This is a genomic window from Chryseobacterium aahli (assembly GCF_022699665.1).
Classification (GTDB): Bacteria; Bacteroidota; Bacteroidia; order Flavobacteriales; family Weeksellaceae; genus Chryseobacterium; species Chryseobacterium aahli.
On sequence record NZ_JALDNB010000009.1, the window covers coordinates 172,692 to 213,626 of the forward strand.

Consider the following 40,935-nt stretch of genomic DNA (forward strand, 5'->3'; position numbering starts at 1 on the left):
ACCTGTATAACCAACTATTCCGCACATAACTTAATCAAGTGTTTTTGTTTTTTTATTTTGTACCGTAAGTAACTCTTAACTGAATTTTATTAGGATTTAAAGGATCAGCAGATCCTATAAATACTGCCCTATCTATAGAGAAAGGTCGAGATGTAAATTGATACCCTGCTAAAGTATTTCCTGTAGAAGACTGCAAGAAATTCCCCATATCGATTTTGAAATATTTATCCTCATACTTTATTCCTTTCTCAACAATTTCTTTCAATGATTGAGTTACTGTAAAATCATAATATGCAGGATTTTTTTCTAAATCATAAGCTTTCAAATATGCAAAATTGGGAGTTGCTGACAATAATAACAAATCTTGTGTAAAATTTGTAGTCGCTTTTCCATCTACAATATCTTTCTGTACAATAGTCAATAAGGTTGGTTTCTTATACTTATTATTCCAATCAACCTTATCTGTGTACATTCTGATTTTTGCAGAGATAATCCCTGCTTTATTATCATTATAGAGTTTTCTCAACTTTTCTATTTCCGTAGGAGAAAATTTAATTCCTATAGAATTACCTCCCATTCCCTGAGCGAAAAGTTTAGCGTCACCTGTTGTAGTATTTGGAGGCAGTGCTGTTCCTGCTGCAGATCCTGCTCTATTATACTGATAATTTCCAATATGAGCATTTCCGTTTCCTATAGAGAAAGCATATTTTGTCTGAGGTCTGGTAGTAGTACCATTTTCTACTTTGTCAGATTTGTAATACATAATCAATTCAACCCCAGAAGGTGAAAATTGTACTAAGTAACCATCATTTTCCTCAACTGAAATTTTCAAACCTCTGAAATATCTGATGAAACTTGCTACATCTTTCAATTCAGGCTGACCTTTTTTATTAATGATTTTTGTTTGAAAGAACTCTGGTTTCAACGGTATTCTAAAACCAGCTTCTGAAGAAAATAATGAACTATTATCTGAATCTTTTGTTATAGCAATAGAATTTACAGAACCATTAAAGGTTTTAGAACCTAATTGCTCACTTGCATTTAAATTTACTGCGTAATCTTTATTAGAATAGGCAATATCACTATAGCCATTTAAAAAATCAGTAACCTCTTGTACTTTAACCGTTAGATTTCCACCATTAGCCTTGGTTCTTCCATATTTGGTTGCACGATAAGTGTTAACTACTTTTTTAGCAGCTACTGCTCCATCAGGATAAACATAACTTTCATCAGTCGTTGTCGTCAAAGAATCTGATGCATAAGTCGGTTTTATTACCAATACTACAGAGTCTACCACTGCATTTGTTCCGAAATCAGGATCGTATGCTGCCAATCTCAACTGTGTGTAATAAGATGCTTTCTGCATCCCAAACTGATTTTCATTAAAAGCTCCTAAAGTAGCAAGCCCCAATTTTGCAGCATCACTTCTTATACTGTCATTATTATTAATATTATAAGCGATAACGTCATAAGCAACTTCATTACCTGCTGCAGCGCCATCTAAAAATAATTGTTCACCCAGAGAATCCGGATCAGGTTCGCAATTGTAAACCAACATCCCTCCAAAAATCACCATTGAAAGTATAGTGAAGGCTTTTTTCATATTATAAATCATCAAAATGTTCTTTTAATATAGTTTATTGATAGAATCTATGTCTAAATATTCTGATTTTGCAGTAGACGTTTCGTTAAAAGCTTTATCTAAATCCCCTTCTAAGAATTCATCACCTTTTACAACCTCATCTACATACTTCATACTTTCAATCACAAAACTTTGAAAGCTTGGTGTATTTAACGCTTCTAATCCTGAAATATTATCAAACTGTAATTTTTCCACGATACTTTTATCTAAAGGAGCATCCTTTTCATTATATAATGAAAGAACAATTTTCGCATCTTTGAAATAAGTGTCAGACTGATAGAATGTTTTTAAATAAACAGGAATGAAAGAAGCCATCCAACCATTAAGGTGAATAACATCCGGTACCCAGTTTAATTTTTTGATTGTTTCGATAACGCCTCTTGCAAAGAAAATTGCACGCTCGTCATTATCTGGGAAACCTACGCCCTCGTCATCAAAATAATATTGTTTTCTTTTGAAGTATTCTTCATTATCGATAAAATAAACCTGAAGTCTTTCTCCCGGAAGAGAAGCTACTTTTATAATAAGAGGCTGATCAAGATCGTTGATGATAATATTCATCCCAGAAAGACGGATTACCTCATGAAGCTGAAATTTTCTTTCACTTATTTGTCCAAATCGTGGCATAAAAACTCTTACATCATTGCCTTCTTGGTGCATTTTAAGTGCCATTTTGTTTACCACTGTTCCTAAGTTTGTATCTTCCTGATAAGGGTACATCTCTGTGGTAATGTACAGTATTTTCTGATTGGGCATATAATTTTTATATAATTTTAAATAATGCTATAAGTTGCAAAATTACAAAAAAACATCCAACATTATTGTAATTAACATTTTTTTACGATAATCACTACGGTTGAACTACTAATTCCTGAAAATTAATACAAGATATTTTAGTATTTTTGAATTACTATTAAAATAAATTATGGAAGTTCTAAAAAACAAAAAAACACTTCAGGATTTTATTGAAAGACAGAGAGAAATGGGCAAAAAAATAGGTTTCGCTCCCACAATGGGTGCGCTACATAATGGTCACCTCTCTTTATATGAAGCTGCCAGAGCAGAAAATGACTTGGTTATTTCTTCGATATTTGTAAATCCTACACAGTTTAACAACGCTGAAGACTTAAAAAAATATCCTAGAGATACTAACAGAGACATCAAGATTCTTGAAACATCCGGCTTGGTTGACGCTGTTTACATTCCGGAGGTACAGGATATTTATCCTGAAAAAGCAGAAAGCCAGCATTATGATTTTGAAGGCCTGGAAAATGAGATGGAAGGAAAATCACGCCCAGGGCATTTCGATGGCGTGGGAACTGTGGTTGAAGAACTTTTCAGACAGGTAAAACCAGACAATGCTTATTTCGGCGAAAAAGATTTTCAGCAATTGGCGATTATTAAAAAAATGATCGAAAAGAAACAACTTCACATCAACATTCATGGAGTTGATATTTACAGAGCCGAAAACGGATTAGCATTGAGCTCAAGAAATCAAAGACTCACTGAAAACAGAAGAGAAGATTCTAAAGTGATTTATGAAACGCTTGTAAAAGTGAATGATTGGTTCAGAACGGTGTCGATTCCTGAGATTAAAGATAGAGTTAAAGATATTTTTGATGATCAAGTAGGAATGCAGATGGAATATTTTATGATTGCAGATGAAAACACTCTGAAAGAAACCGATTTTTTTTATAAAGATAAATCTTACAGAGCTTTTATCGTAGTAATGGTAGATGGCGTGAGATTGATTGACAACATACATTTAGATTGATCAACTTCCCTAAAAAATCAAAGGCTTCCGGAAGGAAGCCTTTGAACACCAAATCACAAAATATTAATATGAAAAAAATTTACTTTTCAGTAAACTTGTGACCCGGCTGGGATTCGAACCCAGGACCCATACATTAAAAGTGTATTGCTCTACCAGCTGAGCTACCGAGTCGGTCTTGTTTTTAGATTTGATAAATTTAAAATAAATTTTAGAATTACCAAACTTTTTTTTGCAGTGCCTGCGACTGGACTCGAACCAGCACATCCTTAGGAAACCACCCCCTCAAGATGGCGTGTCTACCAATTTCACCACGCAGGCAAAAAAATTATAAAAAAATATAACATTTTCGCTAGTGACCCGGCTGGGATTCGAACCCAGGACCCATACATTAAAAGTGTATTGCTCTACCAGCTGAGCTACCGAGTCGGTCACTTTATTACCAAGTTTCAGTGTTAAGTAATGTCCCTTGTTTTTAGTGGTGCAAAGATAGGACTTTTTTCATTATCTCAAAACTTTTTCGCAAATTTGTTTAAAATAAATTCATGATAATTTCACTAGTCGGATACATGGGAAGTGGCAAATCTCACATTTCCAAAATTTTAAGCGAAAAAATAGATTTCAAATTAATTGATCTCGATAGAGAAATTTCTAAGCGAAATAAATTAACGATCCCCGAAATCTTCGAAAAAAAGGGAGAAATCTACTTTCGTAAGCAGGAAAGAGAAATTTTAGAAGAGCTTTTAGCTACAGAAGAAAATATTATTCTGAGCTTAGGAGGAGGCACGCCTGTTTATTACAATAATATGGAAATCATCAACCATAATTCTAAAAGTATCTTTCTCCGAACGTCTATCAATACTTTAATAGAAAGAATTTCAAAACAAAAAGAAAAACGACCTTTGATAGCTAATATTTCAGACGAAAACCTCCCCGAGTTTATTGCCAAACATTTATTTGAAAGAAATGAATTTTACAGCAAAGCTCAGTTCATAATTGGCACCGATTCTAAAGAACCAGAGGAAATCATGAACGAGATTATCGAAAAACTGTATTTATGATTCTTTCTCCTCTTCTTTTTCTGAATCGCTCTCTCCAAAAAAGTCATCCCAATCTGTAAAATCTGAATCTACATCATTTTCTGTATAGCCGTCAATCTCTCTTCTATCCTTTTTGGTAGGTCTTCCTTCACCTCGGTCTCGGTAATAGCTCTGAGACATTTTTCTCAGTTTAAGCAGCTCATACTGTTCTTTATCTGTGACATCTTTGATATGAAGCGAAACTAATTTAGCCCCAATTCTACTTTTGGGGATTTGGATGACTTTTATTTTATAGTCAATTTGATTTTTACGGATTTTAATGACATCTCCTTCTTTTACCTCTTTAGACGACTTTACAACCGATGCTCCTATTGCTACTCTGTTCTTTTTGATCTCGTCGGTAGCAATACTTCTGGTCTTGTAAAAACGAATACTCCATAAAAATTTATCTATTCTCATAATTTTTTATACTTTTGCCGTTATATTATTTGTAAAGTAATTAAAGTTTTTGAAATGAAAAAAATATTTTTGTATATCCTTGCTGGATCTTTGTGTTTTTCAGCTTGTAAGAAAGATGATGAAGTAGAAACATTTGTAGAGCCAGAAAACATTGAGGTAAGAAACTCACTTGATGAGCAGGCTATCCAAAAATTTATGGATAACAACTACTTAGACACTCAAGGAAACATCAAAGCATTTACAGCAGATGCTGCAGACGATAATTATAAAAAATTATCTGAGCTTAGTCCTCAAAAGCTTCCATCGGGAGTTATTTACATTAAACGAGACGGTGCACAACCTAATCCGGGAAAAGCAATAGGAGATAACAGCCTTATCAAAACAATGATGAGAGGAAGTTATTACCGCGCTACTGATATCGACGGAAACGTAGCATTAACTTCTGGCGGAACGTTAATCAATACAATTGATTTGGAAGCTTCTCCGGTAACTGATCCAACATTTTACTATGTTAAAAAATCAGTTCTAACCGCAGCAACCACTGACGCGGCAAAACAAAGAAGTTATTATGAAATCGAAGGACTTAAAGAAGCACTAAAATACTTTAACGGATTTGAAAATCTTCCAAACGAAACCTTACCTAATTTACAAGGAGTAATTATCATTCCTTCAAAAGCCGCTTTTGCAAGAGACACTAATTATTATAATCTTCAAAATGCATGTTTCGTTTTTAATTTTCAAATTTATCACACAGAAACAAGACCTACCGGTCAGGAATAAACAGGAATAAAAATAAAAAAATCCGCTTCAAAAATTTTGAAGCGGATTTTTTTTTTCTCTTTTTAAATTGAAGCTATCTCACATTCCCTAAAATATCTGGGAAATATTTATCTGAAAGATGCTCAAACTCATCACCTCTCATAAACATTGATGCATCTACTTCTTCGTAGGAACTTCTTCCTGCCGCGGCAATCAATTCGTTACAAGTATGTAATGTATTTTTGTGAAAATGGTATACTCTTTCCGCTTTATCCGTTACATCAAGACCTTTGATCAGCATTTTATCCTGCGTTGCTATGCCCGTCGGACAATTGTTGTTATTACATCTCAAAGCCTGAATACAGCCTAAAGAAAACATAAATCCTCTTGCATTATTGCACATATCTGCACCCATTGCAACAGCCCGCAAAATATCTAAACTCGTTAGAACTTTTCCGCTGGCAATTACTCTTAGTCTATTTCTGACATTATAATTCTTCAATGTTTTATTCACAAAAATCAAAGCTGGTTCTAGTGGCATCCCTACTCCATCAGAAAATTCAGGTGGGGCTGCTCCTGTTCCTCCTTCTGCTCCATCGACCGTGATAAAATCAGGATAAATTTTTAAGACATTCATCTGAACGCAAATATCTTCAAACTCTTTGGTATCGCCAATGCACAACTTAAAACCAACAGGTTTTCCACCTGAAAGTTCTCTTAAATGCTGTACAAATTTCAATAAACTAGCAGCATCAGAAAATGATGAATGCGAGGGCGGAGAAATAATCGTTATACCAGGTTGTACGTGACGAATTTTTGCAATCTCAGGTGTATTCTTCACTCCTGGTAAAACTCCACCATGACCGGGTTTCGCGCCTTGAGACAATTTAATCTCAATCATTTTCACATTCGGAAGTGTTGAATATTTTGTAAATAATTCTGGGTTGAATTTTCCTTCATCATCTCTGCATCCGAAATATCCTGTCCCAATTTGCCAGCATAGATCTCCTCCTTCCATGTGGTGTGGAGAAATTCCACCTTCACCAGTATTATGATAAAAATTTCCTTTTTTTGCACCACGGTTTAAAGAAATCTGAGCTCTGTCACTCAATGCACCAAAACTCATTGCCGAAATATTAAATAACGATGCATTATAAGGCTGTGTACATTGTTCGCCACCCACTAAAACTCTTGGAAGTTCTTCTTTAGGAGATTTAGCATAAATAGAATGTTTAATTCCTTCATACTTTCTGTGATTGACTTCTAACTGAGTTCCGAAAGGTACAGTATCACTCAGATTTTTTGAGCGTCTATAGACCGCTGAACGCTGATTTCTTGGAAAAGGCTTCCCATCAGTTTCTCTTTCAATAAAATACTGCTGCATTTCGGGAGAAATGTCTTCAAAAAAATACCTGAAATAACCCAAAACAGGAAAATTTCTAAGAATTGCATGTTTCGTTTGATAGGTATTGTAAATTCCCAATGCATAAACTGCCGTTAAAAATATTGGAATCCAGTAATGGGCTCTGATGAGTAATGCCACAATCCATGTGACAATAACCAACACCAATCCCCAAGATAAAAACTTATCTCTCATAAGAATGTAGATTTAAAATCGTTAAAGAATAAATTTAGTTGAAATAAAGCAAACAGGCTAAGCTTTTGCTAAAAAACTTTCGTAAGACGATTGCACAGAAACCGTGCCATCTGACAGGATTTTTTCTAAAGTTAGAAATTCAATTTGATTGACAGACGCCGCATCAAAATCTTTTTGTACTCTCACGTAATTTTCTGTGAAACCGTACATTTTTCCATCCTTATTTTCGTGCTCCCAAAGTACTGGAAGGGTTTGCCCAAGCTGAGTTTGGTAGAATGCCATTTTTTTCTTTTCAGAAAGAATCCTTAGCATTTTATTGCGTCTTTTTCTTTCAGGAATCGGAACTGCGCCATCCATTTCGGCCGCCTCGGTATTTTCTCTTTCAGAATAAGTGAAAACGTGCAGATAACTGATTGGAAGCTCATTCAGGAAATTATAAGTTTCCATAAAAAATTCTTCAGTCTCTCCCGGAAAACCAACGATTACATCAACACCAATCGCTGCATGAGGCATCACCTCACGAATTTTGTTGACTCTGTTGTTATATAATTTCGTCAAATAACGACGTTTCATTTTTTTCAACAATTCATCGCTTCCAGATTGCAAAGGAATATGAAAATGCGGAACAAAACTTTTGCTTTTAGAAACCAATTCGATGCTTTCATCCTTCAAAAGATTCGGCTCAATCGATGAAATACGGATTCTTTCGATACCGTCAACTTGATCCAATTCTTTAATTAGATCTAAAAAAGTATGCTCGTGTTTTTTGTTTCCAAATTCACCTTTTCCGTAATCACCAATATTTACGCCTGTCAAAACAATTTCTTTAATGTCTCTGGATGCAATTTCTTTAGCATTTTTCAAAACATTATCGATGGTGTCTGAACGAGAAATCCCTCTGGCTAAAGGAATTGTACAGTATGTACATTTATAATCGCAGCCATCCTGAACTTTAAGGAAAGCTCTGGTTCTATCTCCGATAGAATAACTTCCGATAAAGAAATCTGTTTCTTCGATTTCACAAGAATGCACAACACCTTCACTTTCAGATTTTTCTAAATCATCAAGATAACTCAAAATGTTGAATTTTTCTTTGGCTCCGAGAACCAAATCTACTCCTGTAATTTGCGAAATTTCTTCAGGTTTTAATTGAGCATAGCAACCAACAATTACCACCAAGCCTTCCGGATTGGCTTTCATTGCACGCTTTACGTGAAGTTTACATTCACGGTCTGCATTTTCTGTCACCGAACAAGTGTTGATTACATAAACATCTGCTTTCTCATCGAAACTTACCTTATCATACCCAGCATCTGTCAATTGACGGGCAATGGTAGATGTTTCCGCAAAATTTAATTTGCAGCCAAGGGTGTGGAATGCGGCAGTTCTGTGAAAGTGAGACATTTATTGTTCCTGAATTTTGTGGGTGCAAAGATAATGATTTAAATATGAATACTAAATTGATTAAATCTATACTTTGTAATCGTCACTTACTTCCGGACTATTCGCAAAGCAAACTGATGAAGAATTCTGAATTTCTACCTCATTTTTCTGAAGATCTTTGATGCATTGCTCTCTTATATTCCAGATTTCATCTAAATTATAGGGAATATTCTTGTCAAGAATCCATTTTTTAAGAAAATCTTTGTGAAATGAAATTTTCTCTTCAATAATTTCATTGAATTCTATTTCTCTTTCAATCAGCAATTTAGATTTAAAGTCAGTATAATTTGAATTGGGTTTTGTAAAATCAAAATATTCATCATCGATTTTCAGATAATTATGAGCTTCTGGAATATAATTTAAATTAAATTTTTCTAGTGTGCTTTTAATTTTCTGAGTGTATGCTACATTCATCTTAAAAATACCGAGAATTAATTTTACATCTTGCTGATCATTTTCAAGAGCCAATTTTCTTAAAATGGCATGTTTTGTACTACAGGTTCCGCCTAAATCATTAAAAACGCATTGAATATTATTTTTATCTGAATTTCGTTTGTATGGCAATTCTGAAACATATTTACTAGCAGAATGAAAATCTGTGATATTTCTGTTTAAAAATTCATTAGAAATAATGCCTTTGTCTTTATGTATGATGAAATTTTTCATAATTTTCTATTTGAAATTATTCTTCATTTCATTATTAAAATCCTCAGATTTATTTCTTGCAATAGATAGTGTTTTCCAATCTTCATTTTTAAGCATTTTCGCAATAAAAACTATTTGACCGATATGATAAGGGTAATGTGCCAATTGTCTAAAAACCGCATCAATCACCGAATGTGGTTGATTTCTGATGTAAATGGTAGCATTTAGATTCTCCTCATTAATTTGATTTAAAGCTTCAAAAAGACATTTCCAACCTTTCTCCCAATAGTCTAAAACTTCAGATTTTGTTTTAAAGCTATTTATAAATTCTTCATCACGCACTCTCCAGGGTTTTTCACCGTCTTCTGTTAGAAAATTCGTCCATCGGGAAATCATATTTCCAGCAACATGCTTGATAATGATAGCGATCGAATTACTTTCTTCATTAAACTGCCAAAAAATCTGTTCGTCTGAAAGTTGCTCAAATGATTTGTCACCAAGCATCTTATAATATTTAAACCTTTTGATGAATAAATCTGTCATGGGTAAAATGTTTACTATTTATTTAAAACCAATTTAGTGTTTTTCACGTATATAAATGTAAATTGCAGCCTATGAATTGTAAGATCAGCCATTTTATGCAGGATTTAAATTCCTTAAATATTGAAAAGCTTGAAAAATGGTTTACTGATGAAACTGTAATCTGGATTCCTCCTTCGAAAGAAATTTCAGGAAAAAGTAGAATCTTAGCTTTATTCAGAGCCATTTTCAGAAGATATGAAAACATTGAATGGAGCGTTTCTGAAATTTTCCATTTAGGAAATAACAAGTATTTTTATCAGACGAATTCTCTTGGTAATATGTCAGGTAAAGGCAGTTACACAAATGAAATCTGTACCATCATTCAGTTTTCAGAATGCGGAAAAATCCTTTATCTATCTGATTATTTTAAAAATACAAAAGTTTTTAATTAACAAAAGCCATCTCTCTCAAGATGGCTTTCATTATTTATTGTGTAATGATTAATTCCTATTTTTAACCAAAATCCATCCGGAATACTTGATAGGAGCATTATTTCTTTTAGGCTCAGTCCATGTAAATGAGAACCAGTAATTCCCCGTAAGTATCTTTTTGTTTCCTGCTGTTCCGTCCCATTTGTAATCTTTGAATTGATCTGCCTGAAACATCTTATTTCCATAGCGGTCATAAACGGTAAATACAAGATTATGTTTATTTGACAAAGCAGAATAATCTACGTAATCATTTGATCCGTCACCATTCGGAGTAATCGCATTCACAATATTGGGAACTGTAATTTCAACATTCACTTCATGACAGTCGTTAGAGTCTTTTATATAAACCATATGCTCACCTCTTTTCACTCCGGTAAAAACATTAGAATCCTGCCAATTTATATTATCCATAGAATATTTATAGGGCGCTTTTCCTCCTTTTACATTAACAACAACTTTTGCAAAAGAAATGTCTATGCTTGAAATAATAGGCTGAGTATAAGGTAAAACTTTTACATTTTGCATTGCAAAACAATTTCCGGTCTGAAGTTTCACCCAATAATTCCCTACCGATAACCCGGAAACCACTTGGGTAGTTGCCCCTGTACTCCACTCGTACGAAGCAAAACCAGGTCCTGCATCAAGAGTGGCGAGACCATCTATACAAATTGTCTGATCCTTTAAAATAGTAGAATATACTTGTGGAAATATCTTCAAAGTAATTTTCACAATCGTGTAGCAACCTGCAATATCGGAAACCTTTACATAAACAATTCCACTTCCTGAAACATAAGCATTAGATGGTGTGATAGGGTTTGTTCCGGCTTGTGCAGCGGCTAATGTTGTGTAGTATGTTTTTATAGCACCTGGCTGAGCAGTGACATTCGCTAAATCAAGATTAAATGTTGCGACATTTGGATTAGTAGGAGTGGCACAAGCTTCTAAATTGCCATCATAAGCAGAAATCGAACCTTGTTTAAATTTAAATCTACCTATTTCCCTGCAATAATTAATTGGATTTGTTGGGTTTGCAGGATCTTGATAATGTACACTGTAATAATAAACTGTAGTTGTATTTACTGTAATTGGAGTGGTAATCGGACTTGCTCCGGAAATCGCTTCATTTTGATTATAATGATAAGAAACTACAAAATTACTGTTCCCATTTAAAATTCCTGCTGTTAGTACACCAAAATTAAAAATTGAAGGATTCGTACAAATTAAAATCTCTTTAGGATCCGAAGGATTGGCAGCCGGAGAACCCGGTGGAATCAGAGGAAACTGAAGTATTGCAGGATCAGTGAAAGGAGATGCCAATGCAGCTGTACCGCCCCAGGTAAGTGTAAACGGCGAAACATTAGTACTTGCTCCACCCTGAAAATTATCTAGGTATAAAAAGTAAGTTTCTCCGGCAAGAACATCCATATATTTACAATAAGGAGTAGTAGATCCTCCCGCTGCACTGGTTATTGTGCTTGTGAGATTCAAACCTGTATCAGGATTTACACCAATCACCGTTGCAGCATTACATCGTATGGGAAAGCCAAGACTTCCGCATGAAGTATTTGGTCCGTAAACAGCCCAATCATAATCTACAGTAGGATCTGCAGGATTGATCACAAAAGTAAGAGTTCCGCTGGTAGCAATCTTAAATTTATACCATATTGAATTATGCTCTCCTGTACTGAGGCAGTCGCCTAAGCTTTCGTTTGTATTTCCTATACCTGTGGGACTGTATGTAATGCTTGAATTTCCGCAGACACCTAATGCCGAGACGCAATCTCCCTGAGAAAAATAATAATTTGAAATGATGATTAAAAAAAATAGTAGAGTTTTTTTCATGGCATTCTGTACTTATTTCATCAAAATTAAACAAATATTTAAATGATCACAACAAACACACGCAAAACTTATACAAAATCAGTTAAATTTTAATAATTATAATAAAACTAAACAATGCTACGATTTAATACTTGTCAAATTTCCGCAAAGGTTTTCAAGATGAAAAATTTTATGAAACGGGCTTTCTACTTCATTCAAATGTTCTTTGTCCTGAATAAAAGTATACCTCGACGCCAAAGAATTCATATCTGAAACGATGACCAGCCAACATTCATCAACCGATCTGTCATAATATGGAAATTTCTCGTTTTTCTTATCTATTATTTCTAAAATTTTCTCAGAACACAGCTCGTCAAAGAGATTCATATTGTATTCGTGGGTAATAAAAACATTTCTTCGGTGAGTAGATTTCCGGATGCTTTTCACACATCCAATGGGTTTATTTTTTTTAATGCTTTTATAGATATTAAGAATGATTTCCTGCTGCTGCTCTATACTTTCAAATTTTAAATGAGCGTGAAAAGACAAAAAATAAACACCACGATATTTCGTAGTGTCTTCCTGTTCTAATAATATTTCTGCCTGACGGAATATTTTATTTAAATTGCTCTCAACCTTCTTCATTTCAAGATGATTGATGACTTCGGTCAATTCTATTCCGATTTTTTTATTGTTAAATTTTGCGATAAAGTCCGGACTTTCGCAGGTAAGATTTTCAAAGGTAACTTCAGGGAAATGATGCATAAAAGAATTGAGCAGCAAAATTTCTGCTTTCTTCTTATATTTTTCCCTGTCATGAAGCGGAGATTCGTCTATGGTGCGATGATATTTTTCCATCGGCTTCTTTTTCAGATGACGATTCAGGTAATATAAGCTCAGATTCTTGATTAAATCTTCATCAGAAAAAACCTTTTTCATATTTGGAAGTTTTTGATTATCAAAAATTTATACTTAAAGGTAACTAAAAAAACTATTCAACAGATATATTTAAAAATATTTATTATATAATTAATGTAAAGTTTATTTTCTTAATCAATATCTTTGATTCTTTAAACACAAAAATTGAATTTTTTATGGATTTTAAAAATTTTAAAATACCTTACAGCATCAACGAAAAGTATTCTAAAAAAGTTGCCTATTTTTCAATGGAATTTGCCCTTGAGCAGGTTTTAAAAATATATTCTGGCGGACTTGGCTTTTTGGCCGGCTCGCACATGAGAAGCACTTACAATCTGAAGCAGGATTTAGTAGGAATCGGGATTCTCTGGAAATTCGGATATTATGATCAGGCAAGAAACCACGATCAAACGTTACAGCCGACCTGGACTAAGAAAATGTACAGCTTTCTTGAAGATACAGGAATAAAATTTCAAATCGAAATTCACAGTGCACCGGTTTGGGTAAAAGTATGGTATCTTGATCCTGAAACTTTTCACACCGCACCTATGTTTTTCCTTTCTACCGATGTTCCGGAAAACGATCATATTTCAAAAACAATCTGTCACAAGCTTTACGACGCCAACGAATCTACAAAGCTGGCTCAATATATTTTGCTTGGAAAAGGCGGCGCAAAATTGCTCGACGAACTTAATCTTGAAAGAGAAGTTTATCATCTGAATGAAGCTCATGGGCTTCCGGCAGCTTTTTATTTATTAAAAAAATACAACGGAAATCTTCAGAAGGTTAAAGAAAAACTAGTTTTTACAACTCACACTCCTGAGGAAGCCGGAAACGAAAAACACAATCTGAAATTATGCTACGATATGTCCTACTTTTCAGGTTTAAGCATGGAAGAAGCCAAACAATTGGAAGGTTCTGACGGTGAATTGTTCAATCATTCTCTTTGTGCCTTGAAAATGGCAAGAATTGCCAATGGAGTATCTCAGCTTCACGGTGAAGTTTCCCGAGCAATGTGGAGCAAGTACCCGGGAATTTGTGAGATTAAATCAATCACCAATGCTCAGGAATTTAAATACTGGGGTGATAAAAATCTTTATATCGCAAAAGATGAAAATAACGATACCATTTTTGATTATCGCAAAAAGCTTTTGAAGAAAAGATTATTCAAAATAGTTGCTGATCAGACCGGAAATTTATTTGATCCGAATGTTTTCACTATTGTTTGGGCAAGAAGATTTGCAGGTTACAAAAGAGCAGATTTGCTTTTGCATGATAAAGACAGATTCAGAAAATTATTAAATAATCCTAAATATCCGGTGCAGATTATTTGGGCAGGAAAACCTTATCCGATGGATTATTCCTCAATTTCAACCTTTAATACTTTGGTTGAAGAAAGTAATAATCATAAAAATATGGCAGTTTTAACGGGTTATGAGCTTTCTTTGAGTAAATCTTTGAAACAGGGTTCTGATGTTTGGTTAAACAATCCGAGAGTTCCGAGAGAAGCTTCGGGAACATCGGGAATGTCTGCTGCAATGAATGGATCGGTCAACCTTTCAACCGATGACGGCTGGATTCCTGAATTTGCTAAACATGGCGAAAACGCTTTCGTGGTTCCAAAATGTGATTACGAAAACATGAGTATTTATGAGCAGGATAATTATGATTTAAATAAATTATACGAAATCCTTGAAAATGAAATTCTCCCTACCTATTATGACGACCAGAAAAAATGGAGAAACATTCAGCAAAATGCCATGAACGACGTTAAAGACAAGTTCAACAGCGACCGAATGGCTGATGAATATTACCAGATTTTATACAATCAAAATAAATAAATTAAAAATCGTGCGTGAAAATATTTTCACGCACGATTTTTTTTGAAAGTAATAATTATATTTTAATCTGAAATTTAAGATTTAGCCGTAGAAACTCCGATCTCATAAACACTGGCGTGTTTAAGGTACTTTGAGCGTTCTCTTGAAGTAACAGATTCTAAATGGTCGTTTTTAATAACAATAATAGGGTCTTCTGTATTTTCAATTTCAAAGCTTGCTAAATATCTTTCTTCGGGACCTGTTTTATCCTGGTTGGCTTTTATTTTTTGTAATTCATCAGCATATTGCTTAAATCCCGGATCGGAAGAATGAATAAATTTATATTCTGCGCCTGCATCTACATAATAATGTAATTTCTTCTCAATCAAACCAGCTTCTGAAGTTATTTGCGGATTATCATTTCCATCTTTAAAAGCAACTTCTATCAAAGTTCCGTTATGTTCTTGTGTGTATCTTTCAGCATCAGTAAAATTTGAAAAGCCAGTATAAACAATTTGATCTTCAAGTTCATATTTGTTTAGTTTCTTATCATGTGCATTCGTTTCCATAATTATTTAATTTAATATTAAAGAATACATTCAATTTTACTGCCAAATTACATTTATAAAAAGCTTTTTACTACAATTTGATAAAATTGTTATCTTTGGATTTCTTTAAATTAAGCAATGAAAAAATTCTTACTAACCCTAACTGTTATCGCAGCATTTCATAATGCAACAGCTCAGGAAATCACTTTAGATAAAATATACTCAGGATATTACCGTGGGAAAGGCATTGCCGGAATCACATCCATGAAAAACGGTGAAAATTATCTTGTCATTGAGCAAGGCGGAATTGCAAGATATTCTTACAAAACTTCTCAGAAAGAAGGAAATTTAGTCGACGGAAATTTCGAAAGCTATGAATTTTCTGATGATGAGTCTAAAATTTTACTTTTAAAAGAAAGTCAGCCTATTTACAGACATTCTTTTTTAGGCAAATATGATATTAAAGATTTAAAAACCGGAAAAACGACAAGTTTAAATGAAGGAAAACCTGTTCAGGAGCCAAGATTTTCTCCTGATGCAACGAAAATTTCTTTCATTGTAGACAATAATTTATTCTATCAGGATTTAGATTCAGGGAAAATTACGCAAATCACGGAGCATGGCGTAAAAAATAAAGTATTGAATGGTTTGGCAGACTGGGTGTATGAAGAAGAGTTTGGTCATGCGAGATTGTATGAATGGACGAAAAATTCTGCCGATATTTTATTCGTAAAATTAGTTGAAACCGACGTTCCTGAAATTTATATTCCAATGTACGGTAAATCGCTTTACCCAAGTGAAATGCGTTACAAATATCCAAAAGCGGGAGAAAAAAACTCTGTTGCAACGGCGCATATTTATCAGTTGGCAGACGGCAAAAAGACAAAAGTCAATTTAGATCAATTCAAAAACTATTATATTCCGAACGTTATTCAAACGTCAAATGCAGATGAAATTGTTTTGATTACTTCACAAAGAACACAGAATGCATCAGATGTTTTGAAAGTCAATACAAAAACCGGAGGTGTAACAAAATTATTCACTGAAACGGATGACAAATGGATTGATACAGACAATGTAACTCTAGAATTTTTAGAAGACAACAGCTTTCTTTGGGGATCTGAAAGAGACGGAAACCGCCATCTGTATTGGTATGACAAAGACGGAAAGCTAAAAAAACAAGTTACCAAAGGAAATTGGGAGGTGACAGATTATTATGGTTACAATCCTAAATCTAAAGAAATTTTCGTTCAGACAACCGAAAAAGGAAGCATCAATAAAGTTGTTTCTAAAATTAATATTGAAAACGGAAAAGCTCAGTTGATTTCTAATGCTGAAGGAAATAACTCAGCAAATTTCAGTAAGAATTACAATTATTTTATTGAAACCTCTTCCACAGCTTCAAAACCTTACACTTTTGTTTTAAAAGATGGCACCGGAAAACAATTGAAAGAACTTCAAAACAATGATGATCAGCTTAAAAAATTACAGGCTGATAATTTTGCAGTGAAAGAATTTATCACCATTCCAAACGAAGCAGGAGATCAAATGAATGCATGGATTATTAAGCCTAAAAACTTTGATCCGAATAAGAAATACCCTTTGTTTATGTTCCAATATTCAGGGCCGGGATCACAGCAGGTCGCTAATTCTTGGGATAACGGAAACGCACTTTGGTTTGAAATGCTGGCTCAAAAAGGTTATATCATTGCGTGTGTTGACGGACGTGGAACAGGTTTTAAAGGAGCTAAATTTAAAAAAGTAACGTATAAGAATTTAGGAAAATACGAGATTGAAGATCAGATTACTGCCGCAAAATGGTTGGGAACTCAAAAATACATCGACAAAACAAGAATAGGAATTTTCGGATGGAGCTTTGGCGGTTACATGGCGAGTTTGGCAATGACTAAAGGCGCTGATGTGTTTAAAACAGGAATTGCTGTTGCACCTGTGACCAACTGGAGATACTATGATTCTGTGTATACCGAAAGATTTTTGTTGACTCCACAGGAAAATCCGGCTGGCTATGATGACAATTCACCGACGACTTATGCTAATTTATTGAAAGGTAAATTTTTGCTAATCCACGGAACAGCTGATGATAACGTACATTTCCAGAATTCTATGGAGTTTTCTGAAGCTTTAATTCAAAACAAAAAACAGTTTGAATTTATGGCGTATCCTGATAAAAACCACGGAATTTATGGTGGACAGACAAGACCTCAATTGTATCAGAAAATGACTGATTTTATTTTGGAGAATCTTTAAACTATAAAAAATCCGAATCTCAACTATGAGATTCGGATTTTTATTTTCTTTCTTTCCAATTTTCGGGATTTCTCGAAGTGTGGAAAACTGAAAATATCTTCACCATATTTTTATTTTCATCAAATTGATAGTGAATTCCAAACGGAAATCTTTTTAGATACGCTATTCTGAAATTCCCATACCTGAATTCGCAAGAAAAAGGATTTTCAGAAATATGTTTTACAGTCATCTTAAAATCTTTTAAAAATAACCAAATAAGTTTTTTATTAATTTCATTATACCAATCTGCTATTTCGCTTAAATCAAAATCAGCATTTTCGGAAATAACTATTTTAGCCTTTCTCATTTAATAATTTCTTCTCGAAATTTTCAATGAAATCGTCAAAATCTAAAAGTGATTCAGGATTATCCTCAGCATACTTTGCTCTTCTCAAAACTTCCTCTTTCTGCCAGTTTGGAATAAATGAATCCTCCTCAATGGTTATTGAGATAGGTTTCTTTTTGTAGGCAGCCCTAATACTTCTTATCAAGTCTTCACTAATTTCGTCTGCTGATGATAAATGAAATACTGTATTCATGTTTGCTTTATTTTACTCAAAGTTAATAAAATTCAATTATTATATTAAATATTTTATATTTGTGAAATTGTAAAAATCTCATACATGAAAACCAAACATCCTAAAGGCCTTCCCTATCTATTTTTCACAGAAATGTGGGAGCGTTTCGGCTATTACCTTATCCTCGGAATTTTTGTACTGTACATGATCGACAGCGAAAAAGGCGGATTAGCATTTGATGATAAAAACGCCGATGATATTTTCGGAACTTTTATCGCCTTAACATATCTAACTCCTTTCTTGGGTGGATTTTTAGCCGACAGAGTTTTAGGTTATATCAAAGCCATTTACATCGGAGGTTTTCTGATGGGATTGGGTTATCTCGGAGTTGGTTTCTTTAAAGAACTTCCTCTTTTTTACGCTTCGTTAGCTTTAATTATCATCGGAAATGGTTTTTTCAAGCCAAGTATTTCTACTCTTTTAGGGAATTTGTATAACGAAGAACCTTACAAAGCCAATAAAGATGCTGGTTACAATATTTTCTACATGGGAATCAACATTGGAGCTTTTGTCTGTAATATTATTGCGGCATTCATGCGTAATAAATACGGATGGGGACCTGCTTTCATGACTGCTGGAGTCGGAATGTTTGTTGGACTTTTGGTTTTCACCATCGGAAGACGACATATTCTTCAGGCAAATATTTTAAAACCTGCACAAGAAGGTGACACAAAAATCTCTGATGTTTTGGTAAAAGTATTTTTACCCGCAATTATTTTCGGACTGATTGGATGGTTTATTCCAAATAATGTTTTCGGAAGCGATAGTACAGATGCCTTTATTTTTGCGTGTGTTCCTGTTATTTATTTCTACGTAATGCTTTATGTAAAAGCCAATGCGGAGGATAAAAAACCAATCGGCGCACTGTTGGCAATTTTCGCAGTGAGCCTAATGTTCTGGGCGGTATTTAAACAAAACGGAACAGCATTAACACGTTGGGCAAATTATTATACCGACAGAACAGTTCCTGCGCCCTTAGAAAAGCCTTTGGAAGCTATTTACTTAGTTGATAAAAAAGATTTTCAGGATAAGGAAGTTTCTGTTTATGACGATCAGTATCAGGTAAAAAAAGATGACGAAGGAAAACCTATAAAAGAACAAGGTAAAGATGTTTACTTCAGAAATATTTCTCAATCTGATCGCACAAAGCTTGAAGCAAATCCTACAGAGAAAGTAAATCTTTATAATACAGAATTATTCCAGTCCATCAATCCAGGTTGGGTAATTTTACTCACACCGGTCGTTGTAGCATTTTTTATGATGCTTCGAAGAAAAGGAAAAGAACCAAGTACACCATCAAAAATCGTTTTAGGGTTATTCATTTCAGCATTATCATGTCTGGTAATGGTTGGAGCGGTTTATGCCGGACAAAACGGTTTGTTAAAAGTATCTGCTTTATGGCTGGTTGCAGCGTATGGAGTCATTACCGTTGGTGAATTATGTTTGTCTCCGATGGGATTATCATTAGTTTCAAAGCTTTCTCCACCAAGATTAACTGCATTAATGATGGGTGGATTTTTCCTATCAACATCAATCGGAAATAAACTTTCAGGAGTTTTAGCAAGCTTCTGGTATGATTACGATAACAAAGCCAATTTCTTTATCGTGAATTTTGGTTTGCTACTTTTAGCAACGCTTTTAGGATTATCTATTTTAAAAAGATTAAATAAAATAATGAAAGAAAAAGGAGTTAATTAATTCTTCTGTCATTCAATATAACCAAAGCTGTAGATTCTTCTGCAGCTTTTTTGTTTAAAATAAAATTAAAACCTTGTCAAAAACCCAAAAAAAACTATATTTGTGGGTCTTAACAAAAAATTAACAATTAATATATGGATACAGCAGTTCAGTCGAAGACTAAACACCCTAAAGGTTTATGGGTTCTATTCGGAACAGAGATGTGGGAGCGTTTCAACTTTTACGGAATGAGAGCATTGCTTACTTTATTTATGGTAAACTCTCTCCTAATTAAAGAAGCAGATGCAGCAATTATTTACGGTGGTTTCTTGGCTTTATGTTATTTAACTCCGCTTTTGGGAGGTTTCATAGCAGATAAGTACATTGGAAACAGAAATGCAATTTTGGTAGGTGGTAGTTTAATGGCTCTTGGGCAGTTGCTACTATTCTTCAGTGCTTCAACGTTTTCGTCTGATCTCGTAAGTGCAAAAACATTGATGTGGTTAGCTTTATTCATTATCATTTTCGGAAATGGTTTCTTTAAACCGAATATTTCTTCAATGGTAGGAAGCCTTTATCCAAAACAGGAAAAATCTAAATTAGATTCTGCTTTTACTATTTTCTACATGGGAATTAATATTGGTGCATTCTTAGGCCAGTTTATTTGTCCATATTTAGGAGATGTTAAAGATTCTGAAGGAGTTAGAGATATTTTCGCATTCAAATGGGGATTCTTAGCGGCTTCAATCGCAATGCTTATAGGTACTGTAACATTCTTTATTCTTAAAAATAAATATGTTGTAACACCTGAAGGAAGACCAATCGGTGGATTACCAAAGAATAATACAACTGATGATTTTGAAGAAGGAGAAACTCAGACAGCAGTATTTTCTGGTAAAAACATGGGAATTGCAGCAGTATTATTCGTTGCGCTTTTCTTTGTATTCAGATATATCTTAGTTGGAGAATTCGGATTCAGCTCTGTAGGAATGGGGCAATTGATTAAAGGTATCATTTATCCATTTATTTACGCAGCGGGAATTTCATTAGCATTTTTAATTATGAGCTCTGCTGAGAACAAAGTAGAAAGACAGAGAATCTGGGTAATTTATATCGTTTCATTCTTTATTATTTTCTTCTGGGCAGCTTTTGAGCAAGCAGGTTCTTCTTTAACATTTATTGCAGATAATCAAACCGACAGAGATATTTTTGGTTGGAATATGCCGCCATCAATGGTTCAGATTTTCAACGGTTTATTTGTTGTAGCTTTAGCTTTACCTTTCAGTTTACTTTGGGATAAATTAAGAGCCAAAGGAAAAGAGCCAGTTTCTCCAATGAAACAAGCAATGGGTCTTGCTTTAATTGCTTTAAGTTATTTTATCATTGCTTACAACGTAAAAGACTTAGGAAATACAGGTTTATTAGCAATCAAATGGCTAATGTTATTATACTTAATCCAAACAATGGGTGAGCTTTGTTTATCTCCTATTGGATTATCGTTAGTTGGTAAATTAGCTCCTAAAAGATTTGCTTCTTTGTTATATGGAGTCTTCTTCATCTCAAATGCAGCTGGTTATGCTTTAGCAGGCTCATTAGGGGCAATTATTCCTGCAACAGGAGATAAATTTGTGAAAGCTGAAAAGTTAGGAGTAAACCTTCAGGACGTTTTAGATAAAAAAGTAACCCTTACTCCAGAGCAGGTTGCATTATTTGAAAAAGAACAATTACCTATTGCAAATACTACATTTGCAGGAGTAGAAATTCATAATTTATTTGAATTCTTTATGGTCTTTGTGGTCTTGTGTGGAATTGCAGCTGTAATTCTTGCCATTTTATCACCAAAATTAAAGAAGATGATGAATGGCGTAAGCTAAAAATCATTTAAAAAAATAATATTCAAACCTCTGATTTTTTCAGAGGTTTTTTTTTACATTAGTAAATTCTAATTTGATAATAATTTCAAAATATTACTTATTAAATTTATTATTACTTCAAACACCATAATTTATCAATGAATCTAACTTTAGACGAAATCCAAAACTTCAAAGGAAAATACCCAAAACAAATCTGGTCACTCTTTTTTTCTGAAATGTGGGAGCGTTTCTGCTTCTACGGGATGCGAGGAATGTTGGTTTTCTTTATGATTTCACAACTCAATTTTCACGAAAAAGAAGCTAATCTTCAATATGGAGCAACTCAGGCTTTCGTTTATGCTTTTACCTTTGTAGGCGGACTTTTTGCCGATAAAATTTTAGGTTTCAGGAAATCGCTTTTTTGGGGTGGGCTTTTAATGATTGTTGGAAGTTTAATCTTAGCCACAGATCCGCATAAATTTTTCTTTCTAGGAATCGCTTTTACAGTTGTAGGAACAGGTTTTTTTAAGCCAAACATTTCTTCCATGGTAGGCCAGCTTTATAAACCCAATGATTCTAGAGCTGACGCAGGATTTTCGCTTTTCTACGCCGGAATTAATCTTGGGGCATTACTTGGGGGTTACTTATGTATTGCTATCGGTAAAGGCGAACTTTTTGGAAGTATCATCTCAGAAAGTATGAGATGGAATGTTGCTTTTGGTTTGGCTGCAATAGTAATGGTGATTAGTTTGATTAATTTTGTATTTACTCAAAGAAGTTTAGGGACTATTGGACTTCAACCCGGACATCCAGAGAATGAAGTTAAATCTGCACCGATGCCGAAGTACAAAGAGTATGGAGTGTACTTTTTATCATTAATTTTCATTCCGATTATCATGAAGATGGTTTCTGTTCCGGAATACACAGACTATTTCATGTGGACTGTTGGTCCATTGACGCTAATTTATTTATTTTATGAAATGTCTAAAGTAACACCGGCCGAGCGTAAAAAACTTTGGGCAGCTTTAGTTTTCATTTTATTTTCAATCCTGTTTTGGGGGATTTATGAGCAAAGTGGCGGTTCACTAAGTATTTTTGCCGCAAAAAATTTAAATAAAGACCTTTTAGGATTAGACCCTAATGGAGTGAACAATTCCGGAGGCGCATTCTTCATTATTTTCTTAGCACCACTTCTTGGATTATTGTGGATTTGGATGAGCAAAAGAAAAATAGAACCCAATACAATCATTAAGTTCGGTTTAGGATTTATTTTTCTCGGATTAGGGTATTATGTACTTTTCGCAACCAGATTGTTCGCAGATTTACAAGGAATTACTTCATTAAATTTCTTCACAATAGCTTTATTGGTGATCACATTGGGTGAACTTTGTCTCTCACCGATTGGGCTATCAATTATGACCAAGCTTTCCACAAAAAACCTACAGGGAATGATGATGGGAATGTGGTTTCTTGCTTCAGCTTACGGCCAATACGTTGCAGGAATTATCGGGGCAGGACTAGCAACAGCCAAAGAGGGCTCCACCAACTACGATGCATTGATTACATACACAGAAGGTTATAAACAATTGGCTTTGTATGCAGTAATTGCCGGAGTGGTACTGATTTTGATATCACCATTAGTCAAAAAGCTCATGCAGGAGGTTAAATAGAATCTCTGTAACTTGTACAAAACATCAAATCATGAAAAAAATATTCACCATACTCCTCCTTTTTTTTATCAGTTTAAATTTTGCACAGGTAAAATGGATGACCATTGAAGAAGCATTAAATGCTCAAAAAACTCAACCTAAAAAAATTCTGATTGACTTCTACGCAGACTGGTGTGGGCCGTGCAAAATCATGGATAAAAAAACGTATGGACATACAGTGATTGCAGAATTTTTAAATCAAAATTATTATCCGGTAAAGTTTAATGCAGAAGATGAAAGAACCATAGAAATATTTGGAAGAAGCTTTTCTAATGAGAATAAAGCACATAAAAAAGGAAGAAATTCCCTTCATGAATTTACACAGTTTATGAATGTAGGAGCCGTTCCGAGTACAGTATTTTTAGATGAAAACGGAGCTCCGATTACCATTTTGCAAGGAGAACTTTCTGCAAAAGAATTAGAACCTTATCTTTCATTAATTTCAAACGACCTATACAAAAAAATAAAAAACCGTGAAGAATGGGAAGATTATCAGAAAAAATTTAAATCAAATATAAAAGATTAGAAAGTTCGTGGCGAATTGTTTTTGACATTTAATCTTAAAAAAATTGCTCAATCTATAAAATCTGTGAGAGCAATAAAACAAAGTCTAAGCTTTCAAATCTGAAAGCTTTTTTTATTTCTAAATTTTCCCGAAATTCGTGCCTTTCATAAACCTTGACTTTAGAAACTTCCATAGAATTTGTAAAAGGAATTGGTCCTGAACGAGCCAAACTCATTAAAAATGTGTTGGCCATTTCTACTGTGGAAGACCTTCTGCACTTCTATCCTATTCGTTACATCGATAAAAATAAATTGTACAAAATAGGAAATCTGCAGGAAAGCAATGTTGAAATTCAATTAAAAGGAAAAATTTCCAACGTTCAGGAAATTCATAATGGAAAAATAAAAAGACTGACCGCCAAATTCAATGATGATACTGGAAGTATGGATTTGGTGTGGTTTCAGTATTCAAAATGGCTGAAAGAGAAGCTTCCGGTGAATCGTGAGGTTTTTATATTTGGAAAAATTAATGCATTCAACAATCAGTTCTCGATGCCACATCCTGAAATTGAACTGGATGAGAACAAAGAAAAAGACAACAGATTAAGACCCATTTATCCAAGCTCTGAGAAACTTACAAAAAGAGGTCTGAATCAGAAATTTTTTCAGGTGATTTTAAGAAATATCTGCAAAGAAATTCCAAACCTAATTCAGGAAAATCTACCGGACTATCTTATCAAATCGATGAAATTCTTATCGAGACAGCAAACTTATCTGAACATTCATTTCCCGGAAAACTTAGATTGCTTTGAGAAGGCTAATTTCAGATTAAAATTTGAAGAATCTTTCTTTTTTCAATTGGGTTTTGGTTTAAAAAAAGCACATCACAAAACAAAATCATACGGGAATCCATTTCCCATTGTTGGCGATTATTTTACAGGTTTTTATGAAAATCATCTTCCTTTTGAACTCACCAATGCACAAAAAAGAGTTTTAAAGGAAATCAGGTTGGATATGAAAAAGCCCATCCAGATGAATCGACTTTTGCAGGGTGATGTAGGCTCAGGAAAAACGATGGTGGCTTTATTAACCATGCTGATTGCATTGGATAACGGATTTCAAAGCTGTTTGATGGCTCCGACCGAAATTCTCGCTCAGCAGCATTACAACGGCATAAAAGATTTACTGAAAGACACAGAAATCAAAGTGAATATTCTCACAGGTTCTGTAAAAGCTTCTGCCCGAAAAATCATTCATGAAGAATTGGAAAACGGTGAACTTTCAATTTTGATAGGAACTCATGCGGTTTTGGAAGATAAAGTTAAATTTAAAAATCTTGGTCTTGCCATCATCGACGAACAGCACCGATTTGGTGTGGCACAAAGAGCAAAACTTTGGGCAAAAAATAAAATCCCGCCTCATATTCTTGTAATGACTGCAACGCCAATCCCAAGGACTTTGGCGATGAGCTTTTATTCTGATCTGGATGTTTCTGTAATTGACGAAATGCCTGTCGGAAGAAAACCAATTATTACAGCTCACAGAAGAGAAAAAGACCGAGCTTATGTTTACAATTTCTGTCATGAAGAAATTAGCAAGGGCAGACAAATCTATTTCGTTTATCCATTAATCGAAGAATCTGAAACGTTGGATTATAAAAATCTAATGGAAGGTTTAGAGCATGTAATGGAAAATTTTTCCAATTACAACGTCACCATGCTTCATGGAAAAAAGAAACCTGACGAAAAAGATGAAGCCATGAATTATTTTGCATCGGGAAATTCTCAGATTATGGTTGCTACGACGGTAATTGAAGTCGGGGTCAACGTTCCGAATGCTTCTGTGATGGTCATAGAAAGTGCTGAGAGATTTGGTCTTTCTCAGCTTCATCAGCTTCGTGGGCGTGTCGGAAGAGGAGCAGAACAGAGCTATTGTATTTTGATGACTTCAGATAAATTATCAACGGAAAGCCGGACAAGAATCAAAACCATGACGGAAACCAATGACGGTTTCAAAATTTCTGAAGTTGACATGCAGTTGCGTGGTCCCGGTGATATTTTGGGAACTCAGCAAAGCGGTGTCGTTGATTTTAAAAAACTGGATTTGGTAAATGATGCTGCCATCATTAAAAACACCAAAAATATGGTTGAAAAAATTCTGGAAGCCGACCCTCTATTGACAAGAACCGAGCATCAGATTATTAAAAGCTACTATCTTCAATACTACAAAGGAAAAAATAAGTGGAGTAAGATTTCATAATTAAGATCCTCATTTGTATTTTATCATACATTCTCATTCGAATAAAAATTTCATAAAAACGTCTGCCAAGCTGTTAAATACTAATATTTTTCAATGACACAAAACAACATCCAAAATCGAATAAAAAACATTTTAAAAATAATGTAAAATAAACTTTACATATTGTAAAATATTTTTTACATTTAAATAATTAAAAATAACAACATGAATACATTACAACTTTTCCCAAACCATTTCAAAAGAATAGGCTGGATCATTTTCATTCCATCATTAATTTTAGGAATATTATCATTGACTGATATTCTTACTTTGCCTGAAGTTTCTGCAATTGTATTTTACAATTCAGGATTTCCCCTGAGTAGTGAAGAAAACGGATTATTTAAAAACGCAGAAATCGCAATTTTCCCAAATCTGTTTGGAATTTTAATTATAATCGGGGGAATTCTGGTAGGCTGTTCAAAAGAAAAAATAGAAGATGAGTACATTTCAAGTTTAAGACTAAAGTCTGTATTTTGGAGTTTAATTGTTACCTATTCTATCATTTTGCTTTTATTTCTAACCATTTTTGGAAGCCTTTTTTTCACAGCAATGATTTTAATTATGTTTTTACCTTTGGTTCTGTATGTTTTCAGATTTAACTATTTATTATTGAAAAAATGAAAAACACGATTAAAATAGAAAGAGCAGTAAAGAATATCACACAGGAAGATTTAGCAAAAAAAATTGGCGTGTCAAGACAAACCATCAATGCCATGGAAGCAGGAAAATATGTTCCCTCAACGGTTTTAGCTTTGAAGATTGCTAAATATTTTGACAAAAAAGTGGAGGATGTTTTTGAGCTGGAGGTTGGGGATTAGCTGATCATTCATAAGAAGAAATGAACTGCTAATATTAAAATAAACTGTAGAAATATCTACAGTTTTTATTTTATATTTGTTTTAAACTAAAACTTCCCACTAATTCCTAAAACCTAAGCCCAATGAAATTCGGACAAGTAGAAGACCCATCAAAGATAGATTTTACATTACCAAAAGACCATTCAAGAACCAAAGAAATTTTGAAGCAAAATAAAAAAGGGCTTGAAAACATCTCCATTGGCTGTGCAAAATGGAATAAAACTGACTTGAAAGGTTTCTATCCAAAAGGAACAAAAGACGAGCTGACTTATTACGCCACACAGTTCAATTCAATCGAACTGAATGCAACATTCTACGGAATGCCGACCTCCGAACAGGTTTTGACATGGAAAGAAAAAACTCCGGCAGATTTTAAATTTTTCCCGAAAATCACCAATACGGTTTCACATTTCAGAAGGCTTTTGAATATCGATGATGTCGTGACACAATTTGCGACGGCAGTTTTAAATTTTGATGAAAAATTGGGAATGGTTTTTCTGCAACTTCATGATAACTTTAAACCGAAAGATTACGAGAGACTTGAGCAATTCGTGGATAAATGGCCAAAAGAAGTTCCTTTAGCCATCGAACTTCGAAATACGGAATGGTTTACTGATGAAGAAATTTTCGATAAAACCTGCCAGCTTTTTGAAGATAATAACATTACAAATATTATTGTAGATACTGCAGGAAGAAGAGATATGCTTCACATGCGACTGACGACTCCGAATGCGTTTATCAGATATGTTGGTGCAAATGCCGAAAGCGATTACGAAAGATTAGATGATTGGTTGAAACATTTAACAAAATGGAAAAAAGAAGGTTTGCAGAATTTATATTTTTTTGTACACCAAAATCTTGAAAAAGCCTCACCTTTGCTTTCTTCTTATTTTATTGAAAATATGAATAAAGAATGGAAAACTGAGATTATTATACCAAAAATGGGACAAGAAAATATGCCTAGTTTGTTTTGATCTTAATTCTAAAATACTTTGACTTTAATAAAGATAGCACTCCTACGGAGTGCTTTACTTTTGTGGATTAACCATACCACACAGAGACTGTTCCTTTGGAGTAATTATAAACATTATTTTATTTGCTTTGACTTGGTTCTCACCATCAAAGAAATATTCAGAAAAATCAGAAGAAAGCAAAGTGTCACCCAAATTCCTAATTGCATATTTTCAAAATTATAATTTTCGACGTGCTTTTTTGCCTGTTCGGAAAGCTTTTCACTTTGAATAATGTAGTTTTGAACTTCAACAATCTGATCCATATTTTTATTGGGAACAGCGTGCTGCGAAAAGTAAACCATATTTTTCTTTCCAAGATAACCGACAATCCAATATTGATCTGATTTAATTAATTTGAGATGCTCAATTCTGTAATATTCAGGGCGAACTTTTCCGATATGTTTTGTCTCAAAAGTCCCGCTTTTATCCAGATTATTTACCGTAATTACATAAAAATCCAACGGCTGTGGAAGTTTATTGATTACCTGCAGAGAAACAGAATTGTTCACAATCCCAATCGAACTTTTTTTGATAAACCAATACGTAAACAGCGAAATAGAAAAAACCAAAGTAAAAATCCGAAAGATTTTCGCCCATTTGGCAAACTCTCCGGACTTCACTTTATACAAGAAAAGTGAAAGAATCAGTGAAAAAAAGATGATTGAAATAATGAATCCCATGCTGCAAAGATAATCATTAGAGATGTTTTGAGGGAATCTTAATCAACATTCCACTCTTTATAAAACTGGTCGAGAAAACTAAGCATAAATTGATGTCTTTCTTCGGCTATTTTTTTACCTTCTTCAGTATTCATCAAATCTTTTAACAGCAACAGTTTTTCATAAAAATGATTAATGGTCGTACCGTCTGATTTTTTGTATTCATCTTTTGACATATTCAATTTTGGCTCAATATCCGGATGATACATCAGGTTATTTTTAAAACCTCCGAAATTGAATGTTCTCGCAACACCAATAGCTCCGATGGCATCAATACGATCTGCATCTTGTACAATTTTAAGTTCAATGGGTAAATCTTTTGGAACTTCTTCTCTATTTTTAAAAGAAATATTCTGAATGATAAACAAAACCTGCTGAATAATCTCCTCCTCTACATTTTGGCTTTCAAGAAACTCTCTTGATATTTTTAAGGCTAAAGTTTCGTCACCGTTATGAAATTTCGGATCTGCAATATCATGTAATAACGCAGAAAGTTCAACAACATTTTGGTTACAATTTTCAGTTTGTGCAATCTTTTTTGAAAGTTTCCAGACTCTTTCAATGTGAAACCAATCGTGCCCTGCTTCTGCGCCTTCTAGTTTTTCTTTTACGAATTGTACTGTGCTTTGGATGATGTTGTTCATTTTTATTTTTTGATTTAATCTTGCTTATTTAACCACCCCGTCAAAAATTCTTTGAATTTTCGCCACCCCTCCAGAGGAGGGGAATTTTTTGCTACGTTTTATTATTGAATTTCGGTTAAAATAATTTTCCAAAGATTTTTATTATAACTTCTGAAAAAATTGATGTGTCCTATTTCACCTTTTTCAGATTCTGAAGTTTTAATCAGTCTGTACGTTGGCTTCAGATTCGGATATGTATCATTTAATAATGATTTCACCCCTTTTTCCGTTAACCATGCGTCATCTTCAGCCTGAATGACGAAAACTTTTTGATTTAAATCTTTTGAAAAATCATCCGTTTTAAGCAATAATTTATTGGTGGATTTCTTGTTCAAAATTAAGATTCTCCAGTCATAAGCGCAATTTTTTGGCAGACTTTCTCCAAGTCCGAACCAATGTGCTGGAAAATAACCGAATAGTTCAGTGAATACAGGCTGTGCAATTCCGAATCCTAAAACAGCTTCAATTTTCGTCCGCCATTTTAGATTCCCGACGAATGCATTTTGAGTTCCAACAAAGAAAAATTCGTCAAATATTTCAGAGTCTTTGTTCATCCCGAGAATCAAAGCACCAACCGAATGTCCTAGACAAAATTTCTTGTAATCCGGAAAGTTATTTAGAATAAATTGCGTCAATGTTTTGTAATCTTTACTTCCCCAAATTCTCATGGATGCATTAAAGTTTCTCATCTTTTGAGGCTTTGAAAGACCAATTCCTCTGTAATCGTAAGTGATAACGGTAAAACCTTTTGAAGCAAAAAACTGTGCAAATGAGAAATAAATCTGCTGCTTCACACCGGTCGCCGAGTTAATCAATAAAAGTTGATGATTGCTTTTTTCAGGTTTAAAAAGATGGGCGGCAAGTTGAATTCCGTCATCAGTTTGGAGAAGCAGTTTTTCCATAGGATTACAATAAAATATCCACTGTCAAAAGTGGATATTTTTATGCTGAAATTTAATTGATTTTCGAAATTTCGATATGCGGTAAATAATTTACTTCAATATTTCTGAAAGCTTTGGAAGTGCTGTCTGGGCACCTCTCCCCAATGAAACTTTTGAAGAAACCTCATTTCCGAATTTCACGCATTCTTCAATTGAATTTCCATGACATAGTGCGATGGAAAAACCCGATGTAAATGCATCGCCCATTCCCATTTTGTAGACCATGTTTTCGTCTTCGTTTCTGAAATATTTCATTTCTGTACCATCAAAATATATGGTTGAATTGGTTTCGTCACGAATGAAAACTTTATTAAAATACTTTTTGAGGACTTTCTCTTTTTGATCTTCACCGAAAATGATTTCAAGCTCGTTGCTTTTAGCTACAATAAAATCAACATTTTCAATTACTTCATTGCTTAAAGGTCTTCCGGGAGAGGCATATAAACCTATCAATTTGCCATAGCTTTTCGCTTTTTTAATGGTAAACTCTACAACATCCATCGGAATTTCCAATTGCAAAAGAACCATGTCTGAGGCGTAGATATATTTATCGGCTTCTTCTACATTCTGAGTTGTCAGATATTTATTTGCTGCCGGAACGACTACAATCGCAGCATCTCCATCAGAGCTTGTAACGTAAGCTGTGCCTGTAGAGTCTTTGTCTGTTTCTGTTACAAAACCAACATTCACGTTTTCACCGACAAGATTTCTCATGATTTGCTGTCCGAGCGGGTCAAGGCCCACACAACCAATGAAATAAACACTAGCACCCAATCTCGCAGTTCCAACTGCCTGATTTGCGCCTTTTCCGCCAAAATAATTATCGCAATGACTTGCCATCACCGTTTCATTGGATGATGGTATTTTTTCGGTATATAGAACCAAATCTAGTGAGCAACTTCCAACCACAATGATTTTGGGTTGTGTTGAAGAAAAATTCATATTTTGTAATTTTAGCTTACAGTAAATTTAAACAACTTACTGTTACAAAAAATAAAAATTTTAAATCTTGATTAAATTAAATCAAATTTAACTTTTAGTCGTATGAATTAATTTATTCGAATCGAGCTTTAAAGCCTTTTAATTTACCAAAATTTCAATAAATTCAGTTACGATTTTAACAGACGTATTTTCTTTATCATAACCTACATAACTTGCGTAAAAGCCTTCACCATAACCAGTTTCGAAACCAAAAATTGTTCCCGGAAGGTCTTCTGAGGGTTTTAGAAATGCATACTGATCTATTGCTCCTTTTTCGTCAAAAAAATGCTCATGGAAAAACTCTTCGTAAATTCCCATAAAATCATCTCCTTTTCTATGATATAATTTTTGTTCTAAATCATTAAGACTTTTCTGCGTTTCTACATCCATAAAGCAGCCCATTCCGCTTTCTACGGGATAACCAAAAACTTCACCTTCGGCTAAATCTTTGATGTTCTGACTTTCGGTTGTCGCTAATTTCCAAGATGTTATTTCGGAATCGCTGAAGACAATTTCAGCATAAGCCACGCAATTGCTTTCTCTTTCTTTATGAAGTAAAACAGCAAAGTCACCTTTAGGAAAAACATTGGTGAAAGCCTGCATATCATTTGTAATCAAAGGATCGCATGCAACCAGTTTTCCGGTTGCAAGGTATATTTTTCCCACATCAAAACTTTCGAGCAACGGACTTTCTACGAAGTTTTTTGAGAATAATTTTTGTATGTTTTCTAGGTGTTGCATTTTAATTTTTTAGGTTAAGGGTGAGGTAAAGATTAAGATTTATATCAGTCTAATTCTTGACCTTTAATTACCAATTGCTTTCGTCAGAATAAATTTTAAATAAACCTTCTCTGTATGGTTTATTTATTTGTTGAATTCTATGTTGTAGAATTTCCCAACTTTCATCTGAATAAGATTGCAAAACATCTTTGAGTTCTATCTCATTATTATTTACATATTCTACCGGAACCGGAAAAAAATCATCCCAATGAGTAGTAGTATTATCGGAGCCTTGATATAAGGCAACAGTACTTATTCTATCATTTAATTTTCCTTTCCCTTTGTAAGATATAATTTTCACAACAGGATACTTTCCTCCGAATCCTATGGAAAGATCTGTGGTAACTGCAATGAGTTTTGGTTTATCTGAAATAATAATTCCGCCGTTTGAATCTCCGTGTGCAAAATGTTCTTTTTTTCTTCTCCAATAAAAAATATTTATTGCTAAAAAAATAAGAAAAGCAAATCCACCCCAAATTAATGAGACATCAAGAGCAAATGCAATCGAAGCCAATAGAGCAATTAATAATAAAATAGGTGTATGAAAATGTTTCATCAAAACCAAAGGCATAACTTTTACTCTACCTGGATTTGAAGCAACAGTATTGCTATTTAATGTAAAAATTTCTCTATCGTCTTCCATATTATAAAAGTTTGTTTAAAAGACTTTTATAAACTTTTCAGCTTTTCTTCTAAAATCGCAATCTTATCCTGCGCATCTTTTTGTTTTTTGCGTTCAACTTCTACCACTTCTGGTTTTGCGTTGGCAACAAATTTTTCGTTAGAAAGCTTTTTATCAACAGAGATTAAAAATCCTTTCAGATATTTTACTTCTTCTTCTGTCTTCTTTTTTTCTTCTTCTAAATCTAATTTTTCGCTTAACGGAATCGAAATTTCAGTAGATCCTACCAAGAAAGTAAAGCTTGGTTTATCCGTTTTTTCACCAAAGTGAATTTCAGAAATGCTTGCTAATTTTTTAACAACCGCTTCGTTTTCAAAATTCAAAGCATTTGTGTAAACTTCAACAGCTTCTCTTGGTGAAATTCCTTTTGTCTGACGGTAATTTCTTACTCCTGAAATGATTTCTTCTGCAGTTTCAAAGTTTTTAATGATATCTTCATTAAATTCTTCTGCTTTCTTTTGCTGAGCGATGACCAAAGCTTCTTCTGGTTTTCTTTCTGAAATCAACTGCCACAATTCTTCTGACAAGAATGGCATAAACGGATGCAGAAGTTTCATTAATTCTTCGAAGAAAACAATCGTCTGATCGTACACTTCTTTCGAAATTCCTTCTCCGTAATTTGGTTTAATCGCTTCAAGATACCATCCACAGAAATCGTCTTTCACCAATTTTTGAATCAAATGCAAGGCATCAGAAATTCTGAATTTATCAAATTGATCATTGATTTCAGAAATCGATTTATTCAACTGATTTTCAAACCATTCAATCGCCTGAATATCTGACGCAATGAGTGGCTTATCTTCTTTATTCCAGTTTTGAGTCAGACGGAAAGCATTCCAGATCTTTGTCATGAAATTTCTTCCCTGAACCATCAAATCTTCATCAAACAGCAAGTCGTTTCCTGCAGCCGAACTCAATAAACTTCCAACACGTACCCCATCTGCACCATACTGAGAAATTAAATCTAAAGGATCAGGTGAATTCCCCAATTGCTTAGACATCTTTCTTCTCTGTTTATCTCTTACAATCCCTGTAAAATAAACATTTTTAAAAGGAACTTCACCTTTAAATTCTAACCCGGCCATAATCATTCTGGCAACCCAGAAAAAGATAATATCTGGACCGGTTACCAAGTCTGAAGTCGGATAATAATAATTGATGTCTTTGTTATCAGAATCAAGCAAACCATCGAAAACCGACATTGGCCACAACCATGACGAGAACCAAGTATCAAGAGCGTCTTCGTCTTGTTTTAGGTTAGCAATTGTTAGTTGATCGTTGCTTGTTTTTTGTTTTGCTAATATTAAGGCATCTTCAATGTTTTCTGCAACTACAAAATCATTTTCTCCATCACCATAGTAGAACGCAGGAATCTGCTGTCCCCACCAAAGCTGACGGGAAATATTCCAGTCACGGATGTTGTCCATCCAGTGTTTGTAGGTATTTTTAAACTTTTCAGGATAGAATTTCACTTCATCATCCATCACAACATCTAATGCCGGTTTTGCGATATCAGACATTTTCAAGAACCACTGAACAGAAACTTTAGGTTCAATAACTGCACCTGTTCTTTCAGAAGTTCCTACTTTATTGACGTAATCTTCGGCTTTTAGTAAAAGATCATTTTCTTCTAATTCTTTTGCTATTTGCTTTCTTACATCAAATCTGTTTTTTCCGGCATAATGTAAACCGTGGTCATTCAAATTTCCGTCATCGTCCAAAGAATCAATCATTGGAAGATTGTGCTTTTGTCCGATTTCGTAATCGTTAATATCGTGAGCAGGAGTAATTTTCAAAGCTCCCGTTCCGAATTCAATATCAACATATTCGTCTTCAATAATCGGAATAATTCTGTTGACAATCGGCACAATAACGTTTTTACCTTTCAGATGAGCGTATCTCTCGTCATTTGGATTGATACAAACAGCAGTATCACCGAAAATAGTTTCAGGACGCGTAGTAGCAACAGAAAGAAATTCTTCTGTACCTTCAATTTTATATTTAAGGAAATATAATTTCCCGTTTTGTTCTTTAAAGATTACTTCTTCGTCAGAAATATTGGTTTTTGCTTCAGGATCCCAGTTCACCATTCTGTATCCTCTGTAGATAAGACCTTTGTTGTATAAATCAACAAAACTCTTAATTACCTGCTGAGACATTTTATCTTCCAAAGTAAAGCGGGTTCTGTCCCAATCACAAGAGCAACCTAGTTTTTTCAGCTGTTCAAGAATAGTTCCTCCGTATTTATCTGTCCAGTCCCAAGCGTGTTTCAAAAATTCTTCACGGGTGATATCAGATTTATTGATTCCTTCAGACTTCAGTTTAGCAACAACTTTCGCTTCGGTAGCAATTGAAGCGTGGTCTGTTCCTGGAACCCAACAGGCATTGAAGCCCTGCATTCTTGCACGACGTACCAAAACATCTTGAATGGTGTTATTCAACATATGCCCCATGTGAAGAATTCCTGTGACGTTTGGCGGCGGAATTACGACCGTATACGGCGGCTTCTCGTTAGGTTCTGAGTGGAAATATTTGTTTTCCAGCCAGTAGTTGTACCATTTCTGTTCTGCTTCCTGTGGATTATACTTTTCTGAAATCTGCATAAATTCTGGTTTCTTTATCTTATAATCTGCAAAAATAGTTTAAAGTAAAAAAATGTAAGCATTAATTAAAATAATTTTTAACTTTGTTTCTCAAAATTTATCTAACAAACATATTAACATTCAGGAATATGAAATCGCCAAGGTCGACTTGTGAAACAAGCACTAGTCAAAATAGGCGATAACATAAGACCTTAAAAATTTAATAAATATCTACTTATGAAAACATTATTTGCAGGAATTGCATTATTCGGAACCATTGCTTTAGCATCTGCACAAACAATTACATTCGACAAAACGACTTACGAATATGGTGCAATTAAACCAAATTCTGATGGTACAAGATTTTTTAATGTAACTAACACAGGTGATAAGCCTTTGATTATTTCAAACGTAAAACCATCTTGTGGATGTACGACTCCTGAATTTAGCCAAGACCCAATTTTACCAGGAAAATCTGCTAAAATCAAAGTAGGATATGCTACAGCTAATGCAGGTCCTTTCAACAAAATGATTGAAGTATTTTCTAATGACCCTGTAAACAGCAGAAGTATCATCTACATCAAAGGTGATGTAAACGCAAACGCTCCTGAACCTAAAGTTTTGACACCTGCTGAACAAAAGGCGGCTGCAAAAGCTGAAAAGAAAGCTGCTAAAACTGCTAAGAAAGTAGCTGCAAGAAACTAATATTATTTTAAAATATTATTGAACCGTCTCACATGAGGCGGTTTTTTTGTTATATTTATATAAGGTTAAATTATTAAATAATATCTTCAATATTTGAATTCTAAAACTTTCACTTAAATTATTACAATATGGCAGACAATTTTTCAGATGATTTTATAATAAGGGACGAATTTTCAATAAAAAAAACTGATACAGAATATAAAGGGAAACTTACTAAAGAGGAAGGTGTTCAGATCTTAATCCAAGAAAAAGAAAAACTTCGTGAGCTGCAGGAAAAACTGTATGCCGATGGAAGTAAATGTCTTTTGGTTGTGCTCCAGGCAATGGATGCTGCAGGAAAAGACAGCTTGATTGAGCATGTTTTTGGCGGAGTAAATCCTCAAGGTTGTAATGTGATGAGTTTTAAAACACCGAGCTCAAAAGAATATGCTCATGACTTTTTGTGGAGACATTATTTAGCTTTACCTCAAAAAGGAATGATTGGAATTTTCAACCGTTCTCATTATGAAAGTGTTTTGGTTTGTAAAGTACATCCTGAATATAATTTAAGCGAAAAAACCTGGGATTCTGTAAAGGATTTTGACAAAGAATTCTGGAATAATCGTTACGAAAGTATTAGAAATTTTGAAAAACATTTGGCTCAAAACGGAACTACTATTATTAAAATTTTCCTTCATGTTTCGAAAGATGAACAAAAGAAAAGATTATTAGATAGAATCAACGAACAGGAAAAAAACTGGAAATTCTCTGCGGCAGATTTACCCGAAAGAGCTTTGTTTGATGAATACATGAACTGCTACGAAACTGCAATTAACGAAACCTCAAAAGATGAAGCGCCTTGGTATGTGATTCCGGCTGACAATAAATGGTTTGCCAGATTATCTGCAATACAAATCATTATTGATACTTTAGAAAAAATGGATTTGAAATATCCTACACTTTCAAAAGAAGATAAGGCTGGTTTGGATGAGGCTAAAAAGCAGTTGGAAAGTGAGTAACCAATTGAATAAAATGCCATGAATGCATTAATAAGAATTGATATTTCTAAAAATATTATAGTGCATTTGTGGCATTCTAATAAAAACCACGAGAAAATCTATAAGCCGGATTTTGTACCCCGAAAAATCGGGATGCCTGTTATTTATCTACGCTTTACATTGCTGCAAAACTTGAGCTGATTACCCCTCGGCTTTCAGGACGAGCCGCCCCTATTTTCATTGCTGAAAAGAACCGATATACTTATCATTGCACCACAAAGAGTTTACCTGGTTTCACTACAGCCGAACTGTACCTGCTTTCTGTTGCACTTGTCCTATCCTCACGGATGACGGATGTTATCCGCTTTGCTGCTCTATGGTGTCCGGACTTTCCTATCCTTACCGAAGTAAGAATCAACAAGCCGACTTTCTCGTGGGTGCAAAGATAATTAAATCTAACAATGTATCGTTGTAACAATTTACCAATTAAAGAAATTCCAAATAATTTTTATAGTTACACTTTTAGATTATTAAATTGTTACATTATATTATTATCTTCGTGGCAATTATATATCGTTTTGATTTCTAAAGAGAAAGAATTTGCCCAGCTTATAAAAGATAATCAAGGTTTGATTATAAAAGTGTCGCGGCTATATACCAATTCTCTCGAAGATGAGGAAGATCTTTTTCAGGAAATTGTACTGCAATTGTGGAGAAGCTACGATTCATTTAAAGGAAACTCAAAAATATCTACATGGATGTATCGTGTGGCTCTTAATACCGCGATTACACTTTTCAGAAAGAAAAGCAAAAGCCTACCAACCAACGAACTAGATATCAATCACAGAGATTTTATTGAAGATGATGACGATAAGCAACAGCAAATATCGTTATTGTACACTGTGATTAAAACACTTCCAAACGTAGAAAGAGCAATTGTGATGATGTATTTGGATGATCTTCCGTATAAAGACATTGCAGAAAACCTTGGGATTACCGAAGTGAATGCGCGTGTGAAGATGAATAGATTAAAGAAAGTCCTTAAAGAAAAAATGGAAAAAAATGCCTGAATTTGATTTAGATAGCTTTAAGAAAACCTGGCAAGAACAACCTGTTCAGCCAAAATATGACAACGATGAAATTCTTCAGATGTTGAATAAAAAATCACGCAATTACGTGAAATACATATTATGGATTAGCATCATCGAGTTTTTATTATTTACTGCTTTCGGATTATTTTATATTATACAAAACAAAGAATCAAATACTTTTCTTGCCTCTTTACAAAAATTAGGTGTTGAAAAAAATGAGCAACTGCAAGATATTTTTGATAATATTTATTTAATTATAAAAGTCCTGACATTATTTGTCACTGGTTATTTTGTTGTGAAGTTTTATGAGAATTACCGTAAAATAAAAATTGAAGAAGATTTAAAAGAATTTATTTCCCGAATCATCAGATTCAAAAAAACGGTTAATGCATTTATTTTAATCAATATCCTAATTGTTGTTGTTTTTACCTCTGCTCTCACCATTTTCGGGATGTATGCTATTCATAATCAAAATACTGCTCTTGCCGATTCGTCAATGGTTGCTTTTACGGTAAGTTTTATTATCAGCACAGTTCTTTGTGTTCTGCTAATTTGGGTATACTACAGACTTGTTTATGGAATTCTTATTAAAAGGCTTGATAAAAATCTGAATCAATTAAAAGAAATAGATTCTCAGGAAGATTAAATATTTCTAAAAAATATCAACATAAAAAAAGCATTTCAAATTCTGAAATGCTTTTTTGTTTTATAATTCTTTCCTCAATCTTGCGACCGGAATGTTTAACTGTTCTCGATACTTTGCAATCGTTCGTCGTGCAATATTATAACCTTGCTCTTTCAATATCACAACCAAAGCGTCGTCCGTAAGCGGTTTTCTCTTATTTTCTTTGCTAATGACTTCCTGCAGGTGCATTTTGATTTCTTTAGTAGAAACTTCCTCACCATCGTCATTTGTTAAGCTGTCAGAAAATAAATCTTTTAAATAAAGAATTCCGTTTGGCGTATCTGCATATTTACTTTTTACAACTCTTGAAATCGTGGAAATATCAAACCCTGTAATATCTGCAATATCCTTAAGAATCATTGGTCTCAGAGATTTTTCATCACCAGTAATAAAATAATTATACTGGAATTTTACAATCGCATTAATTGTTTGCAGCAATGTATTCTGACGCTGGTTAATCGCATCTATATACCACTTTGCAGCATCTAGCTTTTGTTTAATGAATAATGCAGCTTGCTTATGTTCAGATGATTTTTTATCATGAGAGTAAGTCGTTAAAATATCTTTATACTCTTCAGAAACCCTTAACGTCGGCGCATTTTTACTATTTAACATCGGAATTACTACTCCTTCTTTCACAGATATTACAAAATCCGGAATAATCTCCTGATTGATAGTGATCGTTTGTGTATCAAAATTTCCACCAACTTTTGGAGATAATTTAGAGATTTCTTCTAAAGCATCCTTCAAATCTTCCTCTTCAATATCATATTTCTGAATGATTTTATTATAATGCTTATTCGTCAAAGCATCAAACTGAAATCTCAAAATATTGGCAGCCAAAGAAATTGCTTTATCCGAACTCACTTTTTTCTCAATCTGTAACAAAAGACACTCTTGCAAACCTCTCGCACCAACCCCAGAAGGATCTAACTTTTGAATATAATTTTCTAAAATATCTTCAACCTTATCAACAGACGTATATATCCCTTGAGAAAAAGCCAAATCATCTACAATAGACTTTACTTCACGTCTCAAATAACCATCAGTATCTAAGTTCCCAATAATATACTCTGCAATTTTCAAATCATCTTGGTTGATATTAATCAAGTTGATTTGCTCCATTAAATAGTCATATAAAGATTGTCCTTCAGTCAAAAGACTTTCATTATCAAAATCTTCATCATCCGCAGAATAATTGCTGGAAGCAGTTTTGTAATTAGGTTCGTCATCATAGATGTAATCATTCACATCAAAATCTGTTTCAATGCTTTCCGTACCTTCAGTTTCGTAAGACTCATCCAAAGAAGAATACTCCTCTTCTTTAGACTCTTCCTTTACCACTTCTAATGCAGGATTTTCTTCTAATTCCCTTTCCAATTCTTCTTCAAACTCTAAGGTATGAAGCTGAATAAGCTTCATCAGTTGGATTTGCTGAGGAGCAAGTTTCTGTCCTAATTTAAGTTGTAAATGTTGTTTTAGCATATCTACTGTGATTTAACATAACGTATTCTACGAATTTAGTAAATATTTTTTGATAAAAATAACTTTTAGCACGATTTTTGTAGTACTTACTTCATATAAATATTATTCCTAAATATCTCATGCATTTTGCATGAGATATTTTTTTTCAAATCTATCGTTATTGGTATATTTATAAAGAATAGGATAATATGATTTATTAGGACGTTATTCACCTATTGACTATTGGGAGCTTGATCCAGCTCTGCACTATATCTTTTTTGTGCCCGTGCTTTTACCGGATAACAAAAAAGGATGCCGTTGCGATCTGGGCTAGGGGTGACTACATTCTTTGATTATCTGTCAAAAAAACAAT

General features: G+C 33.9%; 39 protein-coding genes, 3 tRNA genes and 1 other RNA gene (1 of these 43 cut by a window edge). 18 read left to right on the forward strand and 25 right to left on the reverse strand.

What is annotated here, in order from left to right; all coding sequences use genetic code 11:
- The 3 genes in view from glmS to MQX03_RS15020 are tightly spaced (at most 25 nt apart) and all read right to left on the reverse strand, a layout consistent with a single transcriptional unit that may run on beyond the window.
- Positions 1-27 carry the 5' end (the start) of a glutamine--fructose-6-phosphate transaminase (isomerizing) gene (gene glmS, locus MQX03_RS15010; protein ID WP_242804019.1) on the reverse strand. It extends 1,827 nt beyond the left edge of the window, so the window shows 27 of its 1,854 coding nt (coding positions 1-27); the start codon lies at positions 25-27; the stop codon falls past the left edge of the window.
- A 25-nt stretch (positions 28-52) separates the two neighbouring features.
- The gene (locus tag MQX03_RS15015) at positions 53-1,603 is read right to left on the reverse strand and encodes a DUF4270 family protein (RefSeq protein ID WP_242804020.1); all 1,551 of its coding nucleotides are present in this window, start codon (positions 1,601-1,603) and stop codon (positions 53-55) included.
- A gap of 24 nt (positions 1,604-1,627) precedes the next feature.
- Complete coding sequence (locus MQX03_RS15020) at positions 1,628-2,398, reverse strand: glycogen/starch synthase (RefSeq protein WP_242804021.1); 771 nt, start codon at positions 2,396-2,398, stop codon at positions 1,628-1,630.
- A 169-nt stretch (positions 2,399-2,567) separates the two neighbouring features.
- Between MQX03_RS15020 and panC the strand changes: the two genes are divergently transcribed.
- Positions 2,568-3,416 carry a pantoate--beta-alanine ligase gene (panC, locus tag MQX03_RS15025; protein WP_242804022.1) on the forward strand — a complete coding sequence of 283 codons (849 nt, stop codon included), beginning with the start codon at positions 2,568-2,570 and terminating at the stop codon, positions 3,414-3,416.
- Between the two features lie 98 nt (positions 3,417-3,514).
- Here panC and MQX03_RS15030 read toward each other — a convergent pair.
- The 3 genes from MQX03_RS15030 to MQX03_RS15040 all read right to left on the reverse strand — a co-directional run bounded on the left by MQX03_RS15030 (position 3,515) and on the right by MQX03_RS15040 (position 3,842).
- Positions 3,515-3,587: transfer RNA gene (locus MQX03_RS15030), tRNA-Lys, on the reverse strand.
- A 64-nt stretch (positions 3,588-3,651) separates the two neighbouring features.
- Positions 3,652-3,734, reverse strand: a tRNA-Leu gene (locus MQX03_RS15035).
- A gap of 35 nt (positions 3,735-3,769) precedes the next feature.
- Positions 3,770-3,842, reverse strand: a tRNA-Lys gene (locus MQX03_RS15040).
- Positions 3,843-3,958: 116 nt separating this feature from the next.
- Here MQX03_RS15040 and MQX03_RS15045 point away from each other — a divergent pair.
- Positions 3,959-4,474: a shikimate kinase gene (locus MQX03_RS15045; protein WP_229983782.1), complete on the forward strand. Its 516-nt coding sequence runs from the start codon at positions 3,959-3,961 to the stop codon at positions 4,472-4,474.
- Here the strand turns inward: MQX03_RS15045 and MQX03_RS15050 are convergent.
- Entirely contained in the window at positions 4,469-4,912 is a 444-nt protein-coding gene (locus MQX03_RS15050) for an RNA-binding S4 domain-containing protein (RefSeq protein WP_129536203.1), read from the reverse strand. The genes MQX03_RS15045 and MQX03_RS15050 overlap by 6 nt on opposite strands.
- A gap of 54 nt (positions 4,913-4,966) precedes the next feature.
- Between MQX03_RS15050 and MQX03_RS15055 the strand changes: the two genes are divergently transcribed.
- A complete protein-coding gene (locus MQX03_RS15055) occupies positions 4,967-5,692 on the forward strand; it encodes a hypothetical protein (RefSeq protein WP_242804023.1) in 726 nt (241 codons plus the stop codon).
- A gap of 73 nt (positions 5,693-5,765) precedes the next feature.
- Here MQX03_RS15055 and MQX03_RS15060 read toward each other — a convergent pair whose 3' ends face one another.
- From MQX03_RS15060 to MQX03_RS15075, 4 genes are all read right to left on the reverse strand, one after another.
- Positions 5,766-7,268: an FMN-binding glutamate synthase family protein gene (locus MQX03_RS15060; RefSeq protein WP_242804024.1), complete on the reverse strand. Its 1,503-nt coding sequence runs from the start codon at positions 7,266-7,268 to the stop codon at positions 5,766-5,768.
- Between the two features lie 57 nt (positions 7,269-7,325).
- A complete protein-coding gene (mtaB, locus tag MQX03_RS15065; RefSeq protein WP_242804026.1) occupies positions 7,326-8,672 on the reverse strand; it encodes a tRNA (N(6)-L-threonylcarbamoyladenosine(37)-C(2))-methylthiotransferase MtaB in 1,347 nt (448 codons plus the stop codon).
- Between the two features lie 66 nt (positions 8,673-8,738).
- Complete coding sequence (locus MQX03_RS15070) at positions 8,739-9,377, reverse strand: hypothetical protein (protein WP_242804028.1); 639 nt, start codon at positions 9,375-9,377, stop codon at positions 8,739-8,741.
- Positions 9,378-9,383: 6 nt separating this feature from the next.
- Positions 9,384-9,899, reverse strand: coding sequence for a DUF1572 family protein (locus tag MQX03_RS15075; RefSeq protein ID WP_242804030.1), 516 nt, complete (start codon positions 9,897-9,899; stop codon positions 9,384-9,386).
- 71 nt (positions 9,900-9,970) lie between these two features.
- Between MQX03_RS15075 and MQX03_RS15080 the strand changes: the two genes are divergently transcribed.
- The gene (locus MQX03_RS15080) at positions 9,971-10,330 is read left to right on the forward strand and encodes a nuclear transport factor 2 family protein (RefSeq protein WP_242804032.1); all 360 of its coding nucleotides are present in this window, start codon (positions 9,971-9,973) and stop codon (positions 10,328-10,330) included.
- Positions 10,331-10,378: 48 nt separating this feature from the next.
- On the opposite strand, the gene MQX03_RS15085 is transcribed toward MQX03_RS15080, so the two are convergent.
- Together MQX03_RS15085 and MQX03_RS15090 are read right to left on the reverse strand one after the other, a co-directional pair.
- On the reverse strand, positions 10,379-12,211 hold the full coding sequence (locus MQX03_RS15085; protein WP_242804034.1) for a T9SS type B sorting domain-containing protein: 1,833 nt from the start codon (positions 12,209-12,211) through the stop codon (positions 10,379-10,381).
- A 117-nt stretch (positions 12,212-12,328) separates the two neighbouring features.
- Positions 12,329-13,129, reverse strand: coding sequence for a hypothetical protein (locus tag MQX03_RS15090; RefSeq protein ID WP_242804036.1), 801 nt, complete (start codon positions 13,127-13,129; stop codon positions 12,329-12,331).
- Between the two features lie 155 nt (positions 13,130-13,284).
- On the opposite strand from MQX03_RS15090, the gene glgP reads away from it, so the two are divergent.
- Complete coding sequence (gene glgP, locus MQX03_RS15095; RefSeq protein ID WP_242804038.1) at positions 13,285-14,949, forward strand: alpha-glucan family phosphorylase; 1,665 nt, start codon at positions 13,285-13,287, stop codon at positions 14,947-14,949.
- Positions 14,950-15,023: 74 nt separating this feature from the next.
- On the opposite strand, the gene MQX03_RS15100 is transcribed toward glgP, so the two are convergent.
- Positions 15,024-15,497 (reverse strand): hypothetical protein, encoded by a 474-nt coding sequence (locus MQX03_RS15100; RefSeq protein ID WP_242804040.1) that lies wholly within the window; start codon positions 15,495-15,497, stop codon positions 15,024-15,026.
- A gap of 117 nt (positions 15,498-15,614) precedes the next feature.
- Between MQX03_RS15100 and MQX03_RS15105 the strand changes: the two genes are divergently transcribed.
- Positions 15,615-17,744, forward strand: coding sequence for a S9 family peptidase (locus MQX03_RS15105; protein WP_242804041.1), 2,130 nt, complete (start codon positions 15,615-15,617; stop codon positions 17,742-17,744).
- Between the two features lie 40 nt (positions 17,745-17,784).
- Here the strand turns inward: MQX03_RS15105 and MQX03_RS15110 are convergent, their stop codons facing one another.
- On the reverse strand, positions 17,785-18,090 hold the full coding sequence (locus MQX03_RS15110; protein ID WP_242804042.1) for a type II toxin-antitoxin system RelE/ParE family toxin: 306 nt from the start codon (positions 18,088-18,090) through the stop codon (positions 17,785-17,787).
- Positions 18,077-18,322, reverse strand: coding sequence for a hypothetical protein (locus tag MQX03_RS15115; protein WP_242804043.1), 246 nt, complete (start codon positions 18,320-18,322; stop codon positions 18,077-18,079). Before MQX03_RS15115 ends, MQX03_RS15110 begins: the two co-directional genes overlap by 14 nt.
- Positions 18,323-18,406: 84 nt before the next feature.
- On the opposite strand from MQX03_RS15115, the gene MQX03_RS15120 reads away from it, so the two are divergent.
- From MQX03_RS15120 to MQX03_RS15155, 8 genes are all read left to right on the forward strand, one after another.
- Complete coding sequence (locus tag MQX03_RS15120; RefSeq protein ID WP_242804044.1) at positions 18,407-20,059, forward strand: peptide MFS transporter; 1,653 nt, start codon at positions 18,407-18,409, stop codon at positions 20,057-20,059.
- Between the two features lie 134 nt (positions 20,060-20,193).
- A complete protein-coding gene (locus tag MQX03_RS15125) occupies positions 20,194-21,912 on the forward strand; it encodes a peptide MFS transporter (protein ID WP_229983766.1) in 1,719 nt (572 codons plus the stop codon).
- A 137-nt stretch (positions 21,913-22,049) separates the two neighbouring features.
- On the forward strand, positions 22,050-23,561 hold the full coding sequence (locus MQX03_RS15130) for a peptide MFS transporter (RefSeq protein WP_242804045.1): 1,512 nt from the start codon (positions 22,050-22,052) through the stop codon (positions 23,559-23,561).
- A gap of 31 nt (positions 23,562-23,592) precedes the next feature.
- On the forward strand, positions 23,593-24,126 hold the full coding sequence (locus MQX03_RS15135) for a thioredoxin family protein (RefSeq protein ID WP_242804046.1): 534 nt from the start codon (positions 23,593-23,595) through the stop codon (positions 24,124-24,126).
- Positions 24,127-24,278: 152 nt separating this feature from the next.
- Positions 24,279-26,363 carry an ATP-dependent DNA helicase RecG gene (gene recG, locus MQX03_RS15140; protein WP_242804047.1) on the forward strand — a complete coding sequence of 695 codons (2,085 nt, stop codon included), beginning with the start codon at positions 24,279-24,281 and terminating at the stop codon, positions 26,361-26,363.
- A 204-nt stretch (positions 26,364-26,567) separates the two neighbouring features.
- A complete protein-coding gene (locus MQX03_RS15145; protein ID WP_242804049.1) occupies positions 26,568-27,023 on the forward strand; it encodes a hypothetical protein in 456 nt (151 codons plus the stop codon).
- Positions 27,020-27,220 (forward strand): helix-turn-helix transcriptional regulator, encoded by a 201-nt coding sequence (locus MQX03_RS15150; RefSeq protein ID WP_242804051.1) that lies wholly within the window; start codon positions 27,020-27,022, stop codon positions 27,218-27,220. The genes MQX03_RS15145 and MQX03_RS15150 overlap by 4 nt, the downstream gene beginning before the upstream one ends.
- A gap of 122 nt (positions 27,221-27,342) precedes the next feature.
- Complete coding sequence (locus MQX03_RS15155) at positions 27,343-28,233, forward strand: DUF72 domain-containing protein (protein ID WP_242804053.1); 891 nt, start codon at positions 27,343-27,345, stop codon at positions 28,231-28,233.
- A gap of 113 nt (positions 28,234-28,346) precedes the next feature.
- Here the strand turns inward: MQX03_RS15155 and MQX03_RS15160 are convergent, their stop codons facing one another.
- The 7 genes from MQX03_RS15160 to MQX03_RS15190 all read right to left on the reverse strand — a co-directional run bounded on the left by MQX03_RS15160 (position 28,347) and on the right by MQX03_RS15190 (position 35,661).
- A complete protein-coding gene (locus tag MQX03_RS15160; RefSeq protein ID WP_242804055.1) occupies positions 28,347-28,952 on the reverse strand; it encodes a hypothetical protein in 606 nt (201 codons plus the stop codon).
- Between the two features lie 38 nt (positions 28,953-28,990).
- On the reverse strand, positions 28,991-29,635 hold the full coding sequence (locus MQX03_RS15165) for an HD domain-containing protein (protein ID WP_242804057.1): 645 nt from the start codon (positions 29,633-29,635) through the stop codon (positions 28,991-28,993).
- Between the two features lie 101 nt (positions 29,636-29,736).
- On the reverse strand, positions 29,737-30,576 hold the full coding sequence (locus tag MQX03_RS15170) for an alpha/beta hydrolase family protein (RefSeq protein ID WP_242804058.1): 840 nt from the start codon (positions 30,574-30,576) through the stop codon (positions 29,737-29,739).
- Positions 30,577-30,666: 90 nt separating this feature from the next.
- A complete protein-coding gene (locus MQX03_RS15175; RefSeq protein WP_242804059.1) occupies positions 30,667-31,557 on the reverse strand; it encodes a ribokinase in 891 nt (296 codons plus the stop codon).
- Between the two features lie 138 nt (positions 31,558-31,695).
- The gene (locus tag MQX03_RS15180) at positions 31,696-32,337 is read right to left on the reverse strand and encodes a DUF4241 domain-containing protein (RefSeq protein ID WP_242804060.1); all 642 of its coding nucleotides are present in this window, start codon (positions 32,335-32,337) and stop codon (positions 31,696-31,698) included.
- Positions 32,338-32,404: 67 nt separating this feature from the next.
- Positions 32,405-33,019, reverse strand: a complete 615-nt coding sequence (locus MQX03_RS15185; RefSeq protein ID WP_242804061.1) for a DUF3239 domain-containing protein — start codon at positions 33,017-33,019, stop codon at positions 32,405-32,407.
- A gap of 26 nt (positions 33,020-33,045) precedes the next feature.
- Complete coding sequence (locus tag MQX03_RS15190; RefSeq protein ID WP_242804062.1) at positions 33,046-35,661, reverse strand: valine--tRNA ligase; 2,616 nt, start codon at positions 35,659-35,661, stop codon at positions 33,046-33,048.
- A 216-nt stretch (positions 35,662-35,877) separates the two neighbouring features.
- Here MQX03_RS15190 and MQX03_RS15195 point away from each other — a divergent pair, with 216 nt between their 5' ends.
- Both MQX03_RS15195 and MQX03_RS15200 read left to right on the forward strand, forming a co-directional pair.
- On the forward strand, positions 35,878-36,345 hold the full coding sequence (locus MQX03_RS15195) for a DUF1573 domain-containing protein (RefSeq protein WP_242804063.1): 468 nt from the start codon (positions 35,878-35,880) through the stop codon (positions 36,343-36,345).
- Between the two features lie 128 nt (positions 36,346-36,473).
- Positions 36,474-37,343: a PPK2 family polyphosphate kinase gene (locus tag MQX03_RS15200; protein WP_242804064.1), complete on the forward strand. Its 870-nt coding sequence runs from the start codon at positions 36,474-36,476 to the stop codon at positions 37,341-37,343.
- A gap of 85 nt (positions 37,344-37,428) precedes the next feature.
- Here the strand turns inward: MQX03_RS15200 and rnpB are convergent.
- Positions 37,429-37,756: RNase P RNA component class A (gene rnpB / locus MQX03_RS15205), an RNA gene on the reverse strand.
- Between the two features lie 144 nt (positions 37,757-37,900).
- On the opposite strand from rnpB, the gene MQX03_RS15210 reads away from it, so the two are divergent.
- Together MQX03_RS15210 and MQX03_RS15215 are read left to right on the forward strand one after the other, a co-directional pair.
- Entirely contained in the window at positions 37,901-38,392 is a 492-nt protein-coding gene (locus MQX03_RS15210) for an RNA polymerase sigma factor (RefSeq protein WP_047442405.1), read from the forward strand.
- The gene (locus MQX03_RS15215) at positions 38,385-39,059 is read left to right on the forward strand and encodes a beta-carotene 15,15'-monooxygenase (protein ID WP_242804065.1); all 675 of its coding nucleotides are present in this window, start codon (positions 38,385-38,387) and stop codon (positions 39,057-39,059) included. Before MQX03_RS15210 ends, MQX03_RS15215 begins: the two co-directional genes overlap by 8 nt.
- 60 nt (positions 39,060-39,119) lie before the next feature.
- On the opposite strand, the gene rpoN is transcribed toward MQX03_RS15215, so the two are convergent.
- Complete coding sequence (gene rpoN, locus MQX03_RS15220; protein ID WP_129536172.1) at positions 39,120-40,583, reverse strand: RNA polymerase factor sigma-54; 1,464 nt, start codon at positions 40,581-40,583, stop codon at positions 39,120-39,122.
- Between the last annotated feature and the right edge of the window lie 352 nt (positions 40,584-40,935).

Bases quoted from the DNA above. Each gene is read 5' to 3' on its own strand.
- rpoN (WP_129536172.1), bottom strand. From the start codon at position 40,583: ATGCTAAAACAACATTTACAACTTAAATTAGGACAGAAACTTGCTCCT.
- MQX03_RS15160 (WP_242804055.1), bottom strand. From the start codon at position 28,952: ATGGGATTCATTATTTCAATCATCTTTTTTTCACTGATTCTTTCACTT.
- MQX03_RS15050 (WP_129536203.1), bottom strand. From the start codon at position 4,912: ATGAGAATAGATAAATTTTTATGGAGTATTCGTTTTTACAAGACCAGA.
- MQX03_RS15130 (WP_242804045.1), top strand. From the start codon at position 22,050: ATGAATCTAACTTTAGACGAAATCCAAAACTTCAAAGGAAAATACCCA.
- MQX03_RS15165 (WP_242804057.1), bottom strand. From the start codon at position 29,635: ATGAACAACATCATCCAAAGCACAGTACAATTCGTAAAAGAAAAACTA.
- MQX03_RS15170 (WP_242804058.1), bottom strand. From the start codon at position 30,576: ATGGAAAAACTGCTTCTCCAAACTGATGACGGAATTCAACTTGCCGCC.
- MQX03_RS15155 (WP_242804053.1), top strand. From the start codon at position 27,343: ATGAAATTCGGACAAGTAGAAGACCCATCAAAGATAGATTTTACATTA.
- MQX03_RS15085 (WP_242804034.1), bottom strand. From the start codon at position 12,211: ATGAAAAAAACTCTACTATTTTTTTTAATCATCATTTCAAATTATTAT.
- MQX03_RS15185 (WP_242804061.1), bottom strand. From the start codon at position 33,019: ATGGAAGACGATAGAGAAATTTTTACATTAAATAGCAATACTGTTGCT.
- MQX03_RS15045 (WP_229983782.1), top strand. From the start codon at position 3,959: ATGATAATTTCACTAGTCGGATACATGGGAAGTGGCAAATCTCACATT.
- MQX03_RS15190 (WP_242804062.1), bottom strand. From the start codon at position 35,661: ATGCAGATTTCAGAAAAGTATAATCCACAGGAAGCAGAACAGAAATGG.
- MQX03_RS15015 (WP_242804020.1), bottom strand. From the start codon at position 1,603: ATGAAAAAAGCCTTCACTATACTTTCAATGGTGATTTTTGGAGGGATG.
- MQX03_RS15200 (WP_242804064.1), top strand. From the start codon at position 36,474: ATGGCAGACAATTTTTCAGATGATTTTATAATAAGGGACGAATTTTCA.
- MQX03_RS15020 (WP_242804021.1), bottom strand. From the start codon at position 2,398: ATGCCCAATCAGAAAATACTGTACATTACCACAGAGATGTACCCTTAT.
- MQX03_RS15080 (WP_242804032.1), top strand. From the start codon at position 9,971: ATGAATTGTAAGATCAGCCATTTTATGCAGGATTTAAATTCCTTAAAT.
- MQX03_RS15145 (WP_242804049.1), top strand. From the start codon at position 26,568: ATGAATACATTACAACTTTTCCCAAACCATTTCAAAAGAATAGGCTGG.
- MQX03_RS15070 (WP_242804028.1), bottom strand. From the start codon at position 9,377: ATGAAAAATTTCATCATACATAAAGACAAAGGCATTATTTCTAATGAA.
- mtaB (WP_242804026.1), bottom strand. From the start codon at position 8,672: ATGTCTCACTTTCACAGAACTGCCGCATTCCACACCCTTGGCTGCAAA.
- MQX03_RS15195 (WP_242804063.1), top strand. From the start codon at position 35,878: ATGAAAACATTATTTGCAGGAATTGCATTATTCGGAACCATTGCTTTA.
- MQX03_RS15120 (WP_242804044.1), top strand. From the start codon at position 18,407: ATGAAAACCAAACATCCTAAAGGCCTTCCCTATCTATTTTTCACAGAA.
- panC (WP_242804022.1), top strand. From the start codon at position 2,568: ATGGAAGTTCTAAAAAACAAAAAAACACTTCAGGATTTTATTGAAAGA.
- MQX03_RS15215 (WP_242804065.1), top strand. From the start codon at position 38,385: ATGCCTGAATTTGATTTAGATAGCTTTAAGAAAACCTGGCAAGAACAA.
- MQX03_RS15150 (WP_242804051.1), top strand. From the start codon at position 27,020: ATGAAAAACACGATTAAAATAGAAAGAGCAGTAAAGAATATCACACAG.
- MQX03_RS15100 (WP_242804040.1), bottom strand. From the start codon at position 15,497: ATGGAAACGAATGCACATGATAAGAAACTAAACAAATATGAACTTGAA.
- MQX03_RS15125 (WP_229983766.1), top strand. From the start codon at position 20,194: ATGGATACAGCAGTTCAGTCGAAGACTAAACACCCTAAAGGTTTATGG.
- MQX03_RS15090 (WP_242804036.1), bottom strand. From the start codon at position 13,129: ATGAAAAAGGTTTTTTCTGATGAAGATTTAATCAAGAATCTGAGCTTA.
- MQX03_RS15075 (WP_242804030.1), bottom strand. From the start codon at position 9,899: ATGACAGATTTATTCATCAAAAGGTTTAAATATTATAAGATGCTTGGT.
- MQX03_RS15115 (WP_242804043.1), bottom strand. From the start codon at position 18,322: ATGAATACAGTATTTCATTTATCATCAGCAGACGAAATTAGTGAAGAC.
- MQX03_RS15180 (WP_242804060.1), bottom strand. From the start codon at position 32,337: ATGCAACACCTAGAAAACATACAAAAATTATTCTCAAAAAACTTCGTA.
- MQX03_RS15110 (WP_242804042.1), bottom strand. From the start codon at position 18,090: ATGAGAAAGGCTAAAATAGTTATTTCCGAAAATGCTGATTTTGATTTA.
- glgP (WP_242804038.1), top strand. From the start codon at position 13,285: ATGGATTTTAAAAATTTTAAAATACCTTACAGCATCAACGAAAAGTAT.
- MQX03_RS15060 (WP_242804024.1), bottom strand. From the start codon at position 7,268: ATGAGAGATAAGTTTTTATCTTGGGGATTGGTGTTGGTTATTGTCACA.
- MQX03_RS15175 (WP_242804059.1), bottom strand. From the start codon at position 31,557: ATGAATTTTTCTTCAACACAACCCAAAATCATTGTGGTTGGAAGTTGC.
- MQX03_RS15055 (WP_242804023.1), top strand. From the start codon at position 4,967: ATGAAAAAAATATTTTTGTATATCCTTGCTGGATCTTTGTGTTTTTCA.
- MQX03_RS15105 (WP_242804041.1), top strand. From the start codon at position 15,615: ATGAAAAAATTCTTACTAACCCTAACTGTTATCGCAGCATTTCATAAT.
- MQX03_RS15135 (WP_242804046.1), top strand. From the start codon at position 23,593: ATGAAAAAAATATTCACCATACTCCTCCTTTTTTTTATCAGTTTAAAT.